Annotated in this window: 52 protein-coding genes (1 of these 52 only partly in view); 32 read left to right on the top strand and 20 right to left on the bottom strand. The window is 64.9% G+C overall.

Translation table 11 applies throughout. The features are described 5' to 3' along the window. From AC6H0N_RS03470 to AC6H0N_RS03445, 6 genes are all read right to left on the bottom strand, one after another. Positions 1–1,117, bottom strand: partial view of an iron-containing redox enzyme family protein gene (locus tag AC6H0N_RS03470; protein ID WP_497572662.1) — the 5' portion only. 767 nt of this gene lie to the left of the window's left edge; the window shows 1,117 of its 1,884 coding nt (coding positions 1–1,117); its start codon is at positions 1,115–1,117; its stop codon lies off the left edge, out of view. Continuing rightward, positions 1,101–1,997, bottom strand: a complete 897-nt coding sequence (locus AC6H0N_RS03465; RefSeq protein WP_497572661.1) for a fatty acid desaturase — start codon at positions 1,995–1,997, stop codon at positions 1,101–1,103. Before AC6H0N_RS03465 ends, AC6H0N_RS03470 begins: the two co-directional genes overlap by 17 nt. After that, the gene (locus AC6H0N_RS03460) at positions 1,987–2,817 is read right to left on the bottom strand and encodes a sterol desaturase family protein (protein WP_497572660.1); all 831 of its coding nucleotides are present in this window, start codon (positions 2,815–2,817) and stop codon (positions 1,987–1,989) included. Before AC6H0N_RS03460 ends, AC6H0N_RS03465 begins: the two co-directional genes overlap by 11 nt. 99 nt (positions 2,818–2,916) lie before the next feature. Continuing rightward, positions 2,917–3,609, bottom strand: a complete 693-nt coding sequence (locus AC6H0N_RS03455) for a DsbA family oxidoreductase (protein WP_497572659.1) — start codon at positions 3,607–3,609, stop codon at positions 2,917–2,919. Between the two features lie 129 nt (positions 3,610–3,738). Further along, positions 3,739–4,758: a patatin-like phospholipase family protein gene (locus tag AC6H0N_RS03450; protein ID WP_497572658.1), complete on the bottom strand. Its 1,020-nt coding sequence runs from the start codon at positions 4,756–4,758 to the stop codon at positions 3,739–3,741. Positions 4,759–4,864: 106 nt separating this feature from the next. Further along, on the bottom strand, positions 4,865–6,364 hold the full coding sequence (locus AC6H0N_RS03445; RefSeq protein WP_497572657.1) for an AMP nucleosidase: 1,500 nt from the start codon (positions 6,362–6,364) through the stop codon (positions 4,865–4,867). Positions 6,365–6,554: 190 nt separating this feature from the next. Here AC6H0N_RS03445 and AC6H0N_RS03440 point away from each other — a divergent pair, with 190 nt between their 5' ends. Genes AC6H0N_RS03440 through cynS form a run of 5 tightly spaced genes read left to right on the top strand, consistent with a single transcriptional unit; the run spans position 6,555 to position 10,896 of the window. Next, on the top strand, positions 6,555–7,238 hold the full coding sequence (locus AC6H0N_RS03440; RefSeq protein ID WP_497572656.1) for a DJ-1/PfpI family protein: 684 nt from the start codon (positions 6,555–6,557) through the stop codon (positions 7,236–7,238). Between the two features lie 33 nt (positions 7,239–7,271). After that, positions 7,272–8,636 carry a CmpA/NrtA family ABC transporter substrate-binding protein gene (locus AC6H0N_RS03435; RefSeq protein WP_497572655.1) on the top strand — a complete coding sequence of 455 codons (1,365 nt, stop codon included), beginning with the start codon at positions 7,272–7,274 and terminating at the stop codon, positions 8,634–8,636. A gap of 3 nt (positions 8,637–8,639) precedes the next feature. After that, a complete protein-coding gene (gene ntrB, locus AC6H0N_RS03430) occupies positions 8,640–9,479 on the top strand; it encodes a nitrate ABC transporter permease (protein ID WP_497572654.1) in 840 nt (279 codons plus the stop codon). Positions 9,480–9,483: 4 nt separating this feature from the next. Next, complete coding sequence (locus AC6H0N_RS03425) at positions 9,484–10,389, top strand: ABC transporter ATP-binding protein (RefSeq protein WP_497572653.1); 906 nt, start codon at positions 9,484–9,486, stop codon at positions 10,387–10,389. A 27-nt stretch (positions 10,390–10,416) separates the two neighbouring features. Beyond that, positions 10,417–10,896, top strand: a complete 480-nt coding sequence (gene cynS / locus AC6H0N_RS03420) for a cyanase (protein ID WP_497572652.1) — start codon at positions 10,417–10,419, stop codon at positions 10,894–10,896. A 174-nt stretch (positions 10,897–11,070) separates the two neighbouring features. Here the strand turns inward: cynS and AC6H0N_RS03415 are convergent, their stop codons facing one another. Next, a complete protein-coding gene (locus AC6H0N_RS03415; RefSeq protein WP_497572651.1) occupies positions 11,071–11,808 on the bottom strand; it encodes a GntR family transcriptional regulator in 738 nt (245 codons plus the stop codon). Positions 11,809–11,968: 160 nt separating this feature from the next. Then, complete coding sequence (gene alc / locus AC6H0N_RS03410) at positions 11,969–13,018, bottom strand: allantoicase (RefSeq protein ID WP_497572650.1); 1,050 nt, start codon at positions 13,016–13,018, stop codon at positions 11,969–11,971. 206 nt (positions 13,019–13,224) lie between these two features. Here alc and AC6H0N_RS03405 point away from each other — a divergent pair, with 206 nt between their 5' ends. The 4 genes from AC6H0N_RS03405 to AC6H0N_RS03390 all read left to right on the top strand — a co-directional run bounded on the left by AC6H0N_RS03405 (position 13,225) and on the right by AC6H0N_RS03390 (position 17,077). Next, positions 13,225–13,962: an aspartate/glutamate racemase family protein gene (locus AC6H0N_RS03405; protein WP_497572649.1), complete on the top strand. Its 738-nt coding sequence runs from the start codon at positions 13,225–13,227 to the stop codon at positions 13,960–13,962. Positions 13,963–14,168: 206 nt separating this feature from the next. Next, the gene (locus tag AC6H0N_RS03400; RefSeq protein ID WP_497572648.1) at positions 14,169–15,533 is read left to right on the top strand and encodes an NCS1 family transporter; all 1,365 of its coding nucleotides are present in this window, start codon (positions 14,169–14,171) and stop codon (positions 15,531–15,533) included. A 63-nt stretch (positions 15,534–15,596) separates the two neighbouring features. Then, positions 15,597–16,565, top strand: coding sequence for an allantoinase PuuE (gene puuE, locus AC6H0N_RS03395; RefSeq protein WP_497572647.1), 969 nt, complete (start codon positions 15,597–15,599; stop codon positions 16,563–16,565). After that, a complete protein-coding gene (locus AC6H0N_RS03390; protein ID WP_497572646.1) occupies positions 16,562–17,077 on the top strand; it encodes an ureidoglycolate lyase in 516 nt (171 codons plus the stop codon). Before puuE ends, AC6H0N_RS03390 begins: the two co-directional genes overlap by 4 nt. Before the next feature lie 43 nt (positions 17,078–17,120). Here AC6H0N_RS03390 and AC6H0N_RS03385 read toward each other — a convergent pair whose 3' ends face one another. From AC6H0N_RS03385 to AC6H0N_RS03355, 7 genes are all read right to left on the bottom strand, one after another. Next, complete coding sequence (locus tag AC6H0N_RS03385; RefSeq protein WP_497572645.1) at positions 17,121–17,504, bottom strand: hypothetical protein; 384 nt, start codon at positions 17,502–17,504, stop codon at positions 17,121–17,123. A 74-nt stretch (positions 17,505–17,578) separates the two neighbouring features. Then, complete coding sequence (locus AC6H0N_RS03380; RefSeq protein WP_497572644.1) at positions 17,579–19,564, bottom strand: alkaline phosphatase D family protein; 1,986 nt, start codon at positions 19,562–19,564, stop codon at positions 17,579–17,581. Between the two features lie 152 nt (positions 19,565–19,716). Further along, the gene (locus AC6H0N_RS03375) at positions 19,717–21,867 is read right to left on the bottom strand and encodes a hypothetical protein (protein WP_497572643.1); all 2,151 of its coding nucleotides are present in this window, start codon (positions 21,865–21,867) and stop codon (positions 19,717–19,719) included. A 93-nt stretch (positions 21,868–21,960) separates the two neighbouring features. Then, entirely contained in the window at positions 21,961–22,830 is an 870-nt protein-coding gene (gene yghU / locus AC6H0N_RS03370) for a glutathione-dependent disulfide-bond oxidoreductase (protein ID WP_497572642.1), read from the bottom strand. Positions 22,831–22,890: 60 nt separating this feature from the next. Further along, positions 22,891–23,922: a type I glyceraldehyde-3-phosphate dehydrogenase gene (locus AC6H0N_RS03365; protein WP_497572641.1), complete on the bottom strand. Its 1,032-nt coding sequence runs from the start codon at positions 23,920–23,922 to the stop codon at positions 22,891–22,893. Between the two features lie 158 nt (positions 23,923–24,080). Continuing rightward, positions 24,081–25,250: an acetate/propionate family kinase gene (locus tag AC6H0N_RS03360; RefSeq protein WP_497572640.1), complete on the bottom strand. Its 1,170-nt coding sequence runs from the start codon at positions 25,248–25,250 to the stop codon at positions 24,081–24,083. Then, entirely contained in the window at positions 25,247–26,662 is a 1,416-nt protein-coding gene (locus tag AC6H0N_RS03355; RefSeq protein ID WP_497572639.1) for a bifunctional enoyl-CoA hydratase/phosphate acetyltransferase, read from the bottom strand. The genes AC6H0N_RS03360 and AC6H0N_RS03355 overlap by 4 nt, the downstream gene beginning before the upstream one ends. Positions 26,663–26,832: 170 nt before the next feature. On the opposite strand from AC6H0N_RS03355, the gene glmU reads away from it, so the two are divergent. The 16 genes from glmU to AC6H0N_RS03275 all read left to right on the top strand — a co-directional run bounded on the left by glmU (position 26,833) and on the right by AC6H0N_RS03275 (position 46,458). Further along, positions 26,833–28,191 (top strand): bifunctional UDP-N-acetylglucosamine diphosphorylase/glucosamine-1-phosphate N-acetyltransferase GlmU, encoded by a 1,359-nt coding sequence (glmU, locus tag AC6H0N_RS03350; protein WP_497572638.1) that lies wholly within the window; start codon positions 26,833–26,835, stop codon positions 28,189–28,191. Positions 28,192–28,207: 16 nt separating this feature from the next. Beyond that, a complete protein-coding gene (gene glmS / locus AC6H0N_RS03345) occupies positions 28,208–30,028 on the top strand; it encodes a glutamine--fructose-6-phosphate transaminase (isomerizing) (RefSeq protein WP_497572637.1) in 1,821 nt (606 codons plus the stop codon). Positions 30,029–30,090: 62 nt separating this feature from the next. After that, on the top strand, positions 30,091–31,293 hold the full coding sequence (locus AC6H0N_RS03340; protein ID WP_497572636.1) for a DUF8462 domain-containing protein: 1,203 nt from the start codon (positions 30,091–30,093) through the stop codon (positions 31,291–31,293). 84 nt (positions 31,294–31,377) lie between these two features. Next, positions 31,378–32,034, top strand: a complete 657-nt coding sequence (locus AC6H0N_RS03335) for a hypothetical protein (protein WP_497572635.1) — start codon at positions 31,378–31,380, stop codon at positions 32,032–32,034. 178 nt (positions 32,035–32,212) lie between these two features. Next, positions 32,213–32,800 carry an exopolysaccharide biosynthesis protein gene (locus tag AC6H0N_RS03330; protein ID WP_497572634.1) on the top strand — a complete coding sequence of 196 codons (588 nt, stop codon included), beginning with the start codon at positions 32,213–32,215 and terminating at the stop codon, positions 32,798–32,800. A 184-nt stretch (positions 32,801–32,984) separates the two neighbouring features. Continuing rightward, positions 32,985–33,671 carry an extensin-like domain-containing protein gene (locus tag AC6H0N_RS03325; RefSeq protein WP_497572633.1) on the top strand — a complete coding sequence of 229 codons (687 nt, stop codon included), beginning with the start codon at positions 32,985–32,987 and terminating at the stop codon, positions 33,669–33,671. Between the two features lie 138 nt (positions 33,672–33,809). Further along, on the top strand, positions 33,810–34,190 hold the full coding sequence (locus tag AC6H0N_RS03320) for a DUF2946 family protein (protein ID WP_497572632.1): 381 nt from the start codon (positions 33,810–33,812) through the stop codon (positions 34,188–34,190). Between the two features lie 160 nt (positions 34,191–34,350). Further along, positions 34,351–36,492: a TonB-dependent receptor gene (locus AC6H0N_RS03315; RefSeq protein ID WP_497572631.1), complete on the top strand. Its 2,142-nt coding sequence runs from the start codon at positions 34,351–34,353 to the stop codon at positions 36,490–36,492. 10 nt (positions 36,493–36,502) lie between these two features. Next, positions 36,503–37,987 carry a PepSY domain-containing protein gene (locus tag AC6H0N_RS03310; RefSeq protein ID WP_497572630.1) on the top strand — a complete coding sequence of 495 codons (1,485 nt, stop codon included), beginning with the start codon at positions 36,503–36,505 and terminating at the stop codon, positions 37,985–37,987. Between the two features lie 104 nt (positions 37,988–38,091). Then, positions 38,092–38,442, top strand: a complete 351-nt coding sequence (locus tag AC6H0N_RS03305) for a DUF4870 family protein (protein ID WP_497572629.1) — start codon at positions 38,092–38,094, stop codon at positions 38,440–38,442. A gap of 483 nt (positions 38,443–38,925) precedes the next feature. Continuing rightward, positions 38,926–40,053, top strand: coding sequence for an amidohydrolase family protein (locus AC6H0N_RS03300; protein WP_497572628.1), 1,128 nt, complete (start codon positions 38,926–38,928; stop codon positions 40,051–40,053). 33 nt (positions 40,054–40,086) lie between these two features. Continuing rightward, on the top strand, positions 40,087–41,028 hold the full coding sequence (locus tag AC6H0N_RS03295) for a glycosyltransferase family 92 protein (RefSeq protein ID WP_497572627.1): 942 nt from the start codon (positions 40,087–40,089) through the stop codon (positions 41,026–41,028). After that, the gene (locus AC6H0N_RS03290) at positions 41,015–43,753 is read left to right on the top strand and encodes a non-ribosomal peptide synthetase (RefSeq protein WP_497572626.1); all 2,739 of its coding nucleotides are present in this window, start codon (positions 41,015–41,017) and stop codon (positions 43,751–43,753) included. Before AC6H0N_RS03295 ends, AC6H0N_RS03290 begins: the two co-directional genes overlap by 14 nt. A 431-nt stretch (positions 43,754–44,184) precedes the next feature. Continuing rightward, complete coding sequence (locus AC6H0N_RS03285) at positions 44,185–45,249, top strand: NHL repeat-containing protein (protein WP_497572625.1); 1,065 nt, start codon at positions 44,185–44,187, stop codon at positions 45,247–45,249. A gap of 28 nt (positions 45,250–45,277) precedes the next feature. Beyond that, a complete protein-coding gene (locus tag AC6H0N_RS03280; protein ID WP_497572624.1) occupies positions 45,278–45,853 on the top strand; it encodes a mechanosensitive ion channel family protein in 576 nt (191 codons plus the stop codon). A gap of 62 nt (positions 45,854–45,915) precedes the next feature. Next, positions 45,916–46,458, top strand: coding sequence for a hypothetical protein (locus AC6H0N_RS03275; RefSeq protein ID WP_497572623.1), 543 nt, complete (start codon positions 45,916–45,918; stop codon positions 46,456–46,458). A 48-nt stretch (positions 46,459–46,506) separates the two neighbouring features. Here the strand turns inward: AC6H0N_RS03275 and AC6H0N_RS03270 are convergent, their stop codons facing one another. The 3 genes from AC6H0N_RS03270 to AC6H0N_RS03260 all read right to left on the bottom strand — a co-directional run bounded on the left by AC6H0N_RS03270 (position 46,507) and on the right by AC6H0N_RS03260 (position 51,134). Further along, entirely contained in the window at positions 46,507–49,017 is a 2,511-nt protein-coding gene (locus AC6H0N_RS03270; protein WP_497572622.1) for a branched-chain amino acid ABC transporter ATP-binding protein/permease, read from the bottom strand. Beyond that, positions 49,014–49,889, bottom strand: coding sequence for a branched-chain amino acid ABC transporter permease (locus tag AC6H0N_RS03265; protein WP_497572621.1), 876 nt, complete (start codon positions 49,887–49,889; stop codon positions 49,014–49,016). Before AC6H0N_RS03265 ends, AC6H0N_RS03270 begins: the two co-directional genes overlap by 4 nt. A gap of 63 nt (positions 49,890–49,952) precedes the next feature. Continuing rightward, entirely contained in the window at positions 49,953–51,134 is a 1,182-nt protein-coding gene (locus AC6H0N_RS03260) for an ABC transporter substrate-binding protein (protein WP_497572620.1), read from the bottom strand. A gap of 206 nt (positions 51,135–51,340) precedes the next feature. Between AC6H0N_RS03260 and AC6H0N_RS03255 the strand changes: the two genes are divergently transcribed. The 5 genes from AC6H0N_RS03255 to AC6H0N_RS03235 all read left to right on the top strand — a co-directional run bounded on the left by AC6H0N_RS03255 (position 51,341) and on the right by AC6H0N_RS03235 (position 54,469). After that, the gene (locus AC6H0N_RS03255) at positions 51,341–51,778 is read left to right on the top strand and encodes a nuclear transport factor 2-like protein (RefSeq protein WP_497572619.1); all 438 of its coding nucleotides are present in this window, start codon (positions 51,341–51,343) and stop codon (positions 51,776–51,778) included. A 10-nt stretch (positions 51,779–51,788) separates the two neighbouring features. Continuing rightward, positions 51,789–52,733: a polysaccharide deacetylase family protein gene (locus AC6H0N_RS03250; protein WP_497572618.1), complete on the top strand. Its 945-nt coding sequence runs from the start codon at positions 51,789–51,791 to the stop codon at positions 52,731–52,733. Between the two features lie 48 nt (positions 52,734–52,781). Further along, positions 52,782–53,555 (top strand): GntR family transcriptional regulator, encoded by a 774-nt coding sequence (locus AC6H0N_RS03245; RefSeq protein ID WP_497572617.1) that lies wholly within the window; start codon positions 52,782–52,784, stop codon positions 53,553–53,555. A 118-nt stretch (positions 53,556–53,673) separates the two neighbouring features. Beyond that, positions 53,674–54,060: a hypothetical protein gene (locus AC6H0N_RS03240; RefSeq protein WP_497572616.1), complete on the top strand. Its 387-nt coding sequence runs from the start codon at positions 53,674–53,676 to the stop codon at positions 54,058–54,060. Positions 54,061–54,079: 19 nt separating this feature from the next. After that, positions 54,080–54,469: a hypothetical protein gene (locus tag AC6H0N_RS03235; RefSeq protein WP_497572615.1), complete on the top strand. Its 390-nt coding sequence runs from the start codon at positions 54,080–54,082 to the stop codon at positions 54,467–54,469. Between the two features lie 18 nt (positions 54,470–54,487). Here AC6H0N_RS03235 and AC6H0N_RS03230 read toward each other — a convergent pair whose 3' ends face one another. Beyond that, positions 54,488–55,573 carry a metal-dependent hydrolase gene (locus AC6H0N_RS03230; protein ID WP_497572614.1) on the bottom strand — a complete coding sequence of 362 codons (1,086 nt, stop codon included), beginning with the start codon at positions 55,571–55,573 and terminating at the stop codon, positions 54,488–54,490. An 11-nt stretch (positions 55,574–55,584) separates the two neighbouring features. Here AC6H0N_RS03230 and AC6H0N_RS03225 point away from each other — a divergent pair, with 11 nt between their 5' ends. Beyond that, entirely contained in the window at positions 55,585–56,061 is a 477-nt protein-coding gene (locus AC6H0N_RS03225; protein WP_497572613.1) for an ArsR/SmtB family transcription factor, read from the top strand. Beyond that, entirely contained in the window at positions 56,058–56,591 is a 534-nt protein-coding gene (locus AC6H0N_RS03220; RefSeq protein ID WP_497572612.1) for an SRPBCC family protein, read from the top strand. Before AC6H0N_RS03225 ends, AC6H0N_RS03220 begins: the two co-directional genes overlap by 4 nt. A 50-nt stretch (positions 56,592–56,641) precedes the next feature. Here the strand turns inward: AC6H0N_RS03220 and AC6H0N_RS03215 are convergent, their stop codons facing one another. After that, positions 56,642–56,947 (bottom strand): YciI family protein, encoded by a 306-nt coding sequence (locus AC6H0N_RS03215; RefSeq protein WP_497572611.1) that lies wholly within the window; start codon positions 56,945–56,947, stop codon positions 56,642–56,644. Positions 56,948–57,039: the final 92 nt, after the last annotated feature.

Below are 57,039 nucleotides of genomic sequence, written 5' to 3'. Positions count from 1 at the left end.
CTTCGACCTCGAACAGCATGTAGGCAGCGCTGATGCGGCCCGATTCGGGGATGAAGCAGAAGATTTTCTCGCCCGCCCGCAGCTCATGCGTGTCGAGAAACTCGGCAAGCATGATGTAGATCGAGGCCGCGCCGGTGTTGCCGCGCGTGGCGAGGTTGCTGTACCAGCGCTCGCGCGGAATGGTCAGCCCGGTCTTGTCGAGCAGGTCTTCCACCACCGGGATGAAACGCGCCGACGAGTAGTGGCACAGGAAGTGGTCGATGTCGGCCGAGTCCACCCAGCCATCACGCACCAGCGTGACGTACTCGTGGATCGACACGTCGAACAGATGCGGCAGCAACCGGATGTCCTGACGCAGCGACAGCGCGCCATCGGCCTCGGCCTCGCTGGCCGAGTCGAAATCCAGGTAGGAGCGTTTGCGGTCGGCCGACAGCCCGAGCTGCATGCACACCGGGTAGTCGCCGGCAAAGCTCTTCTGGTGCACCCACTTGAGCTTCAGGCGCAGCCCGTTGCGGCCGCTCGGCGTGCGTGTGAGCAGCAGTGCGCCGGCCCCGTCGGACAGCATCCAGCGCAGGAAGTGAGCGTCAAAGTCCGCGTCGTAGCCGCGCGGCGCGAAACGGCTTTTCTTGAAGATGCGCGACGGCATTTCGGCCGCGGCGGCGATGGCGTGTTGGTGCTCACCCAGTTCGATGGCCTGCGCCGCGTGCTTGATGGCCAGCACGCCAGCGGCGCACACACCCTGGCTGGAGAGCGTTTCCATGGGCGGGGCGCCGAGTTCGCCGTGAATCATGCTGGCAAAGCCCGGCATGATCGCGTCGCCGCCGCTGGAACCGACCGACAGCAGCCCGGCGTCGCCCAGCGCGAAATCGGCGCGCGCTGCGCAGTCGCGGATCGCCGCGGCCGCCAGTGCGGCATGCGACATCGTGGTGTTGCCGTCGGCGTCGAGTGCGTAATGCCGCTGCGTGATGCCGTTTTCGGCCAGGATGCGCGCCTTGAGGCGGCTAGAGAGCCGGTTGAGCGGGGCGATGCAGGCATCCATGCCAGCGTTGTCGATGGCCGGGCCGGGCAGGTGGTAGCCGGCGGCTTCCACATAGACATGGTCAAAGCGGGTGGGCATCCGGAGGGCTTCCAGTGGGTGAGGAGTGGCGCGCCGTGGCGGATTCCGCCATCAGGCTGTGGCTGCGCCAGCGTGGTGAGAACAGACCGAGTATGAAGCTGCGAAACATGTAGGCGGCCAGGCCGCCGGCGTTCAGCCGCGCGTCGACGTGTGCGCGGTAGCGTGCATGCAGCGCCGGCAGTTCGCTCCAGTGCGCGCGCGGGTGTTCGTGGTGGGCGGTGTGCAAGCCGATGTTGAACAGCAACGGGTTCACCCAGCCTTCGAAGTTGCGCGCGTAGTTGAAGCGCGAATGCCCGTCGGCATGCGCGTGCTGCAGGTAGTTGGTGGCCAGCAACCAGTGCAGGCCGTGCAGTTGCGGCAGTAGCACCAGCAGCAGCCACTTCTCGGCGTCGATCATGGCCAGGGTCGCCCACAGCAGCGCCACGGCGGCGTATTGCAGCAGGGCGTGGCGCCACGCGGCGCTGCCGCGCCGCTCGTGCAGCCAGCGCAGGAACAGCGGGTAGAGCACGGCCGCCGCGTGGAAGGGATGCAGCAGGTAACCCCACAGATGGTTGCTGTCGCCGCCGAAGCGGTAGGTGCGCGCCACGTCCAGCGGGCCATGCCGGTAGCGGTGGTGGTTGGCGACATGCGCCGGATGGAAGACGAAGCCGGGGTGGCCCTGCAGCACGCTCAGCCACAGGTCGGTGGCGCGGTTGGCGTGCTTGTTGCGCCACATGCGGCGGTGCGCGTGATTGTGGTGGATCACGCCGGTGCCCAGCGTCAGAAACAGGGTGGCCAAGTACAGCGGCAGCGAAATGCCGTAGTGCCATTGCCACGCGACGAGGGCCGGCAGCAGCGCGAGGTAGGCGAGGCTGTGGAGATCGCGCCAGTTACGCAGCATGACGTTTCGTGTCCCGCGCCAGATCGAGCGCAATGCGCTCCTTGGCCGCATCCGGCGGCAGTGCTGTGCCGCACAGGCGATCCATGAACGGGAACATGAAGCTGTAGTTGCCGTGAAAGCAGGCGTGATGCAGATGGTGCCGGCGTGCGCCGTTGAGCCACCAGCGGTCGCGGTCGAAATCGGGCAGGAAGTCGTAGTTCGAATGGCCGATGGAATTGAAGGTCAGGCTGAACACCGGTAGGGCCAGCAGCGCCGCGAAGCTGAAATCGTGCAGCAGCATCGGCAGGATCAGCACGTTGCCGAGCATCGCTGCTTCGAGCGGATGGAAGCTGTAGGTCGCCCACGGCGTGGTCACCACCGAGCGGTGGTGCGGCAGGTGGAAGCGGCGTAACCAGCGGGTGTGCAGCAGCCAGTGGTTGGCGTAGAAGTGCACCTCGTTCCAGATCACCAGTACCAGCATCTCGATGGCGATCTGCCACCACGGCGGATCGACCGCGAGCTGCGCCCAACCCAGTTGCAGCAGGCCCCACGGCACTACCAGGCCGACGCCGAACAGCGTGACCGAGGCGGCTGATTGCAGCCATTCGCGCCGCAGCTGACCGGGCGCCAGCGGTCGCGGGTCAAGTTGCCGGCCGTAAGCAATGGCGGGCAGCAGGTGGCGCGTGAGAACCGTCGTCAGCGTGCCGAAGAAAAGATAGAGAGCACCGAAGAACAGCCAGCCTGCGAGGATGATTTCGTACCAGCGCGATTCGAGCACGAAAGCCTGCATGGTCTGGGTCGGAGGGCATGTCGCTGGAATGCGCAGTGTATGCGATGCCATCGTGCCGGGTCACCTGCTGCAGCGCCGACCGACGTGCCACACCGCAACGCAAAGTGGCAGCCGAGGCTGCCACTTCATGGGCTTGTCCGCAGGCCGGACTCAGGCGTGATGCGACAGCACCCGTTCGGGGCGCAGGCGGCCGACGCACGTTCGATCGGCGTCAAAACGTGGCGCCTCGGGCTCTGCAGCAAGCAGTTGCGCGATCTCTTCGCGCAGGGCGTCGACCGACTGTGCGCCGGTGATCAGTCGCTGGCGGCCGGATGCCGACAGGCGCATGGCGGGTACGCCGCGGATGCCGAGCCGTTCGGCTTCGCGGCGGTCGGCCTGCACTGCGGCGGTGAAGTCGCCATTGTCGAGTGCGAATTTCAGCCTTGCGGCGTTCAGGCCGATGGCGCGGCCGATGCTGGTCAGCACGCTGATCTTGCCGATGTCGCGGCCGTGCTCGAAGAAGGCCTGGAACAGCGACTGGCGCATCTTGTCGCCCAGGCCGTGCTCGCGCGCGAACAGTTCGGCTTCGAACGCCAGGCGGCTGCGCGGCTGCACCGGCGGCAGGCGCAGGCGCATGCCGCGTTCCTCGGCCATCGGATAGACGTGGTTAGCCCATGCCTCGCGCAGATATTCGCCACGCGGATCGAGGGTCGGAGCGGGGTCGGGGCGCAGTTCGAAGGCGCGCCAGTTGATCTCGACCGCATCTCCGTATTCGGCCTCGATTGCCGCGAGCACGGGCATCTCGAGGTAGCAGAAAGGGCAGACGTAGTCGCTCCAGATGTCGAGGGTGAAGGCTCTGGGCATGGTGAGGCTGGCGTCGTGTGCCAGCAGTAGTCAGTGGTGGTGGATCGATCGAATTATCCCTGCTTGGTTCCCGCTTTTGAAACATAACTTACAAAATACTTACAGCGCGCTCAGGGCGATTCGCATCGTTCAGATGAACATCTCGGCGATGTCGGTGGTGGAGCGCTTTCCGACGTTCTCGCGATGACGTGTTAGCCACTCAAGCGCCATGTCGCGGCCGCGATCGCGCAGCATGCGCAGCAGCGGCGGACTGGGTAGAAAGCGGGTTTCCGTGGCCAGCGACGCGGTGTGCTCCTGCGACTGGATGACGTGAAAGCGGGTGCGACGCAGGCGGCGTTCGAGGCGGCCGGGCAGCAACGAATGAGAGGCGGTTTCGCTGGCGCGGGCGTAGCGGCGCATCTCGCGCAGGAAGGTGGCGTTGAACGCCAGATCCAGCGTGCGGGTGCGGATTTCCTCTGCGCTGTTCGGCGTTGTCGCGTGCAGCTGCGGTGCGAGCAGCACCAGCAGGATGTCGCAGGCGTCGCATTCGTAGAGCAGCGGGAACACCGCCGGATTGGCGGAGAAGCCGCCGTCCCAGTAAGGCTCGCCGTCGATTTCGATGGGGCGCGAGATGGTCGGCAGGCACGCCGAGGCGAGCAGCGCGTCCACGGTGAGTTCGTGCGTCTCGAACAGGCGCAGCTTGCCGCTGTTGGCGTGGGTGGCGGCGACAAACAGCTTGAGCGGGGAATGCGCGCGCAGGCGCTCGAAGTCGATCTGTGTGCTGAGCAGGTCGCGCAGCGGATTGATGTCGAAGGGGTTCATCTGCTGCGGCGAAAAGTAGCGTGACCAGTGCAGCAGCATGCGGGCGGCTGGTGCAACGCGTGTCGCGTCGCTTTGGCTGGCGGACGGGAAGCCCGGGGGCGACTTGCTGGCAACGCCTTCCCAGAAGGTGTTCAGGGCGGCGCGCGCGCCCTCACGGCCATCCTGGAGCAGCCCGTGGGCGAGCACCACGGCGTTGATGGCACCGGCGCTGGTGCCGCTGATGCCTGCGAAGTCGATGCGCTCATCTTCGAGCAAGGCGTCGAGCACGCCCCAGGTGAAGGCGCCGTGGGCGCCCCCGCCCTGAAGGGCCAGACTGACGGTCGGGAGCTTGGGTGAAGCCAATCGCATGTGCCACCTCAATGCTGCTACGCAACATTGGCTTAGGCTAGCACTGTATTAGCTATAAGTGAAACGCACGAATTGTTACGCTGCGGTGCAGCGTTGCGCTCCCGCGCTACTGGAAGGCGACCTCCGCGAAGCTTCGCAGCTTGCGGCTGTGCAGGCGGTCGATGCCCTGCTCGCGCAGCAGCTCGATGGTGCGCAGGCCGATGCGCAGGTGCTGGTCGACGCGCTGGCGGTAGAAGGTGTCGGCCATGCCGGGCAGCTTGATCTCGCCATGCAGCGGCTTGTCGCTGACACACAGCAGCGTGCCGTAGGGCACGCGGAAGCGGAAGCCGTTGGCAGCGACGGTGGCCGATTCCATGTCCAGCGCCACGGCGCGACTCTGGCTGAAGCGGCGCTCGGGTGCAGACGGGTTGCCGTGCGAGGGCAGCAGTTCCCAGTTGCGGTTGTCGGTGCTGGCGACGGTGCCGGTGCGCATGATGCGCTTGAGTTCGTAGCCGGAGAGTTGCGTCACTTCGGCCACTGCGGCTTCCAGCGCGAGCTGGATTTCGGCCAGCGCCGGAATCGGCACCCATGGCGGCAGCTCTTCGTCGAGCACGTGGTCTTCGCGCACATAGCCGTGCGCCAACACGTAGTCGCCCAACTGCTGTGTGGTGCGCAGGCCGGCGCAGTGGCCGAGCATGATCCAGGCGTGCGGGCGCAGCACCGCGATGTGGTCCGAAATGGTCTTGGCGTTGGACGGCCCGACGCCGATGTTGACCATGGTGATGCCGGCGCTGTCGCCGCGCGTGAGGTGGTAGGCCGGCATCTGCGGCATGCGCGGCGGAGGCGTGCCACGCTCGTCTCCGGGCTGTGCGGGCAGGCCGGCACGGCGGGTGATGACGTTGCCGGGCTGCACGAAGCTCTCATAGCCATGCGCGCCGGATTCGTCCGCCATCAGCTCGTGACCGAGCGCAATGAACTGGTCGATGTAGAACTGGTAATTGGTGAACAGCACGAAGTTCTGGAAGTGCTCGGCGTCGCTGCCGGCGTAGTGGCGCAGGCGCTGCAGCGAGTAATCCACACGCGGCGCGGTGAATAGCGCCAGCGGTTGCGGGTGGCCCGGTGGCGGCTCGAAGGTGCCGTTGGCAATGCCGTCGTCCATCACCGTCAGGTCGGGCAGGTCGAACAGGTCGCGCAGCCGGCGGCGGCGGTCGGCATCGAGCCGGCCCTCGAAGTGGTCCATGCCGGCCAGCGCAAAGTGCAGCGGAATGGGCTGCGTGCTGGTGCCGATCTCGATGTCCACCTTGTGGTTCTCGATCAGCAGCCGGAACTGCTCGCGGTAGTAGTTGGCGAACAGGTCGGGCTTGGTCAGCGTGGTCTCGAACGTGCCATGTCCGGCCACAAAGCCATAGGCCAGGCGCGAATCGGGCCGCGCCACGGTATCCACCCGCACGCGTGCGAACGGGTAGCAGGCGCGCAGTTTGCGATCGAAGTCCTCTCCGGCGACAAAACGACGCAGCGATTCGCGCAGCCACTCGGTGCTGGCGGCGTAGATCTCCTGCACGCGCGCCAGTGCGGCCTCGGGGTCGTCGTAGCGGGCGGGGGCGATGTAGGGCGGTTCGGTGTGCATGGGCGGCGGCGGAGGATGCGATGCGGCCATCTTACCCGCGCCGTGGGTCGCATTTCGTCTTCGGCGCAACGCGACCTACGCCCTCCGTTGTAGTGACAGCACTACACGACAATCACTACAAGCGCGATACCGGGCCCCCGCCCCGATGCGGATGATGCAAGGCGTCAACCAAGCCGCATGGGGCGCCGCAATGAAGAAAGCCGGATTCCGACTCGGGGTGTATGTCTTCAAGGACGCCGAGGTCGTTGATTACGCCGCGCCCTGCGGTGTGTTCTCGGTGGCGCGCCGGCTCGATCCCGAGCTGGATGTGTTCCTGATCGCCGAGAGCATGCGTCCGGTGCAGACCCAGGCCGGCTTCACGGTGATTCCCAATTATTCCTTTGCCGACAAGCCGGCGATGGACGCCTTCCTCATCCCCGGCGGCTTCGGCACGCGCCAGGAAATGCACAACACCAACCTGCATGACTTCGTGCGTGCGCTGCCAGAGCACTGCCTGATCACCAGCGTGTGCACCGGCTCGTGGATCTACGGCGCGATGGGCCTGCTCGACGGCCTGCCGGCGACCAACCGCAAGGAGCCGGACCGGCTCGAAGCCTCACACATGGGCAAGACCCCGATCGACCGCCTGGCCGAGATCGCGCCGGCCTGCCACATCAGCCGCGCGCGAGTGGTGGACGCCGGTCGCATCGTCACCGGCGGCGGCATCTGCTCGGGCATGGAGATGGGCTTCCACCTGCTGCGCCGCGCCGGCTACGACGACGCCTTCATCCACGACGTGGCGCGAATCATGGAATACCACCGCGCCTACGAGCTGTACGAACACGACATCGAATACGCAACGCCGCCAACGTCGGCGCGTCTTGCGTCCGCCTGAAGCATCCGCCTGAAACCAACGAGGGAGTCAGCCATGTCCGCCTACCGCAATCCGTTCGACCCGAATGTCCGCCTGCAGCGCGGCGGCTGCAGCTGCGGCCGCCACAACAGCCAGTCCGAGCACGATCACTCCGTGGCCATCGAGGCCCGCGAGATGCAGGAGCGTGTGGTCGAAACGGCGGTGATGCAGGCGCTGTTCCCGCAGGACGAATTGCGTCGCAAGTTCCTGCGTGCGGTCGGCAGCGGTACGGCGCTGGCGGCGATCTCCAGCATCTTCCCGATGGCCATGGCCAAAGAGGCCTTTGCCGTCGGCGGTGGTGCACTGGAGAAGACCAAGCTGTCGGTTGGCTTCATCCCCATCACCTGCGCCACGCCCATCATCATGGCGCACCCGCTCGGCTACTACGCCAAGTACGGCTTGGACGTGGAAGTGGTGAAGACCGCCGGTTGGGCGGTGGTGCGCGACAAGTCACTGGCCGGCGAATACGACGCCGCCCACATGCTGTCGCCGATGCCGCTGGCGATCTCCATGGGCGTGGGCTCCAACGCCATTCCCTACACCATGCCGGCCGTGGAAAACATCAACGGCCAGGCCATCACGCTGTCGATGGCGCACAAGGACAAGCGCGACCCGAAAGACTGGAAGGGCTTCCGCTTTGCCGTGCCGTTCGACTACTCGATGCACAACTACCTGCTGCGCTACTACCTGGCCGAGCACGGCATTGACCCGGATCGCGACGTCACCATCCGCTCCGTCCCGCCGCCGGAAATGGTCGCCAACCTGCGCGCCGGCAACATCGACGGCTTCCTCGCGCCCGACCCGGTCAACCAGCGTGCGGTGTATGACGGCGTGGGCTTTATCCACCTGCTGTCGAAAGAGATCTGGGACGGCCACCCGTGCTGCGCCTTTGCTGCCAGCAAGAAGTTCGTCACCGAGATGCCCAACACCTATCAGGCGCTGCTCAAAGCCATCATCGACGCCACGGCTTATGCCCGCAAGGCCGAAAACCGCAAGGAAATTGCCGCGGCGATTGCGCCGACCAACTACCTCAACCAGCCGGTAACGGTGGTCGAGCAGGTGCTCACCGGTACCTATGCGGATGGCCTGGGCAACGTCATCAAGGACCCCAACCGCATCGACTTCGACCCCTTCCCGTACGAGTCCTTCGCGGTGTGGATCCTCACGCAGATGAAGCGCTGGGGCCAGATCAAGGGCGACGTCGATTACGCCAAAGTCGCCAAAGAGGTGTTCCTCGCCACCGACGCCACGCGCCTGATGAAGGAAGTCGGCATGGAAGCGCCGGCCTCGACCTCCAAGCTGTTCTCGGTGATGGGCAAGCCCTTCGACCCGAGCAAGCCGAAGGAATATGTCGATTCCTTCGCCATCAAGAGGAGCTGAGCAATGAAAGCCCGTCCCTGGCTCGCGCCATTTCTGTCGGTGGTGTTTCTCAGCATCTTCCTCGGCCTGTGGCATCTGGCCACGATGAAGACGGCCGGCGAAGTGATTGTCGATCCCGAGTACGCCGCGCTCATTGGTGCGGCGGCGGCAACCGGTGGCCAGTCGGCCATGCCGGGGCCGGGCGATGTCGCTGCAAAGATGTGGGGTCACATCTCCGATCCGTTCTACGACAACGGCACCAACGACAAGGGCATCGGCATCCAGCTTGCGCATTCGGTTGCCCGGGTGGCCATCGGCTTCGGGCTGGCAGCGCTGGTGGCCGTGCCGTTGGGGTTCCTGATCGGCATGTCGCCGTTGGTGTACAAGGCGCTCGACCCGTTCATCCAGATCCTCAAGCCGATCTCGCCGTTAGCCTGGATGCCGCTGGCGCTCTACACCATCAAGGATTCGGACATCTCGGCGATCTTCGTGATCTTCGTGTGTTCGCTGTGGCCGATGCTGATCAACACCGCTTTTGGCGTGGCCTCGGTGCGCAAGGATTGGGTCAACGTCGCGCGCACGCTTGAAGTGAGCCGCATCCGAACCGCCTTCCAGGTGATTCTGCCGGCCGCCGCGCCGACCATCATGACCGGTATGCGCATCTCGGTCGGCATCGCCTGGCTGGTCATCGTCGCGGCTGAGATGCTCGTCGGCGGCACCGGCATCGGCTACTTCGTGTGGAACGAGTGGAACAACCTCTCCATCGCCAACATCATCAGCGCCATTTTGTTCATTGGCCTGATCGGCATGTTGCTCGACCTCACGCTGGCGCGTCTGGCTCGCGCCGTTACGTACAGGGAGTAAGCATATGAGCCAAACATTCCTCAAGGTTGAAGGTCTCGCCAAGCAGTTTCCCGGCGTGACCGTGTTCGAGAACATTCACTTCGGCATCGAGAAGGGCGAGTTCGCCTGCATCATCGGCCACTCGGGCTGCGGCAAGACCACCATCCTCAACGTGCTGGCTGGCCTCGATGAGGCCAGCGACGGCGTGGTCATCATGGACGGCCGCGAGATATCCGGCCCGTCGCTCGACCGCGGCGTGGTGTTCCAGGGCCATGCCCTGCTGCCGTGGCTCTCTACGCTGAAGAACGTGGAGTTCGGCGTGCGCTCGCGCTGGCCGGGCTGGAGCGCAAAGCAGGTCACCGAGCACAGCACCAAGTACCTCGAAATGGTCGGTCTCGGTGGCGCCCTGCACAAGAAGCCGGCCGAGCTTTCCGGCGGCATGAAGCAGCGCGTGGGCATCGCGCGCGCCTTTGCCATTCAGCCCAAGATGTTGCTGCTCGACGAGCCCTTTGGCGCGCTCGACGCGCTCACCCGCGGCACCATTCAGGACGAGCTGCTCTCCATCGTGCAGGCCACGCATCAGACCGTGTTCATGATCACGCACGACGTCGACGAGGCCATCCTGCTCGCCGACAAGATCCTGCTGATGAGCAACGGGCCGTTCGCGCGCATCGCTGAAGTGGTCGAAGTCACGATGCCGCGCGACCGCAGCCGCAGCACCATGCACCACGACCCGCAGTACTACCGCATCCGCAATCATCTCGTCGATTTCCTGGTGAATCGCTCCAAGGATTACGCCGGCGACGCACTGGTTGCCCACGACCCGAAGAACCCGCCCGTCGTGCGTCCCGGCCTCGACCAGAGCGCCGAAGTCGTCGAACTGCCCACCCATTTTTCCCGCGCACCGGCCGAAAAGGCCCGCGCAGTCTGACCCACTGACCCCGCAAGGAGAACCACCATGAACCTGAGCGACATCCCCACCAGCACCAAGTACATGACCCGCAACGACGTCACCGAAATGGTCGTCGCCCAACGCATCCAGAAGAAGCTGACCTGGGCCGAAATCGCCGACGCCATCGGCCAGTCCAAGGAATGGACCACCGCCGCCCTGCTCGGCCAGATGCAGATGAGCGAAGAGCAGGCCAAGAAGGCGGCCGCCATCCTCGACCTGCCGGACGCCGCCATCGCGCTGCTGTGCGTCGTGCCTTACAAGGGTTCGCTGCCCACCGCCGTGCCGACCGACCCGCTGATCTACCGCTTCTATGAGCTGGTCAGCGTGTATGGCACTACGTTCAAGGAGCTGATCCACGAAGAGTTCGGCGACGGCATCATGTCCGCCATCGACTTCAAGATGGACCTCTCGCGCCTGCCCGATCCCAACGGCGACCGCGTGCAGATCGTGATGTCGGGCAAGTACCTGGCCTACAAGCAGTACTGATTTCCTGAAGTCGGCTGCCGTCGGGGCGGCTGCATGGAAGAACGGCCGCAGGGGTTTCCTTGCGGCCGTTGTGTTTGGTGACTGTCGCTGCGGACTGGAAAGCGCAGCGCAAGTAGCGGCCAGTCCGGCCGCCGTGCCGGCGTGTGTCTGTCCAGGCGATGTGGCGTGGAGGGCTCAGCCCTTCAGCATGGCTTCGAACACTGACTCGATGTCGAAATGCTCGCCTTCATCACCATTGAGCTTCAGTGATTGCTCGACGTGCTGAAGGTGATGCACGAGCTGTTCGCGGGCGCCGCTGACATCACCGTTGCGGATGCACTCGATGATGTCGTGGTGCTCGTGATCCATGCAGGCCTTGGCGTCGGGTGAGTCGTAGAGCCAGATGATGAGGCTGCTCAGCGCGACCAGGCGGCGCGTGATGTCGTAGAACAGGCTGTTGCCGGTCAGTTCGGCGAGCAGCAGGTGGAAGTCGCCGGTGAGGCGGGTCAGGGCGTCCTGGTCGTTGTCGGCGCGGGCGCTGGTTTCGAGCTTGAGGTGGTCGTCGAGGCGCTGGAGGGCGTCGGCTGTGGTGCCGCGTGCGAGCTGTTCGACGATGGCGGTCTCGATGGCGCGCCGCGCGGCGAAGACCTCACTGGTCTCGCGCGCGCTAGGGCTGGAGACGTAGGCGCCGTGGTTGGGCTTGAGCGTGATGATGCGGTCTTGCGCGAGACGGCAGAAGACTTCGCGCAAGCGTGTGCGGCTGACCCCGAAGACGCGACACAGGCGCTCTTCCGACAGTTTGGTGCCGGGTGGCAGCTTGCGGTGCGCGATGGCATCGAAAGTGAGGTCGTAGATGCGCTGGTTGTCGATCACCGGCCGCGTGGGAGCGGACTTCGGGCTTGCTGCTTTTCTGGCCGTTCGGGTGGCGGGCATGGTGATCACGGGGCGGAGTGGAATGCGCGCATTGTCGCGGGCGGACGGTGTGCTGTAAACGGGAGGGGCAAGATTGTCGACACCGTTGTCTGAAACGCCACGGTCAACTTGCCATGCGCGCGCCGCAGCCGGCGCCGCGTTGCCCCTTCCCGCCCGCGGCTCAGCGCGTCGCCGGCCGACCCCACAGGCGCAGGCGGGATACGCCGCCGTCCGGGTAGATGTTGAAGCGGATGTGGGAGATCGTGCCGAGCGCTGCAATCTCGCCCGTGAAGGCATGGATGGCGTTGGCAGTCAGCTTCTGTTCGGGCAGCAGGGTCTCCCAGAAAATCGACTGGGTCGTGATCGACTGGTCGGTGCCACCCTGAGCGAAGGCCGCCTGGATCGAGCAACGGTCGGGGAAGTTGCCCGTGAAATAGGCGGTATCCACCTCGATCCGCTCGATCGCCCCTGGAGTGCCCAGTTCGATCACGCACCAGTCGTTGCCGGGCTCGCGGCGGCGGCGGGTTTCCCAGCCATCGCCCATGTTCTCGCCGCGGCCGGGCAGCAGCAGGGCTGCCACCGAGGAGCCGAAGCTGGCGTCGTTCCAGGCCACCGGACGGCCGCCGTTCTGCAGGGCGATCAGATCGATGGGCGTGTTGGACGCGGCCGAGAGGTCGAGCTTGGTGCGCGGGCGGCCATACACGCGCAGCCGCGCGACGCCGCCGTCCGGGTAGATGCGGACGCGCAGGTGGGTCCATGCGCCATCGCTGGAGCATTCGAGCAGGTGGTGGCTGTTCTGTACGAGCGCTGCGGCGGGGAGGATCTCGGTCCATTCGGCGGCCTGCAGGGCCTCGACGTCATCGCTGTCGCAGACGCATGCATCGATCGATACCGCTTGCGGGTGGTTGCCCCGGAAGTGACTGGTGTCGACGTCGAAACCACGAATCTCGCCCGCGACGCCCAGCCGCAGCAGGGCCTGGTCATGTCCGGCGACGCGTTTGCGACGCGTTTCCCAGCCATCCATCCATTTGCCGTGTTCGTCGAACTTTCCGGGCACGAATTGCGCCGGGGTCGGGGAGAGCATGCGTTCGGCGGCGCCGAAGTATTCGTCCGAGGTCCACAGCACCCTGGCGCCGAGGCGCTGGTTGGCCAGATCGGTCGATCGGGCGGCCCAGTCGGGCAGCTCGGCAGGCGGGGCGAAGACGGGCGCGCGGGGGGTTGTGCTGGCCATGAATGCTCTCCTAGTCGTGGTTGTGTGCGATGTTGTCGCAGATCGTATACAGAAAAACTTCAGTAAATTCAGTGCAACTCAGCTTGTTTTACCGATTTTGATCATTGTAGGTAATATTTTCGATGATTGTTTGTTTGATTATGTATTAACGTTGTCTACAGTTATGTATAGAAGTTTTTAAGTTTCTTCGAATATCTGGTGAGAATATGCATATCCGAGTGATCAACCCCAACACCACGGCGTCCATGACCAAAACGATGGCCGCTTCGGCTGCGCGCGTGGCCGCGCCGGGCACGCGGATCAGCGCAAGCCAGCCTGAATCCGGGCCGGTGTCGATCGAGGGGCATTTCGATGAGGCCATCGCGGCGGTGGGCGTGCTGGAAGAGATCCGGCGTGGTGAGCAGGAGGGTGTCGACGCCTACATCATCGCCTGCTTTGGCGACCCCGGGCTATTGGCGGCGCGCGAGCTGACTGCCGCGCCGGTGATCGGCATCGCCGAGGCGGCTTTTCATCTCGCCACGCTGATCAGTACGCGCTTCTCGGTGGTGACCACGCTGGGGCGCACCGTAATCATCGCCGAGCATCTGCTGCAGTCCTACGGTTTCGCGCATCACTGCCGCAAGGTGCGCGCAGCCGAAATTCCGGTACTCGATCTTGAGGAAGACGGCGATGTCGCCTTCCAGCGAATCGTCGAGGAGTGCCAGCGCGCAAAAGCCGAGGACGGCATTGGCGCGATTGTTCTTGGCTGCGGTGGCATGGCCGATCTGACAGAGCGGATTTCCGACGCGGTCGGCTTGCCGGTGGTCGAAGGCGTGACGGCGGCCGTCAAGCTCGCCGAATCCCTCGTCAGCTTGGGCCTCAGGACCAGCAAACACGGCGATCTGGCCTTTCCGCGGGCCAAGGCGTTTGACGGCAAATTCGGACATTGGGGCAACGCTACGTAGGACAGAGGCCGATCGATCTGATGTGCCTGCGTGGGAGCGGCCGTGGCCGCGGACGACGCTGAGGCTGCCCTCTTGATGTTGATGCGACTTGAACGGGCACGAGACCTGGATGTGGGACAGGAGCCGTGCAGGAATTTATGGAGTAGGCATACGGGAAGCACGTAACCAACCGGGCGAGTCGGCCCGATCAGCGGAGGAATCAGGTCATGAGCAGCGTCAATCAGACAGTGGATCCGGGGGCGGCCGGCGAGGTCAGCCAAGGCAAGGCAATCGGCGAGGAGTCGCTTGAGCCGCAGCAGGTCCGCATCATGGACAAATGGTCGTACCTGCTCGCGTGGTTTGGCGGGTGCGTGTCGATCGGCACCTTCGCGATGGGTTCGAGCATCGTCGGCACGCTCAACCTGCTGCAGGCAACGCTCGCGATCGCGATCGGCTGCTTCGTGATCGGCATCGCACTGGCGATCAACGGTGCGGCCGGTCACAAATACGGCATTCCCTTCATGGTCCAGGCGCGCACCGCGTTTGGTTTCGCCGGAACGCGCTTTCCCGGCCTGGTGCGGGCCGTGCCGGCGATCGTCTGGTACGGCTTCCAGAGCTGGATCGGCGCTGGCGCGCTGAACGCGGTGTCGGCCACGCTGTTCGGTTTCGACAACCTGATCTTCTATTTCGTCGTGTTCCAGTTCGCGCAGATCGCCTTGTCGGTGCTCGGTTTCCAGGGCATCAAGTGGCTCGAGAACATCGGCAGCGGCTTCATCCTGCTGTCGCTGACCTACATGTTCTTCAGCGTGATCAATAAGTACGGCGACGAAATCACCACCAACCTCATCAACATCGAGGGCACCTGGGGCCTGCCGTTCTGGGGCGCGACGATGCTGTTCCTCGGCATCTACAGCACGATGATGCTCAACGTCAGCGACTACTCGCGCGAACTGCACCACGGCGTCCGACCGAGGCTGCTGACCACGATCTACTCGATGTCCATTCTGCCCTGCACGCTGTTCATGGGCCTGATCGGGCTGATGGTTTCAGGCGCGACGGGCGTCTCCGATCCGATCAAGGTGTTCGCCAGCGCGGTCGACAACACCCCGCTGCTCGTCATCACGCTGCTGTTCATCGCCTTCGCCCAGGTCACGACCAACGTGTTGAACAACGTCGTACCGCCGACCTACATCCTGATGGACGTCTTCAAGCTGCCGTTCCGCTGGGCGGCGGTCATCGTCGGTCTGCTGGCGTTCGGCACCTTTCCGTGGGAGCTGGTCAAGGATGAATCCGCGGCCGGGCTGCAGATCTTCGTGCAGACCTACTCCGCCTTCCTCGGGCCGATCTTCGCGGTGCTGGTGGTGGACTACTACATCATCCGTCGCCGCACGCTCTCACTGTCGAAGCTGTACGACGAGAACGGGCCGTACCGGGGCGTGAACTACGCCGGTATCATCGCCTCGCTGATCGGCGCCGTCGTGGCCCTGAGCTTCTCTGCGGTGTCGTGGTACGCGAGCCTGATCCCCGCCGGCCTGATCTACTATCTGCTGATGAACCACTGGTCCGTGAGCAAGCGTTTTCTCGACAACTGAACATCGCGTCCTGTCCGCCCCGGTGTTGCAGGGGCGGACGTCTGTAACTCCGGAACGATCAACATGAACAACACCAAGACCTACCCCCGTGACCTCGTTGGCTACGGCCGCAATCCGCCGCATGCCGACTGGCCGGGCGGCGCGCGGGTGGCGGTGCAGTTCGTGCTCAACTACGAGGAAGGGGGCGAGAACTGCGTGTTGCACGGCGACGCCGGCAGCGAGCAGTTCCTGTCCGAGCTGTTCAATCCGCCGGCGTTTCCCGAGCGGCATCTGACCATGGAGTCGATCTACGAATACGGCTCGCGTGCCGGTGTGTGGCGCGTCCTGCGCGAGTTCGAAAAACGCGGTCTGCCGCTGACGGTGTTCGGCGTTGGCATGGCCTTGCAGCGCCATCCCGAAGTGGCCGCCGCGTTTGCCGAACTCGGGCATGAGATTGCGAGCCACGGCTGGCGCTGGATCCTCTACCAGAATGTGCCGGAGGATGTTGAGCGTGAACACATGCGGCTGGCTATCGAAGCCATCCAGCGCACGACCGGCACCGCGCCGCTTGGCTGGTACACCGGCCGTGATTCGCCCAACACGCGGCGTCTGGTCGCCGAGCATGGCGGCTTTGTGTACGACTCCGATTACTACGGCGACGACTTGCCGTTGTGGACCACGGTGACCAAAAGCGACGGCAGCGTTGTGCCGCATCTGATCGTGCCCTACACGCTGGACGCCAACGACATGCGCTTTGCGATGCCGCAGGGTTTCTCGCATGGTGATGAGTTCTTCGAGTATCTGCGCGATGCCTTCGACGTGCTGTACGCCGAGGGCGATGAACGGCCGGCAATGATGAGCGTGGGGCTGCACTGCCGCTTGATCGGCCGCCCCGGCCGCTTCCGTGCGCTGCAGCGATTCCTCGACCACATCGAGGGCCACGACCGCGTTTGGGTCAGCCGCCGCATCGACATAGCACGCCACTGGATCGAGCGCCATCCATGGCAAGCTAGCGCCTCCGACTCCACCCCGTTTTCCGGAATTGCCCGATGAACGCCCCCGAACAGCCGCTGATCCTCACCGTCCGCCCGCTCACGCGCGAGGCTTTTGCGCCGTTCGGCGACGTCATCGAGGTCAGTGATGACGTGATGCATTACCCGATCAACGCCGGCAACACCGAGCGTTATCACGATCTTGCCAAGGTCGACACCGGGCCCGAGGGCCGCGCCATCATCAGCATCTTTCGCGGCGAGCCGCGTGAGCTGCCGTTCCGCATCACCATGATGGAGCGCCACCCGCTGGGCTCGCAGGCCTTTGTGCCGATGTCGGGCCGGCCGTATCTGGTGGTGGTTGCGCCGCCGTCCGACGCACCAAAAGCGGCCGAACTGCAGACCTTTCTGGCCACCGCCGCGCAGGGGGTGAACTACGCTCCGGGCGTGTGGCATCACCCGCTGTTGGCGCTTGAAGGCGTGAGTGACTTCCTGATCGTCGATCGCGCCGGTCCGGGGCACAACTGCGACGAGCTGACGCTGGACCGCGAAGCGGTGATCCTGCCGCTGGGCTGAAGCCCCCCGCTGCAGTCAATGCTGGGCAACCGGGCGAGCCGCCTCAGGGCTCATCCATCGGCCACTCGTGCCCGCATTGCCGGCAGCGCACACGTACCCATTTGCCCTGCGGGTCTTCCGTGAGTGCTTCGAGGCGACCGAAGGTGTCGCAGCGCGTGCAGCGGGCCTGAGTGCCGGCGCGCTGAGCGCGGGTCAGATGCGTGAGGAAGCGCTGCAGGCTGATGATGGTGATGCCGCCGAGAATGGCGAAGGCCGCGAGGTTGGCCAGACGGTGAGTCAGTGACTCCGCGTTGATCATGGATTCGAGCGAGGCAAAGGCCATCACGGCGGCGAGCAATGTGACGGCCAGCCAGCCATGGCCGATCAGCAGCTGGCGCTCATGCCACTTGCGGAAGCCATGTTTGCGGATGCCCTGCGCCAGTGCCATGCGCTTCTCCAGCAGGCCTGCCAAGCGGCCGGTTGCTGGAGTATAGGCGCCGTGTTGCGTCGATGATGCCCCGTCTAGCGCTCGCTCCAGTCCGCCTCTTTTTCCCGTCGCGTGAACTCGATCGCCCGGCCATCGGTGAGCAGCTGGCGGATACGCCAGGGCACGCCGGCGTCGTCGATTTCAACCAGCCCCACGCCCACGCCGTTGAGCAGCCGTCGGCCGGATGGCGCGCCTTCCGGCTTGCGCGGGATCACGCGCATGCGGCGGCGGCGCGTGAACAGGTTCAGCGGCGAGCGTGGTGAATACAGCCAGCGGTTGGCGCGGTCGAGCGTGTCGAGCAGCTTCTCGGGGAAGGTGTTGCGCAGGCCGCTGCTGCAGATCTGCCAGATGTCCGGGCCGCGTCCGCGCCCGCGCAGTTCCACGTCATACACAAAGGAATAGTGCACATCGCCAGACAGCACGACGAAGGTTTGCGGTGTTTTCGGGTGGCGGAAAATGTTGAGCACGGTGTGGGCGGCACCGCGGTGGGCCATCCAGTTCTCGGCGTCGACGGTGAGCGGGTGACCGAACCAGGTGACGATGCGTTGCAGGGCTTCGATCAGTTTCACGCCGAAGATCGGCGCGGAGGACACCAGCAGCACGGCGGGGTGGTCGCGCAGTTGGTACTGCAGGTCGGTCAGGGCTTCCCAGTCCATCAGCCCGGAGGGCTTGCGGGGGGCGGATTCGGAGCGCCAGCGGTGCGTGCGTGTGTCGATCACGACCAGTGGCGGGGTGGTCGGCCACACGTAGTGCCACTCGCGAAACGCGAACAGGCGCTGGATGCAGTCATTGTGCGCATCGCTGCCTGGCTTGCTCAGCGTGTCGGCTACGCAGCCGAACAGCTCGTCGTCGAATGCCTCCGGGCGGTTGCCCCAGCCCTGGTTGAGCAGATAGCCGACGACAGCATTGCCCAGCACGCGCCGCGAAAAGGGGTGGCCGTAGGCAACTTCTTCCCACTCGCGCGAGAGGTTCCAGTCGTCGGTAACGTCGTGGTCATCGAAGATCATCGCCACCGGCAGATGGGCAAACAACCGCCTTACGGCGGGCAGGGCGTTGATGAAGCCTTCGAGCAGCGCCCGCTCCGTCTCGTACAGCTCGCGTGATTCTGCGTCCAGTGTGGCGGGTGGCGTGAGGTCGAGCCCGTCCCAGCAGGCGGGCGACCACGACAGCAGATACATGGCCAGCACTTCGCCCAGGGTGATCAGGTGGTTGTGTGCGCTGTCGGTGGTGAATACCGGCTTCTCGACGCCGCCGAAAAGGATCTCGACCAGCTTCAGGTTGCCCTTCTTGCGCTGCGGCAGCAGGGTTTCGCGCTGGTAGTAGCCGGCCGGGTGGGCGTAGAGCTCGTCCGAATTGGCCACACCGCATTCTTCCGTCCCTTCGAGTTCCTCGACCGGCAGGCCGAGCCGCCCGATGAGCGAATGGATGGCGCGTAGCATCGGGCCCGCCACGTCGTCGGCGTACACCTGATCGCCACTCAGCACCAGTGCCGACGGCCATGCCGTCATGTCGCCGTCGGTGCGCGCCAAAGGGGCGTCGGCGGCAATATGCCGGGCGAGCAGTCGGTCGGCCTCGGCGAGGCCGTCATCGCCGTCGAAATGCGGTTTGCGGCAAGAGCCATGCAGCAAGGCGCCGACCTGCGGGGCGAATACGAAACCGGGCGTATCGCGCCCCGGGTAGCACAGGTCGGGCGCCCATTCGCGCCATTCCAGCCACGCCGAGTCTTCGGCTTCGACGGCTTGTAATGCCGGGCTCCACGAAACCCATTGCTGCGTCGGCAGATCTTCTTCCAGCCGCAGCTCCACCATCAGGTAGTGCAGCCGCTCGCCTGCCTGAAAGTGACGGCAGGCGGGCGTGCCGGGTTCAAGCAGGTGCTCCTTCGGCCCCGTGCCGTGATCGAGGGTGACGCGCAGGCGGGTGAGCCGGCTGGTGGCCAGCCACAGCACGATGCGCCGCGCTTCGAGCCGGCGCAGGATCGGGCCGGCCAGTACGAGGGGGAGTCCGGTGTTGCTGGAGTTCAAATCAGCTTCCGCAGCGTGAGTCGGGTGTGCGTACCGTACAGGGTCTGGACGAGCTTGATGAGGCTGTGTGCCCGCAAATTGTTTCTGTCCGGCCCGTTTCGGGGGCCTTGGCGGGCGGGGGCGCCGGTGATCTGACGCACCCCGCGTGAGCATCAGCTGCCGATGAAGCCCTTTTGCCACAGCGTTACCACGGCGATCACGATGAGGATGAGCGCCAGCCACCACGGCCACGTGCGGGGCTTGTCGGCGAAGGGATCGTCGAGCGAGCGCGAGGCGCCCGGCGGCAGTTTCGGAATGCCGGTGAGCGAGCCGCCGAACGGAATGTTGATGCGCGCCCGCACGTTCACGGCCCAGCCATTGGCGTCGAGCAGCGGCCCGAGATTGCGGTTACGAAGCTTGAGCGCGGCCAGCATCATCGACGGGCCGGAGATGATCAGCATCACGGCGGCAAAGACCACCGGCAATTGCCACAGCGGCAGCATCAGCAGGCCGCTGACGACCGCTGCCAGTGCGGTGCCGATAGCGCCGATGGCCAGCCCGATGGCGGCGAAGATGCCGGCGAACTTGGCGATGTCGAAGGCCTGCGTGGCGACCGGCGGCGTGCCCGCTCCGGTCTTGGTGACGGAATCGGTGATGCCGGTTTGCGCCCTGGCTTCCACCGCCTTGTCGCGCGACGCAGCGAACTTTTCGAGCTGCTCACTGATCATGCGCGCGACGCGCTTGTACGGCGACCAGAAGGCCTGGCGCACGCTGATCGGGGCCTCCACTACTTTCACCACGCTGGCGCTCCAGTCGCGCCCTTCGCGGTCATAGAACACGCCGTTGCGGCCCGGCACCATCATCTCGTCCGCGTCGCCGCCGGTCATGGCGGCGGCGATGGTGATCGGCGCTTCGCCCTTGCGCGTGCAAGTGCAATACAGCAGGTAGACGTTGGACAGTGGCGCGAGCTTGGCGTGTTTGGCCATGTCCCTCACCGACAGCACCAGTTCGCAGCTGCGTTGGTCCACGTACAGCGTGCCGGCCTGGAAGATGGCCTTTTTCTCGTCGTTGTAGAAATCGGCGAGGTTCACGAAGTTGCGCAACAAGGTCACCAGATCGCGGCGATAGCGCGTGAGGCGCTCGAGCGCATCAATGGGGCCGGCAGCCGCGTCGGCGGCGACGTCATCGGCGATCAGCTGCGCCAGGCGCGCATGGGTGTCATCAGCCAGCAAGGCTCGCAGTTGTGCAACATCGACGACGGCCAGCGGCGAATCCGGCTTGCCAGCCAGCCAGCCGCGATAGGCTGCAAAGCGTGCAGACAGATCGTTCCAGTCGGCTTCCGACAGCGTCTCGCGCGCGCCCAGCACCGGGGTGATGACGGCGTCGCGCAGTTCGGCGATGCGCCCCGCCCAGGCAGGGTTCAGTCCGCCGCTGAGCGGCAGCGGCTTGCCGGCTGCGCAAAGCGCCAGCGGCAGTGAGGCGATCTCGACATTGGAGGCGCTCAAGGCGTGCACGCCCAGCTCGTTGTAGAAGGTGTCGGCCGGGTTCAGGGCCGTGGTGGCGCGCTCATCGAAGGCGGCCAGCCGACAGCGCGTGAAGTAGTCGTCGATGCGCGCCCGCAAGGCGTCGAACAGCTCGGCCGCGGGGGCGGTCGCAGCGCCCAGCGGCAGCACTTCGGCGGCATTGTCCTCAGCCGCCTGGTGCCAGTCGGATACGTGTTGCGCCTGCTCGAAGAAGGCGGCGAGGCTGGCCGCGTCGATGCCCGGCCGACCGCTGTGGTCGGTGCCGCCCCCGACGGTGTCGAGAATCAGCTGGATCGCCGCTGCGAGCGCGTCGTCGCCAGCCAGTTCGGCCGGCACCACTCCGTCGCCGTTGAAATGATTGGCCGAAAACAGGCGGGTTTTGTCGGCCACGTCCGCAAGCGAGATGGCGTCGGCTTCGGGCTTGCCGAGAATGCCCAGCACGTCGCGGGCGGCGGCGAGCAATTTCGCGCCTTCCTCGTCAGCGTCGTTGAGCGCGGCCAGCGGCACGCTGTCGCCGTTCTCGAACACGATGTCGGGCGTCTTGAGCACGCGGCACACCCAGGCCACCGCAGCGAGGATCTCCGGCTGGCGGATCTGGCCGTCGCTGTCCAGATCGATCAGCGACAGCGTGCGCGTGTCGAATTCGAGTTCGGAGGTCGGGCAGGCCAGCGCCGACCACAGTTTCTGGTCGAGGTTGGCGAGGTTGCACAGATCGTCGGCGGTCTCGATGCGGACCTGGTCGAAACCGCCGACGCGGAAGAAGCGCCAGCGATGCGGGGCGGACGGGGTGGGGTCGCTCATGGCGCGCTCCTCGCGGGGTAGGGATGCGCGATCTTAGCCCGAGCAGCTGTGTCGCGGTGCGCGAAAGGCCGCGCCGCCGCGCATCCGGGCGTTTCAGTCGCGCGGCAGTTTGTCGCCGGTGCGCAGTTCGAAGTCGCTGGCGTCGTGACGTTCGGGTAACTGCTTCTCCGGCGCCCCCCAGGTCCGATTGACCATCTGTCCGCGCTGTACCGACGGGCGCTGCGCAATGGCTTCGGCCCAGCGCTGCACGTTCGTGTAGCTGGCGGCATCCAGGAACTCGGCCGCGCCATACACTTCGTTGCGCACCAGCACGCCGTACCAGGGCCAGATCGCCACGTCGGCGATGGTGTAGTCGGCGCCGGCCACGTATTCGGTCTCGGCCAGGCGTCGATCGAGCACGTCGAGCTGGCGCTTGACCTCCATGGTGTAGCGGTTGATCGGGTACTCGTACTTCTCCGGCGCGTAGGCGTAGAAGTGGCCGAAGCCGCCGCCGAGGATGGGCGCGCTGCCCATCTGCCAGAACAGCCAGGACAGGCATTCCGTGCGGCCGGCGATGTTTTTCGGTATGAACTCACCGAACTTGTCGGCCAGATACAGCAGGATCGAACCCGATTCGAACACGCGCAGCGGCGGGTCCATGCTGCGGTCGAGCAGCACCGGGATCTTGGAGTTGGGGTTGAGTTCGACAAAGCCGCTGCCGAACTGCTCGCCCTTGGTGATGCGGATGAGGTGGGCGTCGTATTCGGCGCCGGCGTGGCCGCGCGCGAGCAGTTCTTCCAGCATCACGGTGACCTTGACGCCGTTGGGCGTGGCCAGCGAGTAGAGCTGCAGCGGGTGACGGCCGAGCGGCAGAGCCTGCTCATGCGTGGCGCCAGCCACCGGGCGATTGATGTGGGCGAATTCGCCGCCGTTGGGGGTTTCCCATTTCCAGACGCGCGGCGGGGTCCAGGTCTTGTCGCTCATGCGGGTATCCGTGCTGTGAAGAGAGTTCGCTTCGACGGCGCCCGGCGCTGTGTGTTCCCGTCAGCGCGCCAGCCAGTGGCGGGCGACGTCGACCATGCGGTTGGCAAAGCCCCATTCGTTGTCGAACCACACCAGCAGATTGACCATGCGGCCGCCCATCACGCGAGTCTGGCTGCCGTCGACAATGGCCGAATGGCCGTCGTGGTTGAAGTCGATCGAGGCGTGCGGGTCTTCCGAGTAGGCCATGCGTCCGGACTGGGGGCCCTCGGCGGCGGCGCGCAGCAGCGCGTTGATTTCTTCCACGCTGACGCTGCGCTCGGTCTCGATGACCAGATCGATGGCCGACACGTTGTGCGTCGGCACGCGGATGGCCTTGGCCTGCACGCGGCCCGCGAGCGCCGGCAGCAGGCGTTCGACGCCGCGTGCCAGCCCGGTCGACACCGGAATGATCGACTGCATCGCCGAGCGCGTGCGGCGCAGGTCGCTGTGGTGATAGCCGTCGATCAGCGGCTGGTCGTTCATGGCTGCGTGCAGCGTGGTCAGCAGCACCTGCTCGATGCCCAGCGCGCGCTGCACGATGTCGAGCACCGGCACCACGGCGTTCGTCGTGCACGAGGCGTTCGACACGATGCGCTCGACGCCGGAGAGCACGCCCTCGTTGCAGCCATAAACGATGGTGGCGTCCACGTCCTCAGCGCTGTTGGCCGGGTGCGACACCAGCACGCGAGTACAGCCGGCGTCGAGAAAGCGCGTGAGTTGCGCGCGGCTGCCGTACTGGCCCGAGCATTCCACCAGCAGGTCGATGGTGCGCCAGTCCACTTCCTCCGGCGTGGAGGCATGCGTCACCGCAATGTCGCAACCGTCGATAACCAGCGTGCCGTCGCCGGCTTCAACCTTGCCCGGAAAGCGGCCGTGCGTGGAATCGAAACGGGTCAGATAGACGATGCCGCGAAAGTCCGCCGGCTCGTTGATGGCGACCACCTGCAACTCATCCTTCAGCCCGGCCTCGACCAGCGCGCGCAGAAAGCAGCGGCCGATACGGCCGTAGCCGTTGATGGCAAGAAGGAAAGGGCGTGGAGTGGTGGCGGTCACGGCGGGCTCTTTGTGCAGTGCAAGGCGTGATTGTAGCGGGTGAGCCTCGCATGCGTCGGATGTCGCGGATTTTCGCAGGGCGCAACAAGCGCAGCGCATTGCGCCGCATGCGGCTCACATCCGGCGGATTACGCTGCGCTGATCCGCCCTACGATTCCTCACGCGAGCAGTTCCCGCGTGTAGCGCGCAATCATGCCTTCCTCGTCGGTCTGCACCACCGCCACGGCAACGCTTGAGCCGTTCGCTTCGATGCGCCTGGCGTGCGCCGCGTTGCGGGCCGCATCCAGCGTGACGCCGGCCCAGCCCACCAGCGCGCAGATGCGCTCCCGTACCGGGGCCGAGTGCTCGCCGATGCCGGCGGTGAACACGATGGCATCCAGCCCGCCCAGCGCGCTCATCATCGAACCGATTTCGCGCGCCGCCCGATAGCAATACAGCTCCACGGCTTCCGTTGCGGCCGGCGCATCGCTGTCGAGCAGCACCCGCATGTCGGCCGAAATGCCCGATACGCCGAGCAGGCCCGACTGGTGGTACAGCAGCTTGTTGAGCTGCGCCACATCCATGCCCTTGTGGTCCATCAGATACAACAGCACGCCGGGGTCGAGGCTGCCCGTGCGGGTGGCCATCATCAGGCCGTCGAGCGCAGTGAAGCCCATTGTGGTGGCGAGGCTGCGGCGCGCGAGCATGCCGCACAGCGAGGCGCCGGCGCCCAGATGCGCGACGACCACGCGCCCCTCGGCGTGTTTGCCGAGCACGGCCGGCAACTGCGTGGCGATGTAGTCGTAGGACAGGCCGTGAAAGCCATACCGGCGCAGGCCTTCGTCGCGGAGCGCGCGCGGCAGTGCGAAGGCGGTGGCACGCGCGTCCTGCGTGTAATGGAAGGCCGTGTCGAAGCACGCCACCTGCGGCAGGTCGGGCAACTGCGCGGCCAGCGCACGCATGCCGCGCAGGTTGTGCGGCTGGTGCAGCGGGGCGAGCGGAATCAGCGCCTCCAGCTCGGTCAATACGGTGTCGTCGACGCGCACGGGTTGTGAGAAACGGCTGCCGCCATGCACCACGCGGTGGCCGGCGGCCACCAGTTCCAGTCCGGCGAGGTGTGCGTCCAGCCAGTCCAGCAGCCAGGCCAGCGCTTCCTCGTGCGCGCAGGCGTGGCCGGCGACTTCGGGCAGGGTCTCGTCAAACCGCGCTTCGCCCTTGCGCGCGAGCAGGCGCGGCGCGATGCTGATGGCGTCGATCTGCCCGGCCAGCATCGCCGAGCCGCCCTCGGCCGGAAACACGCCGAACTTGAGGCTGCTGGAGCCGGCGTTGAGAACGAGCAGGGCTTTCATGGCTTTGTCGCGTTGCGCTTGCGATGCGCGAGCAACTGCGCGATGGCGCACGAGGCAGTGCGGGCCTGGGCATCGTCAGCGCGGCTGGTGAGCACGATGGGCACTCGCGCGCCGAGCACGATGCCCGACAGCAGCGCGTTGGCGAGGTATTCGAGCTGCTTGGCGACCATGTTGCCGGATTCGATGTCCGGCACCACCAGGATGTCGGCCTGACCGGCCACGGCCGAGACGATGCCCTTGGTCTTGGCGGCCACCAGCGACACGGCGTTGTCGAAGGCCAGCGGGCCGTCGAGCAAGCCGCCTGTGATCTGGCCGCGGTCGGCCATCTTGCACAGGCAGGCGGCGTCGATCGTGGACTTCAGCTTGGGCGTGACGGTCTCGACCGCCGACAGGATCGCCACCTTGGGTTGCGCCAGCCCCATGGCGTGGGCCAGGTCGATGGCGTTGCGCACGATGTCGGCCTTGTCTTCCAGCGAGGGCTCGATGTTGATCGCCGCGTCGGTGATCATCAGCGGGTGCGGATAGGTCGGCACGTCGGCCACAAAAACGTGGCTCATGCGCCGGCCCGTGCGCAGGCCAGTGGTCTTGTCCACGACGGCGGCGAGCAGTTCGTCGCTGTGCAGCGAGCCTTTCATCATGGCTTCACAGCGGCCCTCGCGGCACAGCTCGACGGCCTTCTCGGCCGCGGCGTGGCTGTGCTCGACGTCGACGATCTCGACGCCATCAAGATCAATGTCGTTCTCGTCTGCGACCGCACGAATGCGCCACTCCGGCCCGACCAGAATCGGCAGCGCGATGCCGGATTGCCTCGCCAGCATCGCACCGCCGAGCGATTCGGCGTCGCAGGGGTGGGCGACGGCCAGCGTCACCGGCGGCAGGCCTTCGGTGATGGACAGCAGCAAGCGGTAGCGCGCGTCGCGGTCGGACGAGAAGCTGACCTCGGGCAGGTCGATTCGGGCGCGGCGGATCTTCTCGGTCGGTGCGGCGACCTCGACATCGCCCTCGATGACGACGCTGCCGTCCTGATTGAGCGCGCGGCAATCGAACACGATGTGGTGGTTGCGCGGGAATTTCTCGCGGCAGGTCAAATGCACGGTGAGCGTGTCGCCGATCACCACCGGATGCACGAAACGCAGGTTTTGCGCGATATACACGGTGCCGGGGCCGGGGAACTGGGTGCCGAGCACCGCCGAGATCAGCGAACTGCCCCACATGCTGTGCCCGACGATCTGGCGGAACTGGCCGGAGCGCGCGTATTCGGTGTCAACGTGGGTCGGATTCACGTCGCCCGACATCACGGCGAAGAGCTGGATGTCCTGCGGTCGCAGCGTGCGCGACAATTCGGCGTGGTCGCCGACAGCAATTTCGTCGAAGGTCCGGTTCTCGATGAAGCGCGGAGCAGGCGTGTGCATGGGCTGGCGTCCTGTGGAGGCTTGTCTCGATTGTACGTGCGCGGTCGTTGCCGTTTCTGATGCAGCGCAAGATCGGCGCTCTGCGCCAATTCGTTACCCTTCCACCGTACCGGCCGCATTCGCCCCGCATGCTAGAATTCCCGCCGTTTCCGGGCATTTGCGGAGTGTTCATGGATGTCGTGATTCTCGCTGCGGGCAAAGGCACGCGCATGCGTTCCCATCGGCCCAAGGTGCTGCAGCCGCTGGCTGGCCGGCCGCTGTTGTCGCATGTGCTCGATACCGCTCGTGCGCTTGATGCTGCGCGCATCTGCGTGGTAGTCGGCCACGGCGCGGACGACGTGCGCGCGGCACTCGATGCGCCCGGCCTGCGCTGGGCGATGCAGAGTCCGCAGCTGGGCACCGGTCATGCGGTGCAGCAGGCACTGCCTGAGTTGTCGCCGGACGGCGTCACGCTGGTGCTGTACGGCGACGTGCCGCTGATTTCGCGCGATACGCTGGCGCGGCTGGTCGACGCTGCCCATGACGACCGCCTCGCCTTGCTGACCCTCCCCATGCAGAACCCGACCGGCTACGGCCGCATCGTGCGCGATGCGCTGGGCCGCGTGCAGCGCATCGTTGAGCACAAGGACGCGACCGAGCTCGAACGCAATATCCACGAGGTCAACACCGGCATTCTCGCTGCGCCGACGGTGCGGTTGAGCGACTGGCTGGACCGCATCGGCAACGACAACGCGCAGAAAGAGTATTACCTCACGGACATCGTCGGCCTGGCTGTGGCCGACGAGGTGGAAGTCGTCACCGCCGCGCCTGCCGCCGACTGGGAAACGCTGGGCGTGAATGACCGGCGCCAGCTGGCCGCGCTCGAGCGCACGCTGCAGCTCAACAAGGCCAACGCCTTGCTCGACGCCGGTGTGACGTTGATCGACCCGGCACGCATCGACGTGCGCGGCCGCCTGGCCTGCGGCGCGGATGTCGAGATCGACGTCAATTGCGTGTTCGAAGGCCGCGTGGTGCTGGGCGACGGCGTCAAGATTGGTGCCAACTGCGTGCTGCGCGATGCCGTGATCGGCGCCGGCACGCGCATTGCGCCGTTCTCGCACATCGAATCCACCACCACCGGCGAAGCCTGCGTGATTGGCCCCTATGCCCGCACTCGCCCCGGCACCGTGCTGGGTGACGACGTGCATCTGGGCAACTTCGTCGAGGTCAAGAACAGCCACATCGGCGCTGGCAGCAAGGCCAACCACCTGGCCTATGTCGGCGATGCCGACGTCGGTGCCGGTGTGAATATCGGCGCCGGCGTGATCACCTGCAATTACGACGGCGCCAACAAGCACCGCACCATCATCGAGGACGAGGCCTTCGTCGGCTCCGACGTGCAGCTCGTGGCGCCGGTGCGCGTCGGCCGCGGCGCCACCGTGGGCGCCGGCACCACGCTCACGCGCGACGCGCCGGCCGACCAGCTCACCGTGTCGCGTGTGAAGCAGACCAGCGTGCGCTGGAAACGCCCCGTCAAGAAAACCATCTGATCCGGAGATCACCCCCATGTGCGGCATCGTTACCGCCGTCGCCAGCCGCGATGTCGTACCTGTTCTCATCGAAGGCCTGCGCAAGCTTGAGTACCGGGGCTATGACTCGGCCGGACTGGCCGTGCTCAACGGCGGCCTGCGCCGCGTGCGCTCCACCGGCCGGGTGGCCGAGCTCGCCGATGCCTCGAAGAACGTAGCCGCGCCGGTCGGCATCGCCCATACGCGCTGGGCTACACATGGGGCACCTTCGGAGCGCAACGCTCACCCGCATGTGTCGGGTGGTCTGGCGGTGGTGCACAACGGCATCATCGAAAACTTCGAATCCATCCGCGAGCGCCTCACCGCCGCCGGCTACGTGTTCGAGTCCGAGACCGACACCGAGGCCATCGCCCACCTCGTGCACAGCAAGCTCAAGAGCGCCGGCAGCCTGTTCGAGGCCGTGCGTCTGGCCACTCTGGAGCTGCTCGGCGCCTACGCCATCGGCGTGCTGTATGAGTCCGAGCCCGAGCGTGCGGTGGTTGCACGCCGCGGCTCGCCGCTGCTGCTGGGTATCGGCGAAGACGGCATGTATGCCGCCTCCGACACCGCGGCGCTGCTGCAGGTCACGCGCAACATCGTCTATCTCGAAGACGGCGACATCGCCGAACTCACGCGCGACGCCGTGCGCATCACCGACAGCGCCGGCCAGCGGGTCGAGCGCGCCACGCATGTCTCCAGCCTGTCGGCCGACGCCGTCGAGCTGGGCGTCTATCGCCACTACATGCAGAAGGAAATCTTCGAGCAGCCGCAGGCGCTGGCCAACACGCTGGAAATCATCGGCGGCGGTGCCTCGCCCGCGCCGCAGCTGTTCGGCGCCGATGGCCCGGCGGTGCTCGGTGGTGTGCGCCAGGTGTTGATCCTGGCTTGCGGCACCAGCTACCACTCGGGCCTGGTGGCGCGCTATTGGCTCGAATCCATCGCCGGCATCCCGTGCACGGTCGAGATCGCCAGCGAATACCGCTACCGCAGTTCGGTGCCCGATCCGGCAACGCTGGTCATCGCCATCTCGCAATCCGGTGAGACCGCCGACACGCTGGCCGCGCTCAAGCACGCCAGCCTGCTCGGCATGACGCGCACGCTGGCCATCTGCAACGTGCCCGAATCCGCCATCGTGCGTGAAGCCACGCTGCGCTTCATTACCCGCGCCGGCCCCGAAATCGGCGTCGCCTCCACCAAGGCCTTCACCACGCAGCTCGCCGCGCTCGCCCTGCTCACGCTCACGCTGGCGCGCATGGCCGGGCGGTTGTCGGAAGAAGTCGAAGCCCAGCATTTAGCGGGCCTGCGCCACCTGCCGGTGGCCGTGCAGAAGGTGCTCGAACTCGAACCGCAGATCGAGCAGTGGGCCAAGCGCTTCGCCATGAAGCAGCACGCACTCTTCCTCGGCCGCGGCCGCCACTGGCCCATCGCCATGGAAGGCGCGCTCAAGCTCAAGGAAATCTCCTACATCCACGCCGAGGCCTACGCCGCCGGCGAACTCAAGCACGGCCCGCTGGCGCTGGTGGACAAGGACATGCCCGTCATCGCCGTCGCCCCGGCCGACGAGTTGCTCGAAAAGCTCAAATCCAACCTGCAGGAAGTCCGCGCGCGCGGCGGCGAGCTCTACGTCTTCGCCGACGCCGGCAGCGAAATCCCCGAATCCGAAGGCGTGCACATCCTGCACATGCCCGAGCACTACGGCATGTTGTCGCCGGTATTGCATGTCATTCCGCTGCAACTGCTGTCGTATCACGCTGCGCTGGTGAAGGGCACGGACGTGGACAAGCCGCGCAATCTGGCGAAAAGCGTGACGGTGGAATAAATCCATAGCGATGTTATGCTTGTTATCAAATTCTGATAACTCGCAGATACATCGCTATACGCATGGACCCCAGACGGAATCCCTATGCCCCCGGTGCGGGCACGCCACCGCCCGAACTGGCGGGGCGTGACGACATCATCGAGCGGGCGTCCATCGCCCTCGACCGCATTGCCCATGGTCGTGCTGCGCGCAGCCTGATCCTTTACGGCCTTCGCGGCGTGGGGAAAACCGTGCTGCTGCAGCGCGTTGCCACGCAGGCTGAAGTTGTGGGAATGACCACCGTCATCATTGAGTCCCCCGAAGCGCGGTCACTGCCCGCAGTGCTGGGGCCGGCCTTGCGTGCGGGGCTGATCCGCATGAGCCGTGGTGCAGCGGCCAAGGCCATGGCAAAGCGCGCCTGGCAGGCACTCGCTGGTTTTCTCAAGGCTGCACGGCTGAAGTTCGACGATATCGAGATTCATCTCGACCTTGATCCCGAAGCGGGGTTGGCCGACAGCGGCGACCTCGAAGCCGACCTTACTGACCTGATCGTGTGCGTGGGGCGCTCCGCTGCGGAACACGGCACGGCGCTCGTGCTCGTCATCGACGAATTGCAATACATCCCCGAAGCCCAGCTCGCCGCCCTCATCACCGCGCTGCATCGCGCCAGCCAGCAACAATTGCCCGTTACCCTCGTTGCGGCGGGTCTGCCGCAGCTGCTGGGGCAAATGGGGCGCGCCAAGTCGTATGCCGAGCGTCTGTTCGAGTTTGTGCCGATCGGTCCGCTCGCGCCGGATGCTGCGCGCCAGGCGCTGGTCGTCCCCGCCGAACAAGAGGGCGTGCGATACGAAGACGGCGCACTGGACGAGATCGTCGAGCGCACGCAGGGTTACCCCTATTTTCTGCAGGAGTGGGGCAAGCACGCATGGGCGCAGGCAGACCGCAGCCCCATCCGGCTGGCCGATGCGCAGCGCGCCACCGAAGTCGCGTTGGCCGAACTGGACGCCAGTTTTTTCCGCGTGCGCTACGACCGGCTCACCCCGGCCGAGAAGCGCTACATCCGCGCCATGGCCGAACTCGGGCCTGGTCCGCATCGCTCCGGTGACATCGCCGAAATGCTGGGCAGAAGCATCAACACCGTTGCTCCGGTGCGCGCCAAGCTCATCGAAAAAGGCATGGTGTATAGCCCGGCCCACGGCGACACGGCATTCACCGTGCCGCTGTTCGACGGCTTCATGAAGCGCACCATGCCGGTGCTGGAGAGGGCGCCCGCAAAGGGACGCTGAACCGGGCCGGCCAAAACGGCGCGATTTCAGCCGACGTCAGGCGCATCTGGAGGTCAGACGGGTGCGTTTTGCTTCGGAGGCGAAATGGAGGCGTTCGACGCGTTTCTTCGTGATTGCCGTGTCGACTTGATGCGTATTGCGAGGCATTCAAGAGGCGAGCACGAGTACGGTGATGTATGCAGCGAAGCTTGGGAGATGGGTGATTCCCTGGCGAGCCGGCAGGGCGTTGAGCCGGATTTTTCTGACCTGGCCTTCAGGCAGACATTGCTTTCCCACCTCTATCAGAAGCTGGTCAGGTATCAGGAGCTGACCGTTCGCTACGCCGTGCGCCTCGACCATGCCCCGCCCGGCAGCGACGAACCCGACGTGCCGCATCCGCTGTTGAATTCTCTGGCATCCGGCGACGAGCCGCTCGTGGCCTTGCTCGCCGCCGAGGAGGTGTCGCGCTCGGCCAGTGGTAGCGAATGGCAGTACTCCCTGGGCAATGCGTATGTGACTTTGCTGGAGCACTTCGACCGCAAGATGTCGCGGGTTGCCGACCATCTCCTCATCTCGACGGCCTCCGCCTATCAACGTTGCCGTGCGGCGTTCGAGTTGGCCGGCAGGCAAACGTCCCTGCCTCTGACGATGCCCGTCCGGGTTTCCGGCCTGCGTCCGTGGAGACGCAGCAGATCCTTTCGCGAGCCCCGGCAACTGGAGTTCGACTTTCCCGTCTGGCGTGAGCTGCAACTCACCGAGTAGGCCGCGCATGCGGCGCAATGCCCTTCGGTTATTGCGCCCTACGGCGATTACTTCTTTTCACTTGCCTTCCGTCTTCGTGCATTCGAACGCGAGCCCGCAATGCAACTAAACGCCCCCTGAATCAATCCGATCAGGAGTCCTGCCGTCGCAAGCGGGATCTGGCTGATGGAGACCTTCGATGAGTGAGCCGTTGCAGAACCTTGAACAATTGATCGATCGGATCAGCGAATTGGCGCGCGACAACGAGCGGGTTTCCGTCGAAATGGTCGTCAAGTCGGTCGGCGACCGTTCCTTCGGCCCGATGCTGATGATCATCGGCATGACCTTGTTTTCGCCGCTCAGTGGCGTGCCCGGCATGTCGTTTTTCATGGCGGCCTTCGTCTTGCTGGTGGCGGTGCAGATGCTCATCGGGCGAACGCATTTCTGGCTCCCGCGCTTCATTCTTGATCGCTCGGTCGGGCGCGACAAGCTGCAGAAGGCGGTGGAGTGGCTCGGCAAGCCGGCACGTGGCATCGACAAGGTCCTCAAGCCGCGACTGACTTTCCTGGTGCACCGCAAGGGCAACTACGCGGTTGCCGCGCTGTGCGTGGGTGTGGGCTTGTGCATGCCTTTCATGGAGCTGGTGCCGTTTTCGTCCTCAGCTGCCGGCTTGGCCCTTTTGGCGCTCGGGGTTGCACTGGTGGTGCATGACGGATTGCTGGTGTTGTTTGCGCTTGCAGTGCTGGGCGGGGCTTTCACGTTTCTTGGCTCGAAGTTGCTTGGATAGCGCCAGCGCGTTTCGGCGCTCGGGCCGTGCAGGATGGGTCCAACGCTTGAACTTGCTACGGCGCCACGCCTCGAACCAGCTCTGTCGTTCGAGAGCTACACGCCATGCCCAACTGTTGTCGGTCTTCGATTCTTTCTCAGTCTGAGCCTCCGGGTCGAAATCCTGGTTTGCAGGATGACGCCCGGTGAAGGTCCTTGTCGGGCTGCTCGTGGCGCTGGCCTTGCTGGTATGGAGCCATGGCGAGTACTGGCAATTGCCCGATCGCCACAATCCCTGGGCGCCGTTGGTGATCGACGAAACGCCCGGTTGGCTGACGCGGCTGAAGTTGGCGCGGCTGGAGGACGACCCGGAACAGTGTCAGGCGGTGCTGACCACGGCCGAGATGCGCTATGAAGCGCTGACGGACCGCGAGACCGGACCGAGCTGTGGCTTCAGCAATGCCGTGCGTGTGAGTCGCACTCAGGTGCACATCGGCGCGCCGTTTTCGCTGACCTGCCGCGCGGCAGTTTCGCTGGCGCTATGGGAGCAGCACGTGCTGTTGCCAGAAGCGCAGCGCTTGCTGGGCTCGCCGGTGGAGAAGCTTGAGCACTACGGGAGCTACGCCTGTCGCAACGTCTACGGACGCGAGGAGGGGCGGCGCAGCCAGCATGCGACCGCCAACGCACTCGACATTGCAGGTTTTGTGCTGGCCGACGGGCGACGCATCACGGTGGCGCGCGACTGGTCGGACGAAGACGCCGAAGCAGATTTTCTGCGCACCATTCACGATGGCGCCTGCCGCTTCTTCAATGGCGTGATGGGGCCCGAGTACAACCTTGCACATGCCGACCATCTGCATCTGGACCGTGGGCCGTACCGCATCTGTCGTTGATCGGCGGCGCCTGGTGCCGGCCGGCTGTTGGTCGCCTGAATCAAACGCGCAGGGGTCGGCGTGTGTGGATGATGGCGAGGGAAGGCTGGTGCTACACTCCTCGCCCATCATCCTTCGATAAATATTCATCCCATTTTCATGCGCTTCAGCGAGTCCGCGCGGCGACGCGTTTCCCTGCTGGCAGTGTTGGTCTTCCTCTTCGGCATGGTGTTGCCGATGCAGGGGTCGGCGGCGCATGGGGAACGCTCGCACACGCTGTGGCTGGACGTCTGCGGGCCGGATGACCTGGGTCCGCTGGCTATCAGTTTCGAGACGAGCGAGGGTGAGGCTCACTCGTCACAGCACGAGGGTCACTGTGTGCTGTGTTTCGCGCCCGGCACGGGCGCGAGGTCGATGGATGTGCTGCCGTCGCTGCGTGTGGCGGCGGATGTTTTCAGGCCGGTGGGGAGCGATCTGGCTCCGCCTTCCGGCCGTATCTGGAGTCCTGCGCTCGCCCGGGCACCTCCTGCGTTTTCCTGATGCCACTTCTGCCGCGCTCGGTTTGCCGATGCGGTGCCTTGTTCATATCGCAATGATCCGCTTGTGCCTGCGTTGAACCGCCCTGTGGCGGCGCGCACATGTGCGCCATGCCTCGTGCATGCGCGCCGGCGGCGTTGTTCGAGCATTCAGGACGCAAACGATGAAAACAGGTTTGATGGCCCGTCGGGGCTGGCCGCTGTTCGCCTTGCGGGGCGTGGTGGCGTTTGGCTGCGGGCTGGCAACGCAGCCGGCATTTTCACGGGATGCGCAGGTGCAACTGCCGGCGGTCGTGGTTTCGGGCGAGGGCTCGGACGTGCTGCATACGCCGACGACGACCGGCTCCAATCTGGGGCTCACGCCGTTGCAGACGCCGGCCAGTGTGGAGGCGGTGACGCGCGCGCAGATCGAGGCGCGCGGCGATGTGCGGGTGGAGGACGCAATCACCCGCGCAGCGGGCATCTCGGCCATCGGCCATCCCGGCAACGGGATGAGCGCACTGTCGGCACGCGGTTTCACCGAGGCGACCTCGGTGATGCGGCTGTACGACGGCATGCGCCAGTACGGCGGCATGGGCGTGACCTTTCCGTTCAACACCTGGGCGATTGAGCGCATCGAGGTCTTGCGCGGCCCGGCCTCGGTGATCCATGGCGACGGCGCGATTGGCGGCGTCGTGAATGTGGTGCCGAAGAAGCCGACCCGCGGCCCGATCGAGAACGAGGTGATGTTCGCACTCGGCACGCAGGATACGGCGCGCATCGGGCTGGGCAGTGGTGGCGCGATCAACGAGCAGTTTTCCTACCGCGTGGACCTGAGCGCCAACCGCAGCGATGGCTGGGTGGACCGTGGCGACATGCGCGACAAGACCTTTTCCGGCGCGCTGCGCTGGGACCTGAGCAACGACCTCGTGCTGACCCTGACGCATGCTTTCGGCGACCAGGAGCCGATGCGCTATTTCGGCACGCCGCTGATCGATGGCAAGCCGCTGCGCGCCATCCGCGAGAACAACTACAACGTGCGCGACAGCGAGATCCGCTTCCTCGACCGCTGGACTCAGCTCGATGCGGTGTGGACGCCCAATGAGGCCACCCGACTGCGGGCACGGGCGTATCACATCAGCAGCAACCGCGACTGGCGCAACGCCGAGCGCTATGTGTACAACGCCGGTACGGACATGATCGACCGCTCGGACAACACCGAGATCCGCCACGACCAGACGCAGACCGGGCTCACCGCCGACGCGACCTTCGAGGGCAAGCTGGGCGGCTTGGACAACGTGTTCTCGATCGGTTTCGACGTGAGCCGCAGCAAGTTCCGCCACACCAACAACACCTACACCGGCAGCTCCGGGCCGGTGGACGTGTACGACCCTGATCCCGGTTACTTCGACAGCCCCTTCCCGACCATTCCGCGCTTCCAGAACCATGCGCGCCAGTACTCGGTGTTCATGGAAGACCGGCTGTCGCTGACGGATCGCTGGTCGGTGGTGGGTGGCCTGCGCTACGACCACGCCCGCATCAAACGCGATGATCTGATGGCGGGCGAACAAGTGTTGAGCAAGACCTACTCCGACGTTGGCTGGCGGCTGGGCACGGTGTTCGAACTGAAGCCCGATTTGGCGCTGTACGCGCAGTACGCCAAGGCGGCCGACCCGGTGCGCTCGCAGCTGTTCCTGACGCCGGCCAACAGCGGCTTCGACATGACCGAAGGGCGCCAGATCGAGATCGGCCTCAAGCAGGGGCTGATGGGCGGGCGCGGCGAATGGACGCTAGCGGCGTTTGAGATCCGCAAGACCAACCTGCTCACGCGCGACGTGGCCAACCCGGCGCTGTCCGTGCAGGTGGGCGAGCAGTCCTCGCGCGGCGTGGAGGCCACCTTCAATCTGCCGTTCGCACGCAACTGGCGCGTGGAGGGCAACCTCGCGCTGCTGCGCGCGCAGTACGACGACTTCAGCGAGTCGGTGGGCGGTATGGCGGTGTCGCGCAAGGGCAATGTGCCGACCAATGTGCCGGAGCGTGTGGCCAATCTGTGGCTGAGCTGGGACTTTGCGCCGGACTGGACAGCCATGGCCGGCGCGCGTCACGTCGGCAAGCGCTACGCCGACAACGCCAACACGCTCAAGCTGCCCGCCTACACCACCATGGATCTGGCGCTGGAATGGCGGATCGACCGCAAGACCACCGTCACCGCGCGCGGCTTCAACGTGTTCGACAAGGCCTACTTCAGCTCTGCGTATTACACCAACACGCAGTGGCTGTACGGGCCCGGCCGGCGCTTTGAGCTGAGCCTCCACCACCGTTTCTGAGGGCGCCGCCATGAGCCTGGCCACGCGCTGCAAACGGCTGGTCTATCTGCTGCACCGCTGGCTGGGCATTGCCGGCTGCGTGGTGATGCTGCTGTGGTTCGTCAGCGGCATCACCATGCTATTTATGGGCTATCCCAAGCTCACACCATGGGAGCGGCTGGCGCCGTTGCCGGCTCTGGAGCTTGCGATGTGCTGTGTGTCGCCGAGTGCGCTCGACACCCCGGCGCATGTCGGCGGCGTCACGCTGACGTCAATTGGCGGTGCACCGCACTACGTGGTGGGCCAGCGGGCGTTCGATGCTCTGTCGGGCGCGCCCGCGCCGGCGGTAGACGCCGAGGCCGCGCTGGCGGCGGCGCTCAGCTTCGCGCCCGGCGCGCAGGCCCGCCATGCCGGGCTGGTGCAGGAGGATCGCTGGACGCATTCCTCACGTTTGAATGCGCACCGCCCGCTGCACCGTGTGGCACTAACGGGCGCATACGTCGGCGACCTGTATGTCTCCAGCGCCACTGGCGAAGTGGTGATGGATGCGCCGGTGCTGCAGCAGCGGATCAACTACGTCGGCGCGTGGCTGCACTGGCTGTACATGTTCCGCATGCAGTCGGCCGATCCGGTGTGGACTTGGACGGTGATCGTGCTGTCGGCGCTGGGAACGCTCACCGCACTCAGTGGCATCATCGTCGGCGTGTGGCGCTGGCGTTTCCGGGCGCGCTACGCCAACGGCTCGCGCAGCCCCTACCGCGAGTCCTGGATGCGCTGGCACCACATCGCCGGGCTGTCGTTCTGCGCCTTTGTGCTGGCATGGGTGTTCAGCGGGCTGATGTCAATGAATCCGCTCGGCGTGTTCTCGCCGGCAGGTCCGGCACCGGACCGCTCGGCATATCGCGGCCCTGCGGCCCACACGCCGGCGCTCGATCACCCCGATGCCATCCTGCATGCGCTCGCCGCGCAGAATTTCGCGGCCGTGGAGCTGCACTGGCGGCAACTGGGCGGTCGCCCCTACGTGCTGGCATTCGACGCGGCTGCCGAAAGCCGCATCGTGCGTGCCGATGGCCCCGCCTTGCAGGTGCTGCCACATTGGCCAGCCGACGAAGTGCTGGCCGCCGCAGGCAGTTTGCTTGCTGCGCCGCTCCGTGCAAGCGCCGTGCTGCACGCGCCCGATCTGTACTACTACCCGCGCCAAGCTGAAGCCATGAACGGCCACCTGCGCCGTGGTCTGCCGGCGTTGCGCGTGGACTTCGCGGACGCAGCCGGCACCCGCGTGTACATCGACCTCACCACCGGCGAAGTCGCCCGCACACTGGCCCGCTCCCAGCGTGTGGAACGCTGGCTGTTCTACTTCCTGCACAGCTGGGACGTGCCCGTGATGCTGCGCCAGGGCCCGCTGCGCGACATCGCGCTGATCCTGCTCAGCCTGGGCGGCATCGTGGTGTCGGCCACCGGCCTGTGTATCGGCTGGCGTCGCCTGCGTCGAGCACGCCTGCAGCCAGCCGCTTGATCCATTTCGCATCTCGATCCGATCGGATATTTGCTACTGTTGCGCGGCGCGATATTGCGCAGATCAACGCCGCTGTCGTCCGGCGGTACAAAGGAAGAACGACCATGGATTCAATCGAGCTGGTGGTGGACGACAAGCTGAAGTCCGCCAAGACGCTGACAACGATCATTTATGCGCTGTACGCCGCATCGATGCTGGCTGGTGTGACCAGCATCGTTGCGATCATCATGAATTACGTGAAGAAGGACGACGTGGCCGGCACGTTTCTCGAAAGCCACTTCCGTTGGCAGATCCGTAGCTTCTGGTTTGCCCTGGGCTGGGCTGTGCTCGGTCTCCTGACCGCAGGCTTCCTGGTCGGCTGGCTGATCCTGATCGCGAACGCGGTGTGGTTCATCTACCGCCTCGTGAAGGGCTTCCTGAATCTGAACGACAACAAGCCGATGTACGTGGCCTGACAGTTTTACTGCCCGGCGCATCATCTCAGGTGTGAGGCAGATAGGAGTGTGAGTCGCAGCGCAATGTCGACCGCACCCAACTACAAGTTCTTCGTGAACTATGAAGTTCGGCGCTTCGAACTCAACAAACAACCTGGTACAGATAGAATGCGGGGCCACCATCCCTCGGGATAATGTTTTGAGCATACCCATGCAGACTCGATCCCGCGCTAGCGATTCAAGCTCCCGCTCGCTTGCCGCGGCGCTCCGGCTGGGTTGTCGATTGCATACTGGTGTACTGAATTCGCACCGGAAGCGGCTGATCTCGGACCATAACAGCCCAACTCCTTTGAAGGGCCTGGATGGCCGGTGATCTTCGAGACGGTGTGAATTGGCTCGGCGCCTTCTCTGCCGAGCAGGTTGGATGAAGGGCAAATGAATGTACGCAGCCAACGTAATTTCGGATGAACGCCAATGCCTCAACAAAGTGTCGCAGGCCGCCCAATGACGCCGTATTTTCGCCAGTTGCGCGAGCGCATCGCTGCATTTGGCGGCCTGTGCAACGCGCACTTGCACCTGGATCGGTCGGGCACCTTTGATGCAACGCTTCAACTGTTGCATCAGGAAGCCTCTTCCGCCTCACATCTGTCGTTGGCGCGCAAGCATTCGTTGATTCCATTGGTGCATGACAGCGAGTGTTATGACCCCGAAACGCTGACGGTAAGGGTGAGGGGATATCTGGAACAGATGGTGGAGATCGGTACGACGCGCGCGGATACTGTCGTTGATGTTACCGACGACCGGGTAGGGCTGAACGCGCTCGACTGCCTGCTGGCGATCCGGCGCGAGATGCGCGAATCCATCGATTTTCGCGTCGGCGCCTATTCTCCATTGGGTTTTCGTGACGATGAGCCGTATCGCTGGGAGCTCATCGAGCTGGCCGCACAACGCTCTGACTTTATTGGCGCGCTGCCGGAGCGTGACGATGTCGCCCGCTACCCAGAGCACATCGGCTTCGACGAAAGTTGCCGGCGCGTGCTGGCATTGTCTGCGCGTCTCGGCAAGCCGGTTCACATCCACGTTGATCAGCAGAATCTGGCCGTGGAGGACGGCACCGAGCGCGTCATTCGTATCGTGCGCGAGATGGGTTTTCCGGTCGATCCCGGCACCGAACCCCTCATCTGGCTGGTGCATGTAATCTCGCCGTCTACGTATGCTGAAGAGCGTTTCCGGGCGATGGTGGAGGCGCTGGCGGTGCTGAATATCGGCGTCATCTGCTGTCCCTCGGCCGCCATCAGCATGCGGCAGTTGCGGCGGGTTGCCTCGCCTACCTTTAACTCTATTGCGCGTGTGCTGGAGTTGTTAGCTGAAGGGGTCTGGGTGCGGGTCGGGTCCGATAACATCTGCGACATTACTTCGCCGGCAGGTACGCTCGATCTCGTCGACGAACTGTTCGTGCTTTGTAATGCAGTGCGTTATTACGACCTTGATGTCCTGGCGAAGCTGGGAGCCGGGCTGCAGCTTGCGCCGGCGGAAGTGGAGCGAGTGCGAGTTCACTTGATGCGAGATGCAGAGGAAAGCGAAGCAGCCTATGAACGCACTGATCCGTATTTTCGGTCGGAGCGCCATTGATGAGGCGGCGATAGGAGCGTTACTGGAGACAAGATGTTCAGGAATTTGACGAGGCCCATGCGGCGTCTAGTGGCGCGGTTGCGTAATCGACGTACAAATTTTCCCCATGAGTTGGCCGTTTGCGCGATCTTCAAGAACGAAGCACCCTACATCGACGAATGGCTGACTTTCCATTTGGGAGTGGGCGTCGAGCACTTTTATCTCTACAACAACGGCAGTAGCGACGACTATCAGGCAGTGCTGGAGCCTTGGTTGCAGCGCGGCCTCGTCACACTTGTCCAGTGGGCGGGTGATGGGCGTGATCAGGCAGCAGCCTATAAGCATTGCATTCGGAAGCATCGCATGCACGCCCGGTGGATCGCTTTCATCGACCTCGACGAGTTTCTCTGGTCCCCCAGTGGGGAAGATTTGCAGAGCGTTCTTGCAGACTACCGGGATGTTTCGGCATTGTTTGTTTACTGGGTGCTGTTCGGGTCCTCTGGGCACGCTGCAACGCCGGCCGGATCGGTCCTGGAGTCCTACACCAAGTGCCTCGATCATGATGGCGCAATTGCGGATACGTTTGAGCACGCCCCGTCAGGAGGAGGGGTGGACTATGTCACCGGTTGGGCCCAGGACGGAAAGTCTATCGTCAATCCAAGAAGCGTTCGATCGCTCGGGATACACCAACCTTGGGGGCTGTGGTGGGGAGAGACGCTCGACGAGTGTCGGCAGCCGCCTTTCCGACGTGGAGCAGCGAGGAAGCTGAACTATTCAGTTCTTCGGATTAATCATTACTGGTCTAAATCCTTGCAGGAATTTGATGAGAAGATCGGACGCTGCAGTGCGTACAAGCCCTCTCGTCCTCCCAAAAATCCAGCCCGCTGGCGCGCCAGGGAAGCCATGCTGAACGTCAGCCATGACGAGTCCATCCTTGCTGTTTGGCGAAAGGTGAAGGCCGACGTAGTGGACTTGGGGAAAAATGATGCGCGCTGAGTTCACCGGCAGAGACGGCGTGCACGCTCTGGACGTCATGCGGCTGCTCGTAAACTGCACCGGCGAGCATTCCGAGAAGGCCGCCATTATTCCCCACGAAGGCGCGCCCATCAGTTATCGCGAGCTCTGGGTGAGCGTTATGCGTATCGCATGCGCTTTGCGTTCAGGAGGCGGTGAGCGGATCGCGATTGTGATCCCGAATGGCGTAGAGATGTCAGTCGCGTTGCTCGGGACGATGCTCGCTGGCGTCGCCGTGCCTCTCAATCCAGCTTATACGGCGGATGAATACGCGGCCTACTTCCGCCTTGCACGGGTCGATGCGCTACTGGTAGCCGATACTTCCGACCACCCCGCTGCCTTGGTTGCTCGTGCAACGGGATTGCCGGTGCAGTCACTTGATCGTTTGAGCGAAGATGTGTCGGGTGAGCCAGTGCCTGACTGGCAGGTGAATCCCGACGACGTTGCGGTGATACTGCTCACTTCCGGTTCGACCGGTCAGGCCAAGCGCGTGCCCTTGACCCATCGTAACGTGTGCACGTCGGCCCGCGATGTGGCCCGCTCGCTCGGCCTTTCTCCAGATGATCGCTGCCTGTGCATGTGGGAGCAGTTCCACATTGGCGGTGTGGTGGATCTGCTCTTGGCGCCCCTGCTGGCGGGCGGCGTGATCGTCTCTGCCGGCAGCTTCGATGTATCGCGTTTCTTCGATTTTCTTGCCGCCCATCGGCCGACCTGGTTTCAAGGTGTGCCGACCTCCATGCATGAATTGCAGCGCGCCGCCCGGCAGCGCGGGTACCGCCATGAGGGCACGTCGCTGCGTTTTTTGCGCTGCGTAGCCGCGGGGCTGCCCGAATCCTGGCGGCTGGACATTGAGGCGGCCTTTGGTGTGCCGGTGGTACGCACGTTCGGCATGACTGAGGCTTCGCCGCTGATCGCCTCCACCCGCCTGCCGCCGGCATCTGCCAGCGCAGGTGCAGTTGGTTTCCCTTGTGGGCCCGAGGTGCGCATTTTTGCCCCGGAGGGCGGCATGCAACCGGCGGGTGAGGTAGGCGAAGTCGCTGTGCGCGGGGATAACGTCTTCGCCGGCTACGAAGACCAACCCGAGCTCAATGCCGAATGTTTCAGGGACGGCTGGTTCCTCACCGGGGATCTGGGGTACCTCGACGACGAAGGTCGGCTGTTCTTGGCCGGGCGCGCCAAGGAGATCATCAATCGCGGTGGTGAGAAAGTCTCCCCCGGCGAGGTAGAGGCTGCATTCCTTTCGCATCCGGCGGTTGCTCAGGCGGTTGCCTTCGCAAACCCGCATCCGACCTTGGGTGAGGATGTCGGCATCGCGATCGTTTTAAAGCCGGGAATTCCGACTGCTCGTGACGTGCTGGAGCGCCATGTCGCTTCGCGTCTCGCTGATTTTAAGCGACCACGCGCCTGGTTCTTTCTGGAGCAGCTGCCACGCTGTGCCGTAGGGAAGGTACAGCGCCGCGAGCTACCGCGCCTGTACCGTGAGTCACGCGATCAACAAGGGCTCGGCGATGGCCCGCGTGACTCGCTGGAGTACGCGCTGCTGCAAATTTGGCGGAGGGAACTCGATCAGCCGACCCTGAGAGTAGGGGATCTCTTCGCCGATGCGGGCGGAGATTCCCTTTCCAGCCTACGTCTCGTTGTGGCGATTGAGCAGGCGTTCGATATCCACCTGTCGGACGACGCGGTGCAGCGCTGCGACAGTGTTGAGCGCATGGCCGATGAATTGCGGGGCATGGACGTCGTTCTACCTTCTGCGGAGCTACGGCAGGTGGACGGTGATGATTTGCTGCTTGCGGGGTACGCGAAGCAACCGGTGCCTTCGCTACTTTTCGACGTGCAGAGCGAACGTCGCCTGGAAGTGGTACGGCAGGCTTTGGGCAGTCTCACGACACCAAGGGAACTGAACGCATTGTTGACTTATCGCGTGAGTACGCGCGATCACCTGCGAGCAATCTTGCGGTCTCCGCGTGCGGCCTTTCGCTTGGCAGGAGAGCGCAGGCGACTCCGCGTAAAACTGAAGAAAAGCGAAGCAAGGTCGGTGGGTTCGCAGGCCTGGATTCGTACCCAGATTTCCGACAATGTGTTTTTGTACTCTGAGGAAGGTGGACGGGCCGACGAGACTACTCTCATTGTGGCGTTTGCCGGAAGCGCAATGAGGCTGACCGCACCGATCTATCAGGTGCTCTGTGCGCTTGACCCAAAGCGGCATGCCTTATTGCTGTTACGCGATCCGACCCGCTCCCACTATGAGCGTGGGGTTCAGGGTGTGGCTGATTCCATTGAGGCTCTCGCCGACTGGCTTCGTGATTCCCGGTCGGTGAGTTCCTACCGAGAGGTTGTAGCGCTTGGTACCAGTGCGGGTGCAGTTCCGTCCCTGATAGTCAGTTTGCGCAATGATTGGCCACGCGCCTTGCTATGCGGGCCGGACGAGCCTGCAAACCATCCGATTCTGGAGCAAGCGTTGGACAGCGCTTTGCTCGGACGGGAGCAGGCGGGGCATGGTGTTGTTATTGCCTTCGCACATGGTGTCCCGCGGGATCGTCGGGGTGCCGCCGCCGTAGCGGGACGCCTGCCCAATGCACAGTTGTACGTCGAGAAGCGCTTCGCGCATCACGGATTGCTGCACCAACTGGACCTACGGGGCGAGTTGTGCGATTTCCTCGCAGAGCATCTATTGAACTCTCTGACTTGTAGCGTGCAGGAGTAGTAGAAAGTGCTCGAGGTGCAGCGTGTCCTTCGCTGCGCGTAAGTTGTTTCGCTGCTCGGTCTACCTGAGCGTCCATGCGGTCTTGGGCGCAAATGTGAGTGGTCCTCGGGCGTCTCGTGAAGCGCTTTCTGAAGCTCGAGCAAGCCGATACGTTGTGTGCGCCTGGCATGCTGTAGGCGTCGGAGAACGTGATGGCTGTCGCCATGCACGGGACATCGCCGATGCGCCGGCAGGGCCCGCTTTCCGCCTGCCGGAAACGGCTACTTCGTTTGACGCCCGCATGCGACCAGGTAAATGAGTCCAAGTGTATTGGGTTGCACGCCGAGACGTCCTGATTTCATGAGTCCGGACACTTTTGGCGCGTATGGATTTCGTGTCCGCCACGGCGCCCCCTTTGCGGGTCGGGCGTGTTTCTGTCGTCTGAAGGGTGCATGCACGTGAGTGCTTATTTGTACGCGACGTTGCTCGCTCCGGGCGCATGGGTCGCCATTGCGCTGATCAGGAAGCTGCGGCGCGTCGTGCGCAAACGCGCCCGCAACCGCGTGCCTGCCTTTCGCACCACATTGTGGCTTGATGGGGCGCGGATCAAGGAGGTCGGGACGGACATCGAGGCGCGATCAATTCGCTGGGATGAGCCAAACAGGGCAAACGCGCCGCCGTTGCACATAGCGGCCAGTGGCGAGCGCTATTCCACCGTGACCGGGGTCTGCTGGCTCGACGAACATCGCTTTGTAGCGAACCATCAGGTTGGCTTCAGGGTCGGGCTGTTTGATCTGCGCCGAGGGGATGCGCCGATTGCCGAGGCCGAGCTCCCGTGCCTGACGGACGACATTGCTGCGAGACGGATCGATGACACCACATGGGAAGTTGCCATGAGTGGTTGCTGGGAGTGTGATTGCCTTCTGTACCGTCTGATGGTCGATGAGCGGCCGAGGTTCGAGCTCCTGGAACAGCGTCCGCGCAAGGACAAGACGTTCTCCCACGGCGTCGCGTACACCCCGGATGGCGAACTGTGTTTGGCGTTCAGTACTGGTCAGCAGCCGAGGATTGAGATTGACAGTCGTGTAGCGCTGTTGCCCACGCCATGGGGCGCACGCAACGTCTGTGTCGATCACGAGTCTGGAGCGCTGTATGCCGTTGCGGTGTCGAACACGCCGAAGCGTTCTGCCTACAACGTGACGGCGACCAGCCTGTGGCGCTCAGCTGCCGCGGGTGAAGCGTGGGAGTGCCTGGGAATCATCGCCGACGTTCATTCGGATGCGTGTCAGGTGCATGCCGGCAAGCTCTGGTTTGGCGATCAGGTGGATAATCGCATTCTTGGTTTTGACCTGAACCGGAAGATGGTCGATTTCGTCATTCGTGGCGGCACGATCGATTTCCCCCACGGCCTGAGTGTTTCCCCGTCAGGAATGCTGGCAGTCACAAACTATGGCAGCAGCGCCGTAACCGTGTTCGATCTCGGGGCGCTGCAGTCCCGTCCGGAAACGATTGTTTGAGCGCGTCGCCCCCGTCATGAAAGAGTTCTTGCCCGCATCGGCACACCCCTGGATCGAAACCATCTCCCTCGGCCTGCAGGTGGTTGGCATCGTGCTCGGTGCATGGGTGTTGAGCATGTTGATGCGTCGGCTGGTGCGCCGCATCGGTCAGCACTACAGGCTGCCGTCCGAGTTGTTGATCGTGGCACGGCGGGTGTTCGGCTTTGTGATCTATTCGATCGCGCTGCTGCTGGTGCTCGACCGGTTCGGGGTGTCGGGCGCCGTGCTGTGGACGGCCTTTACGGGTTTTGCGGCGGTGGCCGCGGTGGCCTTCTTTGCGGCGTGGAGTGTGCTGTCGAACATCTTCTGCACGCTGCTCATCCTCACCACGCGGCCGTTCCGGCTGTATGACCACATCGAGTTGCTGGAGAACGGCGAAAAACCCGGCCTCAAGGGCAAGGTGGTCGACATCAACCTGATCCACACCACGTTGCAGGAGAAGCTGCCGGACGGCAGCGACACCGTGCTGCAGATTCCGAACAGCCTGTTCTTCCAGCGCGCGGTGCGACGCTGGCGTGGTGAGCCGGTGGCGCCGGACACCAACGAGGACGAGTCGCGGATCTAGGGGTCGCAGCTTGTCGACGTAGGGCGGGCTCTGCTAATTTCCCGTATTCAATTTGAATTGGGGTGGCTGCGGTGATGGTTCGTGCGCTGATGCTGGTTGCGGCTTTTATGCTGATCGGGTGTGCGTCCGCCCCTGCGGGTCCGAAGTTTGTGGCATCCGCACCTCTTGCCGAAGGCTTGGGCCGCATCTACGTATTCCGTCCGCATTTTTCAGATCAAGCCTTTCACGCCGACGAACCGGCGCTTGCTCTGAACGGCGCGCTGATCGCCGCATTTCCGGTAGGAACCTTTCTGGAGCTGGACGTCAAACCGGGGCGGCATTCGTTTCAGTTGGTGCCACAGTCTTGGGGGCGCAATCACTGGGCCACGGGTTTCGATGTGGACGTCAAGCCCGGCGAGACACGCTATGTGGCCTTCTGGGTGGCCACCACGGTGGATCGGGGAATTGGACGAACAATTCTGGCCGGACTGTTGCTCGGGCCCGCTGCGATGTTTGATCAGTCCAATTTCACGTCACCGAGCGGCTTGCGCCTTGACTCGATGTCGGCCGCCGATGCGGAGCCGATGCTGCGGCAGTGTCACCCGGCGATCAGCCCCCGCACCTAAGCTCGATCGTTCGCCCGACCAGATTCGCTTTGGGCCCATTGTGGCCCTTCAACCATGTCCCCCCAGATAGGCTTCCGCCAGTGCGCCGTCTTCGGCGATCTCGCGTGCCGTGCCGCTGGCGACCACGCGGCCACCTTCCAGAACGTAGGCCCGGTCGGCCAGCGCCAGCGCCAGTGAGGCCATCTGGTCGACCAGCAGGATGGTCATTTTCTCGCGGCGCAGGCGGTCGAGCGCTGCGAACAGATCTTCGATGACCTTGGGCGCGAGACCCAGCGACGGCTCATCGAGCAGCAGCACTTCGGGTTTGGCCATCAGGCCGCGGGCGATGGCCAGCATCTGCTGCTCGCCGCCGGACAGCAGGCCGGCGCGCTGGTGGGCGCGTTCGCGCAGGCGCGGGAAGCGGTCGAGCATTTCCTCTACACGTTCTTCACGCCCTTCCGGGCAGCGGAAGGCGCCGAGCCGGATGTTGTCGAGCACGGACAGTTCGGGAAAGACCTGACGGCCTTCTGGCACCAGGATCAGGCCCAGGCGCACCACGCGTTCGGCGTCGAGCGTGCCGAGATCGGTGCCGTCGAGGTGGATGCCGCCGCCGATGGGGCGGTGCAGGCCGGCCAGGGCGCGCATCAGCGTCGACTTGCCGGCACCGTTGGCGCCTAGCAGGGCCACCAACTCGCCGCGGCGTACCTGCAGATCGACGTCGTGCAGCACCGGGGCGGCGCCGTAGCCGGTGGTCAGGGCGTTGATGCCCAGGCGTTCGGGGGCGGCCTCGGCGTTGGCATCGCGCCCTTCTGTGCTGGCCGTAAAGCCCGCACCTTCACCCAGATAGGCCTGACGCACGGCCGGGTTGGCCTGCACTTGGGCGGGCGTGCCTTCGGCCAGCGGCTGGCCGGCGTCGATGACCACGATGTGATCCGAGATGCCCATCACCAGGGGCATGTCGTGTTCCACCACCAGCACGCCGATGCCGGCCTGAGCGATGCGTGTGAGCAGGGTGGCGAGCAGCGCCTTGTCTTCGCGCGACAGGCCGGCTGCGGGCTCGTCGAGCAGCAGCACGTCGGGATCGGTGGCAAGCGCGCGGGCGATTTCCACCAGACGGCGGTCGACGGGCGGTAGATCGGCCGCCGGGGTGTCTGGGGCGCCGCGGTAGCCGCAGTAGTCGAGCAGCGCGCGGGCCTGGGCACGGGCCGCCGGACTGATGTGGCGGGCGCCGAGGAAGCCGCCGAGCCGGCCGCCAGTCATCGCCAGCGCGACGTTGTCGAGCACGCCGAGCGAGCCGAACAGCAGCGAGGTCTGATAGGTGCGCGCAATGCCGGCACGTGCCACGCGCCAGGCCGGAGCGCCGTTGAGCACGGCCTGGCGGAGGCGCACCTCGCCCTCGGTCGGGCGGTAAAAGCCGGTGAGCATGTTGATGACGGTCGACTTTCCCGCGCCGTTGGGCCCGATCAGGCTGGTCAGTACGCCGGGCTCGACCGTGAGGCTGATGCCGGATGCCGCGCGCAGGCCGCCGAACACCATCGTCAGGCTGTCGGCCTGCAGCGGTGCGCGCTCGCGTTGTGCGAGGCCGACGGTGTCGCGCGGCGCTTCATCACTGACGGTTGCCGCAGCCTGCGGGCGCAGACGCTGCCACAGACGGCTGGCCATGCCGACCGCACCCGTGGGGGCAACCCACAGCACGACCAGCAACAGGCCGCCGAAGAACAGCAGGCGGTATTCCTCGAGGCTGGACAGGAACTCGGGCAGCAGGCCGACCACGATGGCGCCGATGACCGGGCCGATGACGGTGCCCGAGCCGCCGATCATCACGGCCAGCACGAACAGGATCGACATCGAGAAGTTGAAGGTGTGCGGCGTGACGAAGCCCGACAGCGGCGAGAACAGCCCGCCGGCCAGTCCGGCCAGTGCGGCCGAGAACACGAAGGCGGCCGTCTTCACCATGACCGGGTTGATGCCCACCGATTCGGCGGCAATCTCGTTGTCGCGTACCGCGCGCATGGCCGCACCCCAGGTGCCGCGCGAGATCAGTGCGAACACCCACAGCAGCACGCCGATCATGGCGATGGCAATGACTGCCACCGCGCGTTCACCATCGGCAAAACCGAGCGACGGCGAGCCGATGCCCATGATGCCGTTCTGCCCGCCGGTGAAGTCGCGCAGTTCGACGATGGAGTGTTCGACGATGAAGCCGAAGGCAATCGTCAGCATCGCCAGATACGGGCCTTTCACACGCAGCGCGGGCATTGCCACGAGGCCGCCGACCACCGCCGCGACCAGCGCGCCAAGCGGCCAGGTCAGCCAGAAGTTCCAGCCCGAGGTGCTGGTCAGGATCGCCACCGTGTAGGCGCCCAGCGCGTAGAAGCCGACGTGGCCGAAGGAGATCTGGCCCGACAGCCCGAGCAGCACGTTAAGCCCGATGCCGACAATGGCCAGCAGCGCGACGGTGGCCAGCACGAAGACGTAATAGCCGTTCACCGTCAGCGCCAGGTAGACGCCGACGCCCAGCAGCGCGAACACTGCCGCGATGGCCGCCGGTGAGCCCGGCAGGAAAGCGCGTGCCTTCATACCTTCCTCACCTGGGCGCGACCGAACAGGCCGTTGGGGCGGATGGCCAGCACCACGATGACCAGCCCGAACAGGATGATGTAGGTGAAGCTCGACCCCAGCGTGGAGGTGATCAGCGCCTCACCGATGCCGAACAGCAGCCCGGCGATCATCACGCCCCAGGCGCTGGTGATGCCGCCCAGAATCGCCACCGCGAAGGCTTTCAGGCCGAACAGCGTGCCCATGTCCGAATGCACATTGAACAGCGGTGCAATCAGGATGCCGGCAATGCCGGCCAGCAGCGTCGACAGCGCGAAGGCCACGGCGATGGTGCGACGGATCGGAATGCCCATCAGGCGCGCGGCGTCACGGTTCTGCGTCACCGCCAGCATGGCCGTGCCCCAGCGCGTGCGGCGGGATACGAAGTGCAGGGCGGCGGCCAGCGCCAGCCCGATGATCGGAATCAATACCTGCAGCGGATACACACCCAGCCCGCTGCCGCCGACTTCCAGCGGCGTCATGGCCAGCGGCGAAGCCAGGCTGCGCGGCTCCTTGCCGAAGGTGAACATGACCAGGTTGTCGAGCACGATGCCCAGCGCCACGGTGGCCATCAGCCAGGCATCCGACCCGCGGCTGGCAAACGGCCGCACCGCGACGAACTCCACCACCAGGCCGTACAGCGCGCACAGCACGAGCGCCAGCAAGATGGCCGGCAGCATCGGCCAGCCGAAGGTCTGGGCGAAGGTGAAGGTGAGCACCGCGCCGAGCATCATCGAGCTGCCCTGGGCGAAGTTGACAGTGCCGGACACCGCATAGGTCAGATAAAAGCCGAGCGCCATCAGACCGTACATGCTGCCGAGTCCGATGCCGCTGATCAGGGCCGCCGTGAGCATGGCGTTCTCCGAGAAACAGGTGAAGCCCGGCGCACGGAGCGCCGGGCGAGGGGATGCCGGAACTTACTGTTCCATGCCCACAGGGAGGATGCGGTTGTCGATGAACTGCGCCCAGACGTAGTCGTCTTTGGTGATGGCGTCATGCACGCCGGGCTTGAACGGCATCTCGTAGGTCTTGATCAGGCCTTCGTGCTTGTCGATCTTGTAGAAGGCCTGACGAATCGCGTCACCGTCGGTGGAGCCGGCAATCGCGATGGCGCGGGCGGTCAGGTGCATGGCGTCGTAGGCGTTGGCCACGCCGACCGCCGGGGTGATGTTCTCCGGGCCTTTCACGTCGGAGTACTTGGCCTTCATTGCAGCGATCACGCGCTCACCGATCGGCGACTGCTTGCCGAAGAAGCTGTAGGTCTGCACGAAATGCACGTTCTTGGCGCTCGGGCCGGCCAGTTCGGTGAAGCGGCCGCCGGCCGGACCCCAGTGCGAGGCGATCGGCACTTTCCAGCCCATGCGGTCGAGTGATTTCACGACCTGCGCCGAGGGGCCGACGTTGCCGACCATGAACAGCGCATCGGCACCGGCGTCGCGCAGGCGGGTGAGCTGCGGCACCACGTCGACGTCGTTGCTCTCGAACTTCTCCACGCCGACCGGCTGCATGCCCTTGGCTTCGAGTGCGGCACGCAAGCCCTTTTCGTTGGATTCGCCCCACGGGTTGTTGATCAGGATCATGCCGAACTTGCTCGCGCCGAAGGTCTTCTGCGCGTAGTCGAGCATGGCGGCGTCGACGATTTCGTCGACCGCCGAGACGCGGAAGACGAAGTTGGGGTTCGCGCCGTTCTTGGTGATCGGCGTGCCGGCTGCCCAGGCGCCGATGAAGGGCACTTTCTGTTCGTTGGCGAGCGGCACGATGGCCAGCGACACCGGCGTGTCCAGGCCGCCGAACATCACGGCGACTTTCTGGCGATAGATCAGCTCGCGTGCGGCGATCACGCCCTTGGCAGGGTTGGACTCGTCGTCACGGCGCACGAGTTCGAGCTTGCGCCCGCCGAGCAGGCCGCCGGCCGCGTTGATTTCGTCGATGGCGATGCTGATGCCGCGCGTGATGGCCTCGCCCGACAGGGCTGACTGGCCGGACAGCGCTGCGACGAGACCGATCTGGATGGGTTCGGCGGACTGCGCGGTCGGCAACAGGCCGAACGAAGCGGTGATTGCGGTCGCGGCGAGAAAGCTGCGTCGATTGAACTTCATGGTGGTCTGGCTCCTGCGGTTGTGGAGGAAGGCTGCCCGACTGGCGTTGCAAGCTGCGTGCCAGTTTGTAAACTGACGATGCTTTTCAGTGTTGTCACTGCATAATTAAAGGTGTCTACACATTGGCGCGTTCCTTGCATCAGGATGTAGAGTACGTTGTTGTGACCACAAACGGCACCAATACGGTGCAAGACGAGGAATACACCGTGAATAATGCACCAGTAAAGATCATTGCTGATACTGAATACGCTCAGGAGATGGTCAGAATTGTCGACACTTATCTGCGGACGATCATGATTCCGGACCCGGTTGCTGCCCGTCAGTACGTGTCGCCTGACATGCGCATCCGCTTTACCGGCGGTCGCGAGATGAAGGATCCGACCGAATGCACCGCCTTCAACAAAGGCCGCTACATCAAGGTGCAGAAGAAGTACGAGCGCTACGAGGTGGTGGCCGGTGCGAGCCCCGAGGAAGCCATCGTGTACTCGCTCGGAACGTTGTTTGGCGAATGGCCCGACGGCACGCCCTTCGAGGGCAACCGCTATGTCGACCGCTACGTGTTGCACGACGGCAAGATCGTGCAGATGGATGTCTGGAACGACAGCGCCGAGTGGCTGCTGACGCGCGCCGACATCCAGGCCTGAGGGCAAGCCGATGAGCAAGCATGCTGTTCTTGCACCCGTCGCGACGCACGGGCGCTTCGCCTACCGCGCCATCGGTGATCGGCCGCAGTACGACTGGCCGGGCGGGGCGCGGCTGGCGGTGTATCTCGCCTTCAACATCGAGCATTTCGCGTTCGGCTCGGGCATGGGCGCCCGCATCGGGCCGGCCATGCCCGAGCCCGATGTGCTCAATTACAGCTGGCGCGAGTACGGTAACCGCGTGGGTGCGTGGCGCTGTCTGGAAATGTTCGAGTCGCTCGGCCTGCCGACCGCCACTATCCTCAACACCGCGCTGTACGACCACTGCCCGGAGCTGGTGGCGGCCTTCGCCGCGCGTGGCGATGAGCTCGTCGGCCACGGCCATACCAATGCCGAGCGTCAGGGCGACTTCGACGAAGCCACCGAGCGCGCCTTGTTGTCGGCTTGCCGCGAGCGCATTGCGCAGGAGAGTGGTCGCGCGCCGGATGGCTGGTTGTCGCCGTGGATCTCGGAAAGCCGGCTCACGCCCGACCTGCTGGCCGAAACCGGGTATGGCTACAGCCTCAACTGGTGTCACGACGACCAGCCCACGCGCATGGCGACCCGCGACGGTGGCTCGATCTGGTCGATTCCCTACCCGCAGGAGCTCAACGACATTCCGATGCTGGTCGCGCGCCAGATGGAAGCGCCGGCCTTCTTCGACATGGTGCTCGACAACCTCGAAGAGATGCTCGAGCAGTCGCGCGCGCAGCCGCTGGTGATGGGCCTCGCCCTGCATCCCTACCTGGTCGGCCAGCCGCACCGCCTGCGCCACATGCGTCGTGCGCTCGAACGTCTGGCCGCGCTACGTGATGCGGGCGGCGTCTGGATGACCACGCCGGGCGCAATATGCCAGCATGTTGAAGCGCTCGGGATTGAGCCCGCTGACGCGAAGCAGGCCGAGACCCACCCGGATTGATAAGATTCGATTCTGGCCGCACGCAGCCCCCACTCAATCACGACCGACATGCCACGCACAACACGCCCTCCCGCAGCGAAACCGGCAGCCCCGACGGCCCGACGTATCGCCGCGCGCGGCGCCACCTCGACCAGTTCACGCGGCAACGGTGACCCCGAGCGGCGCATCTATGGCTCGATCTTCGATGCGGTGATGGACCGCCGGCTGATGCCCGGCACACGTTTGCCCGAGGCGGCGCTGGCCAAGCTCTACAAGGTCAGCCGGGCGGTCGTGCGCAAGGCCCTGCAGGCGCTGGCCAACGACCACATCGTGAGTCTGCGCCCCAACCAGAGCGCGGTCGTGGCAGTGCCCACGCCGGACGAGATCCGCGCCGTGTTCGAAGCGCGCCGCGCGGTTGAGGCTGCGCTCGTTTCGCTCGCCGCCGAGCGCGCCAGTGCTGCTGACATTGCCCGCTTGCGTACGCATCTGCGCAGCGAGCACGAAGCCATGCACCGCTTCGACCAACCGGCCTGGGCACGTCTGGCAAGCTCCTTCCACCGCCAGGTGGCCACACTGGCGCGCAACCCCGTGCTCGAAGGCTATCTGGCCGAACTGCTCTCGCGCTGCGCCTTGGTGGTGTCCCTGTACGAGCCGCCGGGCAACGCCAGTTGCGAGCACGACGAGCATGAACACATCGTCGACTGCATCGAGCGCGGCGATGCGCCAGCCGCGATTGCGCTGATGCAGGCCCATCTCGAAACGCTCGAACGCAGCATCTGCTTCGACCGCCGCGAGGAGGCCCCGACCCTGGCCAGCCTGCTCGGGCTCAGCGAGCCCGCCTGAGCACGTTTCCTTGCCGTTCCGCGGCAGGAGGCGTATGTTTTCAAGTGTTTGACCCGGAAGGATTTGTCTGTTCCGGGCGCCACGGGGCACATGCTTCGTACCCGAACGGGAGGTTGAGATGGACAGTGTGAATCCTGCAAGCAGCGCCGCGTCGCTGTTTACCAATGAAAGCACCGCGCAAACCCGCGCGCCCGAAGAGCGTGCTCCGCTGACGTCGCCGGCTCCGCCGCTGAGCGAGGCGCCGCGCGTGAATGAAGGCCCGAGCACGGTGACCACCATCAGCCCGCAGGCGCAGCAACTGGCGCAGCAGGATCAAGGCACGGGCAACCAGCCGTCGAATGAGCCGGCGAACAACACCAGCCCGCCGCCGCGTAACGAGGCGCAGCAAGCTGAAGGTGGTAATGAGCAGGCGCCATCGGCCGAGCAGTCGTCTGACACCCCGCCGCCCGATCAGTCGGGCCGTGCCTTCGACGATCAATCGACGAACAGCCTGTTGAGAAACTGAGGCGCTCGGGGCGCACGTCATGATCTCGAGTACATCCGGGGCGACTTCCGCCGCGTTTGCGCAGTTGCAGCGGCAACAGGCCGAGCGCAGCGCCGATCAGGCCGAGCAGCGTGCGCGCGGCCTGCAGGCCGAAACGCGTCAGGCCAATGCCGAAGCCGACCGTGCGCAAGAGCGTGCGCGCTCCCTCGAAGTCAAAACCGATCAAGCCACCGAAGAGGCCGGCCGCGCGCGCAGCGGCGTGGCTGCCAGCAATGCGCTGCAGCAGGTGGATGTGCAGATCGGCGAGGTGCGCGAACAGATCACCCCTGCGCCGCCGCCTGAAGCGCCGGCTAGCGAGGCGCCGGCACCCCGCCCGGTGGTCAATGTGCAGGGCGAAATTACCGGCACCGTCATCAATATTTCCGTCTGAGCGCCGTCCGGCGCTTGTTCAGTTTTCCAGCCAGCGCATGCCTTCGGTCGTGCGTTCGAACAACCGCCAGGTGCCGGCGTTTTCGCATAGACCAAAGCGGAACGGAATGCGCTCGCGCCCCGGCGTCTCGAAGCGCAGGTCTCGGAAGTTGGCACACACGCCGTGTTCGTCACTGGGCGGATCAAGGTGGTCGAGCACCGGGAACATCGCGAACCAGCGGAAGAAGCCGAAGGCCTCGGCATTCCACAGGCCGCGCACAGCCGTGGCGACTTCCGGTTTTCCGAACACCGGCGTGGTCTCCCAGCGGGCCAGGTGTATCGGCAGGTAGGGCGCGGAGTAGCGACGCAGGAAGTTGTCGTCCGACGTGGCCACAAGCGCCTCGCTGCGCTGCGTGTTCAGGTGAGCGTAGTGATAGTTCTCGCCGTCGAAGACGATGGCGGTCCAGTTGAATGGCGAGGCCGGACGCGGTGCAGCGTCTACCGCCACGACCTCGATGCCGCTGCGCGCAGCCCATGCCAGCGCCGCGTCAATGGCGTCCTGCCGCGCCATGGCGCTGTTGCCGACCCACGCCAGCAGCATCACGCCCGCGACCGCTGCGGGTATGCGGCTACGGCGCCAGATGGCGCTGGTGAGCAATCCGCCCAACAGGATGCCGCTGATGCCCAGATCGATGATGAAGGTCGTGCCCAGGCCGAAGCGCCAGTCAGAGAACGGCGAGAACATCATGGTGCCGAACTGGGTGATGAAGTCGCCCAGGATGTGCACCAGCAGCGACACGCAGGCGAATGAATAGAGATTGCGCCAGCCCGGCTGCGGCTGGCCGGGCCGGTGCAACACGCGGAACGCGCCGGCCATGATCCACGCGATCAGCAGACCCCACAGCGGCAGCATCAGCAGCGAATGCGTGACGCCGCGATGGCCCTGCAAATAGGCCAGCTCCGAGACGTAGCCGAGCACGAAGTCGCTGTCGGGAAACACCGCGGCGACGGTGCCTACGGTGACCGCCTGCCACACGGCAGGGCGCGTGGGGCTTTGCGGATCGGCCGGGCGAGCGCGCAGCCGCGCTACGAGTGCGCCGGAAAGCGCGTGGGTGAGGGTGTCCATGGCGATCTCGGATGCTCGTGCAGCCCGAATGGTTCCGCAGCGGATGGTTGGGAAAACGAGCGTTGGCTAAATGCTCAACCAATCGGTTGACATTTGCTCGGGCGGCTCATACATTCAACCCCATGGTTGAATTAACTGCATCCCCTCTCGACGCCATCTTCCACGCCTTGGGCGACACCACCCGCCGCCACATGCTGCGTGCGCTGGCCGGGGGCGAACGCACGGTCGGCGAGCTGGCCGCGCCCTTCGATATGTCGCTGGCGGCCGCTTCCAAGCACATCAAGGCATTGGAGAGCGCCGGGCTGATCCGCCGCGAGGTGCGCGGCCGTACGCATATCTGCCGTATCGAGCCTGGCCCGCTTGCCAGCGCGCACGAATGGCTGGGCTTCTATGAGCGCTTCTGGAACACGCGTCTGGATACGCTCGAACGGCTGCTCCGCGAAGCGGACGGCGGCCTTCCTCCCACTCCCGAAGGAGAGCAAAAGTGAGCGAATCCGCCACCCTCGACGCCTGGGGCGTTCTGGTCGAGCCGCCCACCCTGAAGATCCAGCGTTTGCTGCCCGGCCCCATCGAACGTGTCTGGGCCCATCTCACCGAGAGCGAGTTGCGGCGTCGCTGGCTGGCCAGCGGCGACATGCCGCTGCAGCCCGGCGCGGCGTTCGAACTGGTCTGGCGCAACGATGAGCTGACCGACCCTCCCGGCCGCCGGCCCGAAGGATTCGGCGAAGAGGAGCGCATGGGTAGCCGTATCACCGAGTGCGCGGCTCCGCACCGTCTGGCCTTCAGGTGGGGCGCGGAAGGCAGCGTCTGCTTCGATCTGCAAATGCAGGGGGACGAGGTGCTGCTGACCGTCACCCATCGCCGCCTTGCCGACCGTAGCAGCCTGCTGGGCGTCAGTGCCGGCTGGCACGCCCATCTCGATCTGCTGGTCGACCTGATCAACGGCACGCGCCCGCAAGCTCACTGGGACCATTGGACCCGTCTGCACGAGGACTACGCGCGTCGTTTGCCTGTGTGATCTCAAGCGCGCTCGACCCGCCTCAGGGTCGAGCGTTCCTGTTTGTCCTTTCAGTCTTTCGAGGCAAGGCGCCCGCGCAACGCGTCTTCCTGCGCGCGCAGTTCATCGGTGTACAGCTCACCGAAATCCTCCGACTCGAACACGCGCCGAATCTCGATTTCCGCTTCATGGCCGGGCATCGAGTTGGGGCAGCGCTTGACCCATTCAATGGCCTCCTGCAGCGAGGCCACCTGCCACATCCAGAAGCCGGCAATCAGCTCTTTCGCTTCGACGAAGGGGCCGTCGGTGACGACATGTCTGTCGCCGACAAAGCGCACGCGCGCCGTCGCGGCTCGGGCGCAGGCCGTCTCCGGCAAGCAGTACCCCGGCGTCGATCAGGTCCTGGTTGTACTTGCCCATGGCTTCGAGCAATTCGGCGCTGGGCATTACGCCCGCTTCGGAATCGGCG

It is taken from the genome of Pseudazoarcus sp. NS34, from assembly GCF_059703725.1.
This window is presented reverse-complemented; position numbering and strand designations above follow the sequence as displayed.

Excerpts from the sequence above, each read along its gene's own strand:
- AC6H0N_RS03425 (WP_497572653.1), top strand. The coding sequence starts at position 9,484 with ATGAGCCAAACATTCCTCAAGGTTGAAGGTCTCGCCAAGCAGTTTCCC.
- AC6H0N_RS03315 (WP_497572631.1), top strand. The coding sequence starts at position 34,351 with ATGAAAACAGGTTTGATGGCCCGTCGGGGCTGGCCGCTGTTCGCCTTG.
- AC6H0N_RS03355 (WP_497572639.1), bottom strand. The coding sequence starts at position 26,662 with ATGCACACGCCTGCTCCGCGCTTCATCGAGAACCGGACCTTCGACGAA.
- AC6H0N_RS03450 (WP_497572658.1), bottom strand. The coding sequence starts at position 4,758 with ATGCGATTGGCTTCACCCAAGCTCCCGACCGTCAGTCTGGCCCTTCAG.
- AC6H0N_RS03230 (WP_497572614.1), bottom strand. The coding sequence starts at position 55,573 with ATGGACACCCTCACCCACGCGCTTTCCGGCGCACTCGTAGCGCGGCTG.
- AC6H0N_RS03460 (WP_497572660.1), bottom strand. The coding sequence starts at position 2,817 with ATGGCATCGCATACACTGCGCATTCCAGCGACATGCCCTCCGACCCAG.
- AC6H0N_RS03260 (WP_497572620.1), bottom strand. The coding sequence starts at position 51,134 with ATGAAGTTCAATCGACGCAGCTTTCTCGCCGCGACCGCAATCACCGCT.
- AC6H0N_RS03290 (WP_497572626.1), top strand. The coding sequence starts at position 41,015 with ATGATGCGCGCTGAGTTCACCGGCAGAGACGGCGTGCACGCTCTGGAC.
- AC6H0N_RS03445 (WP_497572657.1), bottom strand. The coding sequence starts at position 6,364 with ATGCACACCGAACCGCCCTACATCGCCCCCGCCCGCTACGACGACCCC.
- AC6H0N_RS03300 (WP_497572628.1), top strand. The coding sequence starts at position 38,926 with ATGACGCCGTATTTTCGCCAGTTGCGCGAGCGCATCGCTGCATTTGGC.
- AC6H0N_RS03390 (WP_497572646.1), top strand. The coding sequence starts at position 16,562 with ATGAACGCCCCCGAACAGCCGCTGATCCTCACCGTCCGCCCGCTCACG.
- AC6H0N_RS03310 (WP_497572630.1), top strand. The coding sequence starts at position 36,503 with ATGAGCCTGGCCACGCGCTGCAAACGGCTGGTCTATCTGCTGCACCGC.
- cynS (WP_497572652.1), top strand. The coding sequence starts at position 10,417 with ATGAACCTGAGCGACATCCCCACCAGCACCAAGTACATGACCCGCAAC.
- AC6H0N_RS03235 (WP_497572615.1), top strand. The coding sequence starts at position 54,080 with ATGATCTCGAGTACATCCGGGGCGACTTCCGCCGCGTTTGCGCAGTTG.
- AC6H0N_RS03265 (WP_497572621.1), bottom strand. The coding sequence starts at position 49,889 with ATGCTCACGGCGGCCCTGATCAGCGGCATCGGACTCGGCAGCATGTAC.
- AC6H0N_RS03455 (WP_497572659.1), bottom strand. The coding sequence starts at position 3,609 with ATGCCCAGAGCCTTCACCCTCGACATCTGGAGCGACTACGTCTGCCCT.
- AC6H0N_RS03245 (WP_497572617.1), top strand. The coding sequence starts at position 52,782 with ATGCCACGCACAACACGCCCTCCCGCAGCGAAACCGGCAGCCCCGACG.
- AC6H0N_RS03415 (WP_497572651.1), bottom strand. The coding sequence starts at position 11,808 with ATGCCCGCCACCCGAACGGCCAGAAAAGCAGCAAGCCCGAAGTCCGCT.
- AC6H0N_RS03305 (WP_497572629.1), top strand. The coding sequence starts at position 38,092 with ATGGATTCAATCGAGCTGGTGGTGGACGACAAGCTGAAGTCCGCCAAG.
- AC6H0N_RS03465 (WP_497572661.1), bottom strand. The coding sequence starts at position 1,997 with ATGCTGCGTAACTGGCGCGATCTCCACAGCCTCGCCTACCTCGCGCTG.
- AC6H0N_RS03330 (WP_497572634.1), top strand. The coding sequence starts at position 32,213 with ATGAGTGAGCCGTTGCAGAACCTTGAACAATTGATCGATCGGATCAGC.
- AC6H0N_RS03225 (WP_497572613.1), top strand. The coding sequence starts at position 55,585 with ATGCTCGTGCAGCCCGAATGGTTCCGCAGCGGATGGTTGGGAAAACGA.
- AC6H0N_RS03295 (WP_497572627.1), top strand. The coding sequence starts at position 40,087 with ATGTTCAGGAATTTGACGAGGCCCATGCGGCGTCTAGTGGCGCGGTTG.
- AC6H0N_RS03400 (WP_497572648.1), top strand. The coding sequence starts at position 14,169 with ATGAGCAGCGTCAATCAGACAGTGGATCCGGGGGCGGCCGGCGAGGTC.
- AC6H0N_RS03285 (WP_497572625.1), top strand. The coding sequence starts at position 44,185 with ATGCACGTGAGTGCTTATTTGTACGCGACGTTGCTCGCTCCGGGCGCA.
- AC6H0N_RS03250 (WP_497572618.1), top strand. The coding sequence starts at position 51,789 with ATGAGCAAGCATGCTGTTCTTGCACCCGTCGCGACGCACGGGCGCTTC.
- AC6H0N_RS03440 (WP_497572656.1), top strand. The coding sequence starts at position 6,555 with ATGAAGAAAGCCGGATTCCGACTCGGGGTGTATGTCTTCAAGGACGCC.
- glmU (WP_497572638.1), top strand. The coding sequence starts at position 26,833 with ATGGATGTCGTGATTCTCGCTGCGGGCAAAGGCACGCGCATGCGTTCC.
- yghU (WP_497572642.1), bottom strand. The coding sequence starts at position 22,830 with ATGAGCGACAAGACCTGGACCCCGCCGCGCGTCTGGAAATGGGAAACC.
- puuE (WP_497572647.1), top strand. The coding sequence starts at position 15,597 with ATGAACAACACCAAGACCTACCCCCGTGACCTCGTTGGCTACGGCCGC.
- alc (WP_497572650.1), bottom strand. The coding sequence starts at position 13,018 with ATGGCCAGCACAACCCCCCGCGCGCCCGTCTTCGCCCCGCCTGCCGAG.
- AC6H0N_RS03320 (WP_497572632.1), top strand. The coding sequence starts at position 33,810 with ATGCGCTTCAGCGAGTCCGCGCGGCGACGCGTTTCCCTGCTGGCAGTG.
- AC6H0N_RS03360 (WP_497572640.1), bottom strand. The coding sequence starts at position 25,250 with ATGAAAGCCCTGCTCGTTCTCAACGCCGGCTCCAGCAGCCTCAAGTTC.
- AC6H0N_RS03240 (WP_497572616.1), top strand. The coding sequence starts at position 53,674 with ATGGACAGTGTGAATCCTGCAAGCAGCGCCGCGTCGCTGTTTACCAAT.
- AC6H0N_RS03405 (WP_497572649.1), top strand. The coding sequence starts at position 13,225 with ATGCATATCCGAGTGATCAACCCCAACACCACGGCGTCCATGACCAAA.
- AC6H0N_RS03270 (WP_497572622.1), bottom strand. The coding sequence starts at position 49,017 with ATGAAGGCACGCGCTTTCCTGCCGGGCTCACCGGCGGCCATCGCGGCA.
- AC6H0N_RS03335 (WP_497572635.1), top strand. The coding sequence starts at position 31,378 with ATGGAGGCGTTCGACGCGTTTCTTCGTGATTGCCGTGTCGACTTGATG.
- ntrB (WP_497572654.1), top strand. The coding sequence starts at position 8,640 with ATGAAAGCCCGTCCCTGGCTCGCGCCATTTCTGTCGGTGGTGTTTCTC.
- AC6H0N_RS03340 (WP_497572636.1), top strand. The coding sequence starts at position 30,091 with ATGGACCCCAGACGGAATCCCTATGCCCCCGGTGCGGGCACGCCACCG.
- glmS (WP_497572637.1), top strand. The coding sequence starts at position 28,208 with ATGTGCGGCATCGTTACCGCCGTCGCCAGCCGCGATGTCGTACCTGTT.
- AC6H0N_RS03435 (WP_497572655.1), top strand. The coding sequence starts at position 7,272 with ATGTCCGCCTACCGCAATCCGTTCGACCCGAATGTCCGCCTGCAGCGC.
- AC6H0N_RS03375 (WP_497572643.1), bottom strand. The coding sequence starts at position 21,867 with ATGAGCGACCCCACCCCGTCCGCCCCGCATCGCTGGCGCTTCTTCCGC.
- AC6H0N_RS03385 (WP_497572645.1), bottom strand. The coding sequence starts at position 17,504 with ATGGCACTGGCGCAGGGCATCCGCAAACATGGCTTCCGCAAGTGGCAT.